The following is a 57671-nucleotide window of genomic DNA, read 5'->3' on the forward strand; positions in this document are numbered from 1 at the left end:
ACATCAAAGCATTCCAATTCAATTACTTTCTCGACTTCTTTGGGTTCATAAATGGATACTCCTATTTTCTTAACAAGGTGTTTTTTCTTTAATTCAAGAAGGTGTTGAACGACTTCTCCATGGTGAGCAATCATATCTATCGGATCATGAAGTAAACAACAATCAAGCTGAGAGAGTTTAAGTCTACTTAGTGAATCTAAAATAGTTTTCTCTATAAATTGATAACGTTCATTAAAAGTTAGAAGGTTATTCGAGTGAACAGAGGGGATTTTAGTAATGACAGAGGGGGGAGTTCTATTCTTTTCAACACACTGACACTCTATATATTCACCAATTAACGCCTCAGAATTACCATACTTTGATGCAGTATCTAATGAATCAATGCCATTGCAAATGGCATAATCAATTATTTTTAAACTTTCTTCTCTTGGTGGCATTCCTATTTTATTTGAGATTCCATAATGAATTCCTAATTGAGCAGTTCCTAATGTTAGCTTAGATACAAAATTTTTTTTTTGAAGGTAGTCATACTTAACACTCCTATAATTGATACTAAATTTATTATTTGTCTCAAGTTCCCTTATTCATTTCATCTAGGAACCTTTACTATCCTTTTCACAAACTCCATAATATTTCATTACTAACTCTCTTCTTTATTTTATAACAGAATAAAATTTAATTACTTTTTTTACAGCCTGTATTACGTCCAAAGCATCTTCCTCTGTCATTCCAGAGAATAATGGCAAAGTGATGATTTCTTCATATAGCCTTTCAGATTCTGGACAGATACCTGACTTGTATCCCAATTGTTTATAAAATGGCTGAGTGTGCACTGGAATATAATGAACATTAACCCCGATATTTTCCTTTTGTAATGCTTGAAAAATTTCTTTTCTGTCAGCTTTCAGTAGCATTAAATTCAATCGAATGATATATAAATGCCAGCTCGAATCGACATCATTCAATTGTTTTGGAAGAATAATTTCAGGTAACCCTTTTAGTTCTTCTTGGTAAATTGATGCATACTGCTTCCTTTTAGAAATAAAGGAATCCAACTTCTTTAGCTGTGATAATCCAAGAGCTGCTTGAATATCTGTCATTCGGTAATTAAATCCAAGGAATTGCATTTCATAATACCAGGGACCCTGATTTTCAACCAATTTGTTAGGATCACGGGTGATCCCATGTGTACGAAACTGGAGAAGTTTTTGATAATATTCTTCATCATTCGTTGTAATTATTCCACCTTCTCCTGTTGTAATATGTTTGACGGGATGAAAACTAAACATAGTCATATCACTAATTGAACCAATTTTTTCATTTTTATACATAGCTCCTAATGCATGAGCTGCATCTTCTATTATTATTAAATTGAATTCTTGAGCAATTTTCACAATCTCATCCAGTTCAACAGGCTGTCCTGTAAAATGAACAGGTATAATTGCCTTAGTTTTACTTGTAATCTTGTCTCTTACCGATCTAGGGTCAATATTGTAAGTATCCGATTTAATATCCGCAAATACCGGTAATCCTCCCTGATAAAGAACCGAGTTAGCACTGGCAACGAAGGTCATCGGTGTCGTAATAACTTCATCACCATCTGATATTTCTGCAGCGAAACAGGCTCCATGCAAGGCTGCTGTTCCACTTGAAAATGCAACAGCATACTTCGTTCCTACATATGCTGCTACTTGTTCTTCGAATTGGCTTATTATTGGGCCTGTTGTAATAAAGTCACTTTTCAAAACATTTATTACTGCCTGAATATCTTTCTCATCGATAGATTGCTTCCCATATGGCAAATAACGCTCTCTTACAGGCCTTCCTCCATGAATCGCTAAGCAATGCTTCATTATTCTTCATGCTCCTTATGTGTTTCCTTAATTGATTTAATCCATTCTTTTGTTCTCTTGACACCTTCTTTAAGGCTAACTTTAGGCTCCCATTTTAATAGGTTTTGAGCTTTAGAATAGTTACATAGTAGCTTTTGAATTTCACTTTGAGGATGAATGTGTTGAACGTGTTGAATAGCTGAAGAATCATTTGATATTAGCAACGCTAACTCATTAATTGAGATATCTATTCCGGTTCCTGCATTTATAATGTGGCCATTTGCTTCATCTGAATATCCAGCACTAACAACAAAATCTGCACAATCTTCTACGTAAAGTAAATCTCTTGTTTGTGTTCCATCCCCATATATACTTTGTGGTTTTCCATCTAATTTATTCTTGATGAAAATAGCTACAACTCCGCCTTCACCTCCTGTTTTTTGAAAAGGCCCATACGTATTAAATGGGCGAATAACCACAACTGGTAACCCATAGGCATGGTAATAAGAAAGAGCCATATTTTCAGCGGCAATTTTTGCCCCCGCATATGGAGAAGCGGGTTTTATCGGATCTATTTCTGATATACCACCTTGATTACAAGCGCGATCATAAACCATACACGTACTCATAAAAACCACCTTTACATGGTGTTTACGACATTGTTCAAGAATATTAAAAGAACCAATTGTATCATTTTCAAAGGTTGTTTTTGGGTCGTCGATACTATCCTGAACATTAATACTTGCTGCAAGATGGTAACAAACATCAAATTTATTTAATGTGAAAATATTGCTTAAAAGTTCTTCGTCTTTTATATCACCTTGCACAAATTTTATAAAATTAGGATTTTCACAAAATTCATTAATGTTTTTTATACTTGAGTTTGCTAAATTATCTAATACCCATACTTGATTTTTGTCTTTTAATAACCTTTTAACTACCCATCTTCCGATAAAACCTGTACCTCCAGTGACCAGAACGTTCATACTATTATCAACCCTTCTTTTATATTAGTCCCTCAGATTTTAACAACTGGCGGACTTCTTCTTTTGAAATTGATTCTTGACTTTCCGAACTATATGTTCCTTGAGGTGCTTTGGATGCATTCTGATATGAGTTTGCTTTCCCAAAATTTGATGGAATTAAAAACATACCCGGTAATTCTAAAGCAAATGTGGATTCATCAAGAGTCATGAGTTCCTCATACATTTTTTCCCCAGGACGTAAACCAATTTCTTGAACTTCGATTTCTTCACAATTTAATTGATATTCTTTACATGTTTCTTCTATGATTACAGATAGTAAATCCTTTAATAAAATAACCGGCATTTTTAAAACGAATGTTTCACCACCTTTAGATTCTTTAAGAGCTTTTATCGTTAATTCTGTAGCCTGGGTTAATGTCATCATAAAACGACTCATACTTAAATTTGTTACTGTTACTTTCTTTTTATTTAAAATTTGTTTTTTAAATAATGGAATAACTGAACCTCTTGACCCCATAACATTTCCAAATCGGACACTAGAAAAAACAGTTTTTGCTTTTCCTTTGCTGTACTCTGCCGATATCATCAACCTTTCAGCAGTAAGCTTTGTAGCACCATAATTATTTGTCGGAGATATAGCTTTATCTGAACTTGTAAACACGACTTTTTTTACATTTTGAGCAATCGCTGCTTTAATTACATTATTCGTTCCTATTATATTTGTTAAAACTGCTTCGTAAGGATTATACTCACATGAGGGGACATGTTTCATTGCAGCAGTATGGAATACATAATCGATATCTGACATCGCGCTTAAAACCCGCTCATAATTACGTACATCTCCAATTAAAAATCTCAAATTATTTTTTTGCCCAATTTCATTCTGTAAATTAAATTGTTTGTATTCATCCCTGCTGAAAATTCGTATGACACTAGGTTCTTCTTTAAGAATTTGTTTCACAAGACTTGTTCCGATTGTGCCTGTTCCACCGATTACTAAAACTTTCTTATCCTTAAAAAACAAATTTCTCCCTCCTTCCTTATCTTGATTTCTAATAATCTAAAACAAATATAAAAAGAAAAATCTTTGGAATTATATATAATTATTAATCATTTTATCCTTGATAAAATAAAGCTAAGTGAAGGAAATAAATTTAGAGAACTAATATATCTCTTCATTTTATTTTAAGTAACATAAATCCTATCTACTGTGCCCTTGGCCAGTATCTTTTTTAGAATAATTAGTCTTACTCATCACTTCTTATATTCGCTAATTCGTAAATTAGATTTGATAAACTTTTTCCAGCGTTTTTCACTTTATATTTCGTTGCCAAGAACTGATTTTTCATATTATTAAACGACTCATTTTCATTAGGGTCAGAATAATAATTATTTAATACATTAACTAGAATATCAGGATCTGATTGAATAAAACGATCAAAACTTTCATAATAGTCATACGAACGATTACGATTATTATTGATAAAATCATAAATAAAAACTGGCTTATTAAACAGCAAGCCCTCTAATGCCATAGTAGAAAGTGAAGTCAACACACCATCAACATTAGAAAGAAGATCATAGGTATTTACACTTCTATTCGTTATAACTTCAATCGATTTATACCTGGATTTAAGTTTTAAATAAAAATTATACTTCCCTTTTCCAATTTCCCATGGATGGGGCTTAATTATAATCTGATATTTTGAATTAGTAGCAATCAGGTCTATGAGCCTACCGAACTTCCTCAGGTCTAGATGCGGACCTGTTGCAATTAATAAGGTCAATTTATGAGGGTCGATTTTAAATTGTTTCACAAAAAATTGTTTAGAAAGATGTTTTTCTGTAAAGATTAGATCGTATCGAGGATGACCAATTACAGAAATTCGATTATTGGATAACCCTCGCTCCTCATACCATTTTTTCTCATACTCACCATATACAGCCATATATGATGCGAAGGCTGGAAGATAAGCTTCCTCTCCCATTAAGATACCATGTTGTAAACAAATACTTGGTATGCCCAACATAGATGCAACTATTACAAGAGTCCTACTTACAATATCTTCAGTTGTTCCTACAACAACACTTAGGGTTTGATGCTTCTTATAAATGTTAAAAACTGTAGCTATGGTTTCAACTATCATAGGTATCCGTTCGATAAAAACTTTCCTGAAAAAATCGTTCCCAAATGCAGGATGGTCTTCGTAATCCGAAAAAATATTAGTTGCTTCAGTAATCAGACTATCAGAATCTTTTTTAGTATTCTCTTTGTATTTTCCAATATATTCATTGGGTAATCCTAGTTGATTTAAAACCCTTGCGTTGGAAAGGATAATTGCATTATCTTTATGGAAGATTCTTGTCATAGTTTTTTCTGGTATTTTAATAAAAGCAGAATTTATTAATATTTTACCTGTGGGATTTGATATAAGGGGCTTCCTTAGAGGATTTAACCAGTGTTCGAAAAAAGGTTGAATTTGTTCTGGACTAGTAATTTGATGCAAGAATAATTTCTTAAAATCTTCGTGTTCCATTTTTCTTTTTAATTCCTCATCAATTTGCTGATAGAAATTTGTCATCAAAGCAAGAGGAACACCTTTAAATTTTAAGTTTTTGAACTTATCAATAAATTCTGTATATAGTGTCCAATAGTTTAGTAAATATGTCCTGTTCATACATTCACTTCTTTCTAAGAGCTCTTAATTCGTCTCTCAATTCCTTACAATTCCTTTGCTCTGGAAGCATTTTAACAAAATCATTTTTTTTCTTTGCAAATATTTGATGGTGGATGGAATATTGAGTTATAAAATTATTGTCTAACACCTCATTAATTGGATAAAACGGCCAATAATGATTGAGTCTCCAAAAAAATCTAGCATCACCAATCCTGTAAAATTGAGGATCTTCATCCCAATATGATCCAAATTCCTCCTTGACAGTTTGGAGGATTTCTGCCCTATGCATGATCGAACAATGGTCAATTGTACACGGAGCTATCCATGTTACTCCTTTTGCCGGCCTCGTAATTTTTTTGGTAGATACTTTATTTTCATTTAAGTAACTAGTTGTTGAAGCTGAATAGACAATCATAGTTTCTAGATGTTCATCTAGAAACTTAACCATTTTTTCCAAACGTACAGGTTTATATAAATTATCATCTGTTAAATAAGTGATATATTCTCCATTTGCTTTCTCTAATGCAAGATTAATCAAAGCTGCATATCTCGTTTTTTCTACCCGCTCTGCTATCGATTCAATGTCACTCTTAAAAAACTTAATCCTTTGATCTTCTAGAAACGGCTTGATTTTCTCTAAAGTTTCTACGTCTGAGTTATCATCCATAATAAACAGCTCAAAATCTCCATACGTTTGGGATAGAACAGAACGAATTGCATTAGATACAAAATCAGGCTTATTATAACTTGTCATAATAATAGATACCTTGGGCAAAGGCTTTTCCTCCCTCCTAATTTACGTTCGTTATTATCCTATGAGTAAAGTGGTTAAAGTGGAATGGTTAAAAAACTATTTCTTCACAAGAATGCAGCTGAGTTTTCTGTAATTAGTGTTTGTTTATAATACAATAAATAACTTTTGGATTGAACAAAAGATCATCTTCTACAATATCTACTGTATAATATTTGACATTATACAAAAATACTTAAATCCAAAAATGCCTAGCACCTGTTACACCACCATTATGTGAAACTCATTTACAAATTGGAAAATGAATTTGTATGTTATTATTTTTGATCCCTTTAGAAGATGACCAGCACCTTTTTTAGATTGCTAACTCCGGTTCTGATGCAAAAATTCCGAGGCAATTGCAATGAATACCCAAATCTTGAATACGCTGATACTATCAATCTAAAAAAGAATGTGTATCGGCATGAAAAAAACTGCAGAATTTAAGTGAAAGCATTATAAACCAGAAATTATTCTTCTCACAGTAAGATGATACCTCCGGTACAACTTGAGTTTTCGTCATATAGTAGAAATAATGGAGAAACGGGACTTATCTATAGCTCACACAACCATTATGTGTTGGGTCCATCAATATGATCCCGAGTTGGATAAGAGAGTACGGCGTCATCTAAAAAACAATGCTTCGTGGAGAGTGGATGAAATGTATATAAAAGTAAAAGGACAATGGATGTACTTGTATCGTGCCGCCGATTTGGATGGGAATATCATTGGCTTTTTTCAAGAAGCACTCCTCGTTTCATTACTGTAGATAAGAATCCAACTTATCCAATAGCGATTGAAAAGTTAAAATAAGAAAAACGATGCCTGAAAGCATACAAATAAGGCAAGTTAGATATCTCAATAAAATAGTAGAACAAGATGACCGTATTATTAAGAAACGTGTGTGTTCTAAATTGGATTCAAGTCTTTTCCCACAGCTATATCCATTCTTTCGGGAGTAGAATCCATCCATGCATATGATCAAAAAATAACAGATTGATTTACCTGATCAGTCCGTCCAAAATCAGAAAGAATTCATCCATCAATTGTTTGGGATTGCAACATAAAATACGTTTCCTCTAGTCCCTGTTTCTGTTTTCTTAGCAATGTAAAGGTTTGTAAATAGTCTCAAGGTTCCTTATTACCTGCAAAATCAACTTCCCCACTTGTAAATATAATTTAGCTACGGGGATTTTGTACTCTTAATTATATACAGCCTTCTTAATCTGACATTTCAACTGTAGTTAATTGTTAAACTTATCTCAGTCGCCCTGTTCAAAGTGTCCTATTATAAGACTAACATCAGTTTTTATCCATCTTTTTATATGACAAATAGTAGGAGATTTTAATTTTGTTGTTACTACACCACTTAATCTCCATTTTCTAAATTCACTATTACTAATTTTACCTTGAACCCCAACAAGTATTTTTTACTACAGTCCTTTTTTAGACATAAGAAAATCCCCCTAAATAAACAGTTCTGCTTTTCTAAAAAACTGTCTACTTAAGAGGGATAATAATAACTAACGGAAAAAGTCTGTTCTATACCCAGTGAATTTCATTTACCATTTGAAATAAGTACGTAAAATCGGATTCCATAAAGAGTTTATATATCCATTTCAAATCAATACAATTTTCTCATTAGAATTTTATAAAGGAGTATATTTTTTAACAATATCTACGATAGTAGAGAATCTTGAATCCCAAGTGTGATTAAATAATACTCTGTTTTTAGCCTTATCAGCAATAAGCCTTCGTAAATCATCTTCTCGCATAAAACGATTGATTTTCTCAATACATTCAGATAAATCGTTGTAGCAGATAATTTCGTCCTGTTGATACTGATTATATAGATCCTCTTTATAATCAATAAGCTGAAATGCACCACAAGATGATATATCAAAAGTCCTGTTATTAATACTTTTACTTTGAACATGTAAAGAGTTTTGATTATGAATAAAATTGGTTTCTCTATGATGGTTAATCACAATTTTTGCTCCATTATAAAAGGAAGTTGCTAGCAAAGGAGGAACCCATTTATCTATTATACAAAGGTGTTTCAACCTTTGAAGATTTTTAGGTATTTGATTTCGCCATCCTTTGCCAACTAATGTAAGCTTATAATTTGTATTTTCCAAGATTAGCTTAGCAAGATTTACTCTTGAAGGATAGGGATAACCTAAAATAAGAATATCACTCTTATAGTATTCATCTGGTTCTTTTTTTTTAAAAACACTTGGGTTAGTTCCTAGAGGTAAATAAAATATATTCTTGTAGCCCCTACTGTTATAAAATTCATAAGCTCCAAAGTCAATTGTAAGAATTACATTTTTATCATTTATAACCCTTAAAGATTTATCTATATAAAATGGATCTTCAGTTAACCAAATAAAAAAGGGAACTTTCCATTTCTCCAAAAATTCAAGTAATAACTTATTAATATTGGCTCCCATTAAAGTAAATACGAAGCTCAATGAATGATTTTTAGAAATCTCAATGACTTCCTTAACGGAAGTACTTGAAAAAACGGTTATTATTTCAAATTTTTTTTCTTTAAATGCCTCTATTATCCACTCTTCTAGATAACTATAGATTCCCCCATATCCCGAATAAATGTAAAGAACCTTCATATTTATGAAGTAAATGAAATGCTCTCTACTTTTGTACAATCAATAACAGTAGTTGTTGTAGCACCCGGTGTAAAAGGATCTGTCTCTCTTAAAGTTACAGCACAACTTGCGTTGTTGAAGCCAACAAATGTAGCAGGACCATAAACATGTCCAGAATCCCCTACAACTGTTACAGTAGTTCCTGGAATTAATCTAGCGAATGTGAAACAGGCAGTTCCCTGACATCGAGTTAATGGAAATGAAGCACCTAATGAAGCACCTAATGAAGCATCTAATGAGGCATTTGCATTAGCTTGTAATTCTAAAGCCATAGTTTTCACTCCTTTTTATTATGATTAATAATAGAGTATGCAAACTTGGCTCTCTTCGCATGGACAAATGCTATAGAAGCAATAAAAAATTTATTCGAATTTAAAAATCCACTAATGCATATCCTCCTTCTTTTTCATTATAAAATTGAAATATATGGTCAATTGTCCAATCAAAAATAAAAAGTATTTAATATGAATATATAGTAATGACTTATTATAAGAAAGCGAGGGAGTCTTATGTTAGATCCCGCAAAAAGAGCTCAACTATTACGTGGGTTGTTGAGTACAACTATTCCAACTGAAGAGTTAGTAACAACAACCGAAAACAGTACTTTTGGTGCTAGTCGAGGAAGTAGCTTTAGGGAGCGATTAGTTAATGCACAGGAAAGTGGTCAACCTATTCCTGATGTAACTCTAACTAATGGATTGAAATTTACTAATGTAGTTGTAACAGAGGTTAGCTCAGATTCAGTTCTTTTTACTGATCCTGAAACAGAGCATACGGCTATTGTAAGAATTGAAGCAATCTCTAGCTTTGGTACATTATCTCCTGCGTAAGATAAATGAAGAGCTCCGTAATACGGAGCTCTTTATTTCTGAAAATATCTGAATTTAACAAAGAAAACAATTAAAGAGAGGAGAAACGGCGATGAAAGGAGTTATTTTGGCAGGAGGAACAGGAACGAGGTTAGCCCCTTTTACGAAAGTTATCAATAAGCATTTACTTCCAGTAGGCCCTTATCCAATGATATATTGGTCGGTTAAGAAGTTGGAAAATGCAGGAATCAGCGATATTCTTATTATTACACATGAGGACCATTTGGATAACTTCAAAAAAATCCTAGGAAATGGAAATGATTTAGGTGTTAATATAACATATAAAATTCAGCCATATGCAGGAGGTATTGCTCATGGTTTACTTTATGCCAAAGAATTTATAAAAAAAGAGAAGTTTATTTTTATGCTTGGAGATAATATTTTTGAAGATTCCTTATTACCATATGTAAAAAATTTCATTAATCAAGATGAAGGAGCAAAAATTTTACTTAAAAATGTTGAGGATCCAGAAAGGTATGGTATAGCAACTGTCAATAAAATCACTAATCAAATTACTTCAATTGTTGAAAAGCCTCAAAATTCTTCATCAAATCTTTGTGTAACAGGCATTTATATGTACGATGATGGGGTTTTTGAATATATAGACTATTTAAAAACTTCTGATCGGGGAGAACTTGAAATTACGGATATAAATAATATATACATTTCTAAAGAAAAACTGTCCTATGAAGCTCTTCAAGGTTGGTGGATTGATGCAGGAACCCATAATTCATTATTTATAGCAAACCAATTAGTGTATAAAGAGCTCAATAAGTTAAGGACTGATGATAATGAGTAAAGACATTCTTGTCACCGGTGGAGCAGGTTTCATTGGTTTAAATTTTATTTATTATTTGCTAAAGAATACTTCATATAATATAACCATTATAGATTCACTTACCTATGCAAGTCATCCAAAGGAAATTTTCAAACTAATATCAGACTCTAGAATCCGTTTTATTAAAGGAAACATTACAAATGATAAAGATTTGCAAATTGCAATGGACCGTAAATATGAAGGAATTATCCATTTTGCAGCTGAGTCACATGTAGATAAAAGTATTGAAAATGCGGATGATTTTATACAAACGAATATAGTAGGTACTTATCACTTATTACAACATTTATTAAAGGGATATGCAAAAAAAATGATTCATATTTCCACAGATGAAGTGTATGGAACCCTTAAAACGAATCAACCACCATTTACTGAGGAAACGCCTATTTCACCTAACAACCCTTATTCAGCTACAAAAGCAAGTTCTGATTTATTAGTACGTTCTTATTATGAAACTTATAAATTACCCCTTATTATCACAAGATGTAGCAATAACTTTGGTCCTTTCCAGCATAAAGAAAAATTTATTCCAACCATTATTAACAGTGCTCTTCACAATAAAAAAGTTCCTGTTTATGGAGATGGAATGCAAATAAGAGATTGGCTTTTTGTAGAAGATCATTGTAGAGCAATCTTTTCAATTTTTGAAAAAGGAACATTGGGTGAAGTTTACAATATTGGAGGAGGAAATGAGAAAACGAATTTAAGTACGGTAAGACAGATATTAAATCTGCTGGGTAAACCTGATAGTCTTATAGAACATGTTGAAGATAGAAAAGGACATGACAGGAGATATGCAATTGATTCAACTAAGTTGCAAAGAGAATTAGGATGGGTGCAAACTTTTTCATGGGATCAAGCATTAGAAGAAACAGTAGCCTGGCACATAAAGAAATTTAAGGAGTATTCGTTATGAAAATAATACTAACAGGAGGGGAAGGACAGCTCGGTAGGGAACTAGGCCAAATATTTAAAGAGGAAGGACATACGGTATTACAATATAGTAAACAACAATTAGATATCACAGATCGTACTCAAATAAGAGAAATTCTAAAAAAAATAGAACCTGAGCTCATTATTAATACAGCAGCATTTACAAAGGTTGATTGCTGTGAAACTGAGCTAGAAAAAGCTTACCTAATTAATGGAATAGGTCCTTATTATTTAGCTGTCGAAGCAAAAAAAAAGAACATCAAACTTTTTCATATTAGTACAGATTATGTATTTAGCGGTGACAAACTATCCCCTTATGAAGAGGAAGACACTCCTTACCCTAAAACCATTTATGGAAAAAGCAAGAGATTAGGGGAAGAATTAGCGTTAATGGCTTGTGAAAATATTACAATTATTAGAACTTCATGGTTATACGGACATGGAGGTCAAAATTTTGTTAATACTATTAAAAAATTAAGTAATCAATTAGGCGAAATTCGAGTTGTAAATGATCAGTATGGTTGCCCGACTTATACGAAAGATTTAGGAATCGTTATAAAGGAATTAATAACAAGACCACCAGGTATTTATCATGTTACGAATTCTGGAAGTTGTAGTTGGTTTGAATTCGCGAGAGAAATTATTAAATTATTGAAAAAGCAAACAAAGATTATTCCTGTTTCTACAGAGGAGTATGGTCTAAAAACTCGGAGGCCTCTCTATTCTGTCCTAAGTAATAAAAAATTAAATAGCTTTGATATTAAAACAAGAAATTGGAAAGAAGGATTACAAGAATATTTAAAAAAGGAGTGTGCAGACAAGAATGAAGATTGAAGGAGTCAAGTCTAAGAAGCTGATTAAACATTTTGATGATAGAGGATTTTTTGCCGAAGTATTAAGAGATGATGATGGATTACTATCCAATTTTGGACAAATATCATGGTCGACTTCTTATCCCGGTGTAATTAAAGCTTTTCATTATCATGAGGAACAAGATGATATATGGTTCTTTCCATCAGGAAATGCTCAAGTTGTACTTTATGATCTCCGAGAAAACTCATCTACAAAAGGGCGAACAAACGTTTACTATATGGGGGAACATAATCCTCTCATACTATTAATTCCTAAAGGTGTTGCCCACGGTTATCGCGTTCTTGGGGAAAAACCTGCTACCATCATTTATTGTACAACAAAATCTTATAATCCTATTCAACCCGATGAGAAAAGAATTTCATGGAACGATAAAGAAATTAATTTTGATTGGGAGACAAAATATCGATAGTAGTTGGTGATAAAGTTGGAACCTTTAATATCAGTAATTTTGACTAGCTACAACAAACCATTATTTGTTGGAAAAGCTATTGAGAGTATGTTAGCTCAAACAGAAACAAACTGGGAATTATTTATTATGGATGATAACTCGAATTCAGAAACAGTTAAGGTAATTAAGAGATATATAGAAGACCCTCGTATTTACTATTTTAATAGTAATATTGAACACAAAGAGCGTTATAAAACCACGAGATACGCCACTATAATCAACGATGCCCTAAAAATGGTAAAAGGTAAGTTCATATCTTATCTGACAGATGACACAACATTTTTACCAGAACGATTAGAATTAATGAGTCAGTATTTTTATCAACATCCAGAGTGCAATATTTTATACTCTTCTCAACTAGTAAAGCAAGTTAATATAGAGTTTAGAGAAATTCGTCGGTTTATCCGTCAAGCTAAACAACCATTAAAACATGCAGCATTTACTGTAGACCACTGCTCAGTTATGCATAGGAGCGAACTTATACACGAAATACACTCTAAATACGGAAATTACTGGGATGATAATCCCGATCATTGGAATCACGGTGATGCAGCTTTTTGGAAAAGATTAAATGAAAAAAATATCTTTTTCCCTATAAATAAAATTTTAGATATTACGTATAAAACACCCGACTCCTTTCAAACATTATTTAATTCTCTACCTTCCAATATTATAGAAGGTACAATTGTTAAAGGTAGCTCTGAAGATATTTATTATATTCAAAACTATTCGAGAAAAAAGATAACTGAAGAAATATTTGCTCTGTTTAAGTTTTCTCGTTTCCATATAGTTCACCTTCCAGATCCGATATTGTATAAAATTCCTGAATCCGAACCTTTGGGATTAGAAATTTTACCTAATTTTATAGTGGTATACGCTCACGATATGAATTCATATTTCTACTTAGAGAGTGGTCAAAAGAGATTAATTGTTGATTGGTCGACTATGAAGCAATTAAAGTTTAACTTTAAAAATGTTGTAAAACTTGATGGGAAACTCTTAAGCTCCCTTGATGATGGACCTTTACTTACTACTATGAACAAAAAAAACTTTATTCCACCAGGGAGAAAGCTTTTTAGAACCCCCTCAAAACTTTGGATTTGTTTCGATGGCATCATGTCAGAAATCGACCCTAGAGTAGCTAAAAGATTTCATCTTGAAAAAGATTCAATTTCAATCTCTTCAGCATTTCTCCAAAAATATAAAAAAGGTAATCCAATTATTCCTTTAAGTTCTTACACCTCATTTAATATCATTTAGATTAAACGTTTATATTTAAACGAAAAAACCCCTCTTATATCTTAATTTTAATTAGATATAAGAGGGGTTTTTTCTTGTTTCATTTTATTAGAATATTTCCTTTAACATATAAATAAAAGAAGTATTTTTCATACTTTATTTAGAGAAGTCACTTTAACCCATAAACTAGAAAGAGATAGTGTAGAAACTTTTATCTACTTATTACATAAAAATAAGGGGATTTTAATAAAAATATTTATTCTGAATTCATTTAGTAGTTCATCCATTAATAGTATTGATAAAACAAATAATAAATAACATTGTTAGGAAAGGGCTCCTTATATATCCAAAATATCTAGTTAATTATCAATATAATATCAATTATTAATTAGTAAATTTTCATTTGGAAGTAGAAGAAAAAAACAATTTGATAATATTGATAGTTTATTTACTAATGAATTTGGACCTAAACCAAAAAATATAACAAATTTACATCTTAAAGGTTTTTGTTAAGCACATAACGATCTCTTATTGTCTGCGCTTTATCTAACCAAACAACTCCTTTCTAATACGATACCTCAGAAATGGGGAAGGATTATAATAAATGCTTTAATTACTGCTAAAGATCCTTCGGAAACACTTGTATTAACAAATGTATACAGGGCTGCTTTAACTTCTTATTCCAAAACTCTCGCTCAGCAATTTGTTAGTCATGGAATTACAGTTAATACCGTTGGTTCCGGTTCTTTTAGAGCTGCTCGGGCATTAGAACTATTAAATGAAATGTCTAAAAAACAAAAACGTAATGTTAAAGATATTGAATTAGGGATAACTCAACGTTTACCAATGAAAAGATATAATGAACCAAAAGAATTTGGTAATGTTGTAGCTTTTTTAGCTAGTGACGCAGCCAGTGCTATTACAGGGACCTTTATTCCTATTGATGGTGGAATATCCCGTGGTTTATTTTAAATTCATTATACTGATTTTGGGAATTCCTTCTTAAAAGGGATAGCTCAAATGAATTGCCTATCAGATTGTTCATTATAAAATTATCTTGTCAGAGAAGGTGAAATTAAAAATTTTATTAATCCCATCCAGAACCGTTTTATAGATTAGTAATCAAACAAGAGTTCTCTAGGGCTTTTAATTTGTACAATATACTCCCTTTTTCTCTATACTTCTCACTTTCATTCATTTTTAATAAGGTGAATTTCTCCTTTAAACATACACAATAATAACTTAAGTAATCACAGTATATATACTAACTTCAAACTTTCTCCGATAGATTAACACTTTATTAAAATTCTTTAGATTTACTGTGAAATTATATGAAAAATTTTTTTCTTTTGGACGGTGCTGACCTATGTTTTGAGAGAGAGGTTAAACACCTTTTAAGTGAAAAGTTGGCGGTATTATTCGGAGGACTGGCTGCTTAGTTTTGTTTCGTTTGAATACAGATGTTATTATTATAAATATAGGTATTGTCATTTTATTCCATTATGGGCATTGTATTAAAATTTAACTTGGCGAAGTAGAACATTTTAGACTTTATTGAAGCATGAAATGATTCAATGCAAGCATTATTGGAGATTGGCGCACTCCAATATAATAGGCTACAATTGCTCGATATTTTACAAATAAAAATCAACTAGGTAATTTTAACCCCTTCCCTGAAATAATAATCAGCTTAAAAACCCTATTTCAGTAAATTACTAGCAATTTAGAAGACTACCTTATTGGTTTACATTTTTTACTTTGACATCATATTGCTATCTATCTATCTTTCTTTAGTAAACATTTTACTGCCATATGATTCATTTCCGGTTGCACTTACCTTCCAACTCTCTTTACATTTTTATTGCCCCCTCAATCTGTTGTTTTAAACGCCAATTTTCTGCTTATAAAAAAGGCTATTGTTTATCCATGGGTTGGTGTGTCCACATTCTAACATCACTTCATTTATGTATTTAATGGTGTATGATTTTGTATATTTAATATAGTCATTACTCCGCTCTCAGAAATATTTTACATTTGTATATAGCTTGTAACTTGGCGTTTGACAAATAACGTATTCTTATATTAATACAAAAACACCTTCAAGTTATCATTAGGTATCCAAACGCCTTTTTTTAACTTAGAGATGTTTTTGATTTATCTCACTCTATGAGTTTAATCCTTTTATTAGAGAAGATATTTTGCCTTCTTCTCTAATAAAAGGATAGCGAATAAATTTAGCTAAATATATCCATGAGTTTAAATATCACGTAATAATCTTAGGAACTCTATATAATTCTATCGTACTACTCAAGGTGTTAACTGAAACTATTAACTGAGAGAACCGTTTTTTAGACTATCCCTCTCCTTTCCTGCTAGTAACCTCTTATTAGATGGAAAAATCCAAGATTATTACGATTATCTTTTTGTCTTAGTTTATAACGTTAAAAAAATAACTCATAATTATGAGCTAAGTAGAGAAATAAATATTGCGATTAACACTTCAATTGCTACTTGAATATTTAAAGCAGCATCTGCATCTAATGTCTTGACTTTTACATTTATTGATCCTTCGATAACTGTTTTTTGATTATTTCGTTGTCTAGTCCCCAATAGTGCTGACATTTCTTGAGCTACAATTTCACCCTGATTGACATTACTTGTGAGAATGGCTACAACAGCTGCAATAGCTACCTCAATAGCAAGTTGTAGTTGCACCGCTACTTGTGCATCTGTTGTGTTTACTTCAACACATTCAGAATCCTTAACAATAATCCACTCAAAGGATCCTTGTTCAATTGAACTTACTTTATCTGCTTCTTGATCGATAACTGCCCCATTATGTGTTCCAGTTTTACAATGGTCCAGTGCTCTCCATTTTTGTTCACCCATACTATTTCACCTCTTTAAATTTTTAATTAAATAAGAATTAAGAACTAAGGACAGAAACAAATACTGCAATTAGTGCTTCAATTACTGCTTGAATGTTTACAGCGACATCTGCATCAGTTGTTGTAATTTTGACATCTTTTGAATTTACAATGATAATTTTTTGTTTGTTAGTTTGCTCAAGATTAGCGTGCGCGAGTAAGTCTTGAGCTATAACTTCAGAATTCGCAACATTACTGGAAAGAATAGAAATTACTACTCCAAGAGCTACTTGGATAACAACTTGAAGCTGCACAGCTACCTGAGTATCTGTTGTAGAAACTTCAATGTCGCATGAATCTTTAATCCAAATTAATTCAGTAGATTCTTGATCTACGAATGAAAATGCATCTGCTTCTTGCTCAATAACTGCATCTTCTTTACTCTCGTCCTCAAAATGATTATCGCTTTCAAATAAATGTGAAAAATGATCATCCTCTTCTAATTCGAAACGACTTTTGTAATCATGGCTAGAATGTTTCTTTTTACTTCTTTTCTTTACTTCACGAGACTCATAGCGTTTATGAGTTGGCATGACTAACACTCCTTTCCTTATATAAAATAATATATGATTTATAGAATGAATAAGATTGGGCTAAACCCTATGAGTTTATGTCCAATTTCAAAATAGAAAAAACGCCTAAGAAAAGGCGTTTTTAAGAAGAATCAGAATTACTTTGGTTTCGTTTTTGGAGAAGTGGCCTTGGCTCTCTCAGCAAGTGTATTGGATTGCTGTTTTAATTCTTCTAACAAATCGAAGATTAGTTGTTTTTGTTCATCAGTCACTTTCCCTCTAACATTCTCTTTTGTAATACCGTGTTTTTGAAGAATGTTTAGCATCATTAATTCCATAAGTTTGTTAGGGTTTTCCCCAGGTTTTTGATTTGAATTATTCAAGTTACCTGCTCCTTTCATGATATATGCCATAATACTATATGTATTTACTGCACAAAAAGAAACTCTTAAGTTCAACCTTTACTCTCCAATATTATAAATTTTAAAATGATGCCAGAGGTATATCATATCCAATATAGGGGTAAAAGTGTACATGTGAAAATTTATCTTATAATGAAGTCAAGTCATTTTTTTGAATAATAAAAAAATAAGAATATCATATATTTATACATAAGATATTTCCCTTATACTTTCAACAATTTTCTTACAGTAATTATGAAAAGAGTTGGTGAAAATGGCGAAGAAAGCAAAAAAAATAAATGTTAATTTTAGCGATAGTGGGGCGTCTAACGATCAACTATATGTAATAGATGAGAATAATAACGTAATTTCTGTCGTTAATGCAACAACAAATAATGTAGTTTCTACTATCCCTGTAGGCCATCAGCCAGTTAGCCTAAATGGGAATCCAAATAACAATCGGATTTATGTAACAAATGGGGGGAGCCAAACGGTTTCTGTAATTGACGGGGCAACAAATACTGTAATTGCTATCATTCCAGTAGGGATTCAACCGGCCGGTGTAGGAATCAATCCATATATCAATCGAATTTATATATCAAATAGAGGAAGTAATACCGTTTCTGTAATTGATGGGTTAACTAATACTGTAATTTCCACGATTTCGGTAGAGACTTACCCAACTGATATAGATGTCCATCCATATATCAATCGAATTTATGTAACAAATGAATTTAGGAATACCGTTTCTGTAATTGATGGGTTAACTAATACTGTAATTTCTACGATCTCAGTAGAATCTCAACCGTCTGGTATAGGTATAAATTCGGCCACTAACCGAATTTATATATCAAATAGGGGAAGTAATACTGTTTCTGTAATTGATGCAATAACAAACACTGTAATGGCTATTATTCCTGTAGGCCATCAGCCAACCAGTATAGAGGTTAATTCATCCAATAATCAGATCTATGTGACACATGAATTAGAAAATACAATTTCTGTGATTGATGGGTTAACCAATATCGTAGTTGCTACTGTTCCGGTAACATCTCCTATAGCTAACATCGATGAGGACCTTTCTTTAGAATAATCTATCCCTATAAAATTTATAAGGAGTAACAATGTAATAACCAGACAAAAAATATAGAACTGAGCATGTTATTATAAGTATATTGATAATATTTGTATTAAAATACCATTTAATTAGATATCGCAAAATTCCTTTTTAAGCAGCTTATCTCTGGATATAGTCAGTAAGAGTTAACCACGATACTATAAAATTCGCGCCAAAATTAAATTTAATGTAAGTAGATTAAAAAGCCATAGGTTTGAAGAGCCCTGGCTTTTTTTGTGTGCTCTTAGACTAATTAGGGGATAACCAAGAAAAATTACATATTACTCGTGTTGATTTAGTTCTTATAAAAAGCAACTATATATCTTACTCAAACCATTGTTTATGAACGAACGTTTTTCAATTTTCTCCTTAGAATTCCTCTATACTTTTCCACTCATAGGTAATTATTTGTTATGTGAAAATTAAAAAATATACAGCCATTCTAAGTTACTGTCATCGAAGAAATTTCTAAATTTATAACTATTCGTTCTCCGCCAATGACAGTTTCTAAAGGTACAAGTACTTCATATATTAAATATAATACGGAACCAGGAGGAAAGAAAATGAGAGATTGTATATTAGTGATTGGGGCTCATCCTGATGATGAGCTATTAGGAACAGCAGGAACTTTAAAAAGATTTGTAGATGAAGGCTATGAAGTAATTTCAATTGTTGTGGCCTTAGGAAGAAAAGAAGAAGCACACCATATTCAAGAGTTTGGAAAACTTGCCAACAAGCAACTTGGTATTAATGAAGTAATATTCCTTGGGCACCCTAATCTAGAGTTAGAATCAATTCCTCTTCATTTATTGACGAAAGAAATTGAAAAATTGATCCAAAAATATAAACCTAGTAAAATATTTACCCACCATTACGGAGATTTGAATATTGATCATCAAATTACATTTAAAGCGGTGTTAACAGCAACTAGACCTCTTCCTAATAAGGAACCAATAGAGTTAATTACATTTGAAACTGTATCTTCTAGCGAATGGAATGCTTCCACTTCTGATAACCTATTTAAACCAAATTATTTTGTTGATATCACCAGTAACATTGATGCTAAGATTAATGCACTTAAATATTATGACGTGGAAATGCGAAATTTCCCTCACCCCCGTTCTTACGAAGGAGTTAAACATCTAGGTAGAGTTCGAGGTATGACTATTGGTGTGCCGTATGCAGAAGCTTTTGAAGTGATAAGAAGGGTTTGGAAATGATAAGAGATCTTATTTTCCCTTACCCTTATATCATTAAAAAAATGGATGAATACTATAAACCTAATCTTCCGCCAGTAAAAGTTAGAGAAGAATATAGAACAAAGATAAGCCCTCAAAAACGGGCCTCAAAAAAGAAACTCACTATATTAATTGCTACATTTTGGGACTACCCTCATATAGGAGGATTGTCCAATTATATTACGGAACTTAGTAAAGGTTTAAAAAAACAAGGCCACAAAGTTGATGTTATCTCCCCTAATCTATTCCCCAGTGCGACAGTAAAAAATTTACGAGAAGATATTACCCCTAAATTAAAGGAATTCTTCCTTAAACGATATGGGAGTTATGATAAAAAAATCTTATCTAATAGTCGTCTTTTATATGTATATGAACAGATGCTTCAAAAAATGGATTTAGAGAAATACGATATCTTTCATGCACAGGATATATTTACAGCAAATATTCTAGGAAGATTTAATGCAAATTACAACAAGCCTTTATTTTTCACTCCTCATGGAATGTTCACCTTCAAGAGATTAAAATTCAACTTAATGGAAAAGGGTTCTATTGAAGAAACCTATTATAAAGAGCTAGAGAGAAAGGCAATAGAGTTTGCTAGTCAACTCATTATTCTTAGTGACTCATTTCGTGATTCATTAACAGAATTAGGAGCAAAACACGAAAAAATGACAACTGTAATTACAGGTATTAATTACCCAGAAAAATATTACAAAAAAAAGCTGGGGCACCAAGAAAAACTTGTAATTACATGTGTCGCTAGGTTAGGACCAAGAAAAGGGCACAACTATTTACTTAGTGCATTATCACGTATTAGACAATATACAAATAATGTTGAAGTATTAATAGTTGGTGATGGTGAAATGCGAGCAACTTTAGAAAAACAGGTACATTCCTTAGATTTACCTATGGTGAATTTTTTAGGTTCAAGAGACGATGTACCTTATATTTTAAGCAAAACAGACATTTTTGTACTTCCAACAATTAACGATAGTTTACCGATTGCGATTATTGAAGCCATGCATAGCGGTACGGCAATAATTTCAACAGATTGCGGTGGTATTCCAGAAATTATTAAACATGGTAAAACAGGAATCGTTGTTGAACCTGGAGATACAGAAGAACTAGCACAAGCATTAAGATTTTTCATTGTTAATAAACAAGCGCGGGATAAAGCTAGTACTAATGCATTTAATTTTGCTAAGACACACTTAACCACAGATGGAATGATAAAAAAAATAGAAAGTATATATAATAAATTTTAAAGGTGGCTAAACCTTATGAAACATGAACATTGTGCAGTTGTACTTGATTTGAGTGCAAATGGGGTTGGAATAATTCGAAGTTTATCTAAAAAAGGGATAAAAGTATACGCTTTTGATACAGAGAGAGCTTATAAGATAGGAAAATCCCGTTTAGCGACTTGTGATATATGTCCCAATCCTTTAACCGAAGAAAATGAATTGCTTACGGTTTTAATCAATCTTTCTCAAAGTATAGGAAAAAAACCTGTATTATATGCAGGTTCTGATGATTATATTGTTTTCATTTCAAAAAACCGCAAAGAACTGTCTAAATACTTTTTGTTCTTACTTCCGGATCACTCTTTAATTGAAGAAGTTTTAGACAAAGAGAAGGCATATGAACTGGCTTTAAAGCATAATATCGCATGTCCTAAAACATATATTGTAGAAAATGAAGACCACTTTGAAGAAGCGATTGCTAATCTTGATTTCCCTTGTATCCTCAAGCCAGTTCTTGGCCATGAATTCAGAAAAAGTATTAACAAAAAAGCTATCTTAATAAATGATTTAAATCAATTAAAAGCTGATTACCAGACCTATAGAGAATATGGAAAGCTGCTTATTCAAGAAATTATTCCTGGAGATGATAATTGCTTTTATAAAGTCGCTACTTTTTACGATGACAATATGAAATTAATGGCATTATTCTCCTTGCAAAAAAATCACCAATTTCCTGCAGAGTTTGGAACTGGTGCACATATTATAAGTAAGCGAGTTCCAGAGCTTTTCGATATATGTTTACCCTTTTTTGAAGAAATTGAACTTAAAGGCATTGGTATGGCTGAATTCAAAAAGGATCCTCGAGATGGTATTTACAAATTCATTGAAATAAACCCACGTTTTTGGTTAACACACAGCTTAACAGAACCTTCTGGTATTAATTTTGTCTATATGTATTATTTATATTTAACTAAACAAAATCCTGAGCCCATCTTCTATCAAATAGATGGAGTTAAATGGATATATCTAGTGAGATATTACCTGACTTTTCTTCAAAAAAGAAAAAGAAAAGAAATGAGTTTTATTGATTTTTATAGAGGTTTTGAGGGAAAAAAAGAGTTCGCCCTATTTGCATGGAATGACCTAATGCCATTTATTAGAAGTACATGTTCTCACTTAGTTAATGCTTGGAAACAACAAAGGAAGGAATGAAAATTGTGTATGAACCTAAATTATTATACAAACTATTTACGAAATTAAAGATTTCTGAAAAGCTTTCTTATTCCATGGGCGAAAAAGTTATCATTGACCCTACTAAAATCGAGTGTCTGAAATCAACCAACAGAAGCAGCATATATAAATTATTACTTCGAAAAAAAAGTGGTTACTATCCAATTATTTTTAAGGTCTATAGTTCAACAACCCAAAAAAATGAAGTTGAAATTAATATATACAAGAAACTCCACCCACTGTTAAAAGAATTTTTACCTCAAATTTATCTCATAGAAAGGAATCCAAACGAGGACTGGGTATTCATGGAATTCGTTAATCAAATACGCGGTCAATTAAAATTTACCCCAAAACATTTAAACTACATTATTCCCACGGTTGCTAAACTTCATGCTCGCACATTTGAAGACAAATTCAAAAAATATAATGATGCTTGGAGTTCTTGGCTTCCAACTTATGATTCCTCATCAGCGAGAAAGGAACGAGAAAAACACATTGAAAAAACGATCGTTTTTCTCGATGAGGCAGTTAGCGATGACAGAATAAAAGATGTAATAAAACCTTATTATAGATCCTTAATAAAACTATATAGTAAAGGTCCAGATTTTTTCCCTGAATTACTGGAAAGTGGTTCTTCTCTTACACATGGAGATCTTCACATGCAAAATATATGTAGTAAAGACGTTACCATAAATGATCCCTGGAATATTCAGTTCATTGATTGGGAGTCAGCAAAATATGCTCCCACATGGTTTGATATGGTAGTTTTAGTAGAAATATTATTAGGATTCAGAGCAGATTGGCAAAAATACGCTGAAGAAATTCGAAATCATTGTATAGTAACTTACGTTAACGAAATGAAAAAGCACGGAATTAAATTTAAAACTGATCCAAGAGATCTTTACAAAATGGCTTATTTACAAAGAACATTAGAAAAAGGATTGCACACCCAATTACGAAGAATATTTGATAACCGCGGAGGCGAGTTACTAGGTTATCATCTAGAAAAAGTAGCAATTTGGGGTAGGGAATTAGGAATAGATTGATAGATAAAAGTAAGTTATCAATCTCTATAAATAACAATCTTTCCGAAGAGGCATTTTTAAATGTCTCTCCGGAAAGATTAAAAAATAGGCTGTAATGTTGAATATTTTTCCGTATAGTACAAGCAATTTCACTGTAGAAAAATAGAATATAATATGAAAGGAGGAAAGCAATATGAGTAAATCTTATAAAAACAAAAAAGAAGGCGAGCATTACGATTTAAAAGTCATCCATGACGCTAGCAAAAACAAGCATGACTGTAAGTGCAAAAAAGAGAAATATGAAGAAAAATACGAGTACAAGCACAAAAAGGACAAATATAAAGACAAAGATGAGTGCAAGCACAAAAAGGACAATTACGAGTCCAAAGACAAAAAGGATAAATATAAAGACAAAGATGAGTGCAAGCACAAAAAGGACAATTACGAGTCCAAAGACAAAAAGGATAAATATAAAGACAAATACGAGTACAAGCACAAAAAGGACAAATACGAGTTCAAAGACAAAAAAGATAAATATAAAGACAAAGATGAGTACAAGTACAAAAAAGATAAATGTAAAGGTAAAAGCACAGATTACGATACAATGTATCCGTAAATAATCCTTTTTTAATTATCAAATAAACTTCAATTAAATTTCTAAATAAATATCCCTTTTTAATCACGGATTCACGATTAATAAAGGGATATTTTTAACCTAGGTATTACACATATTCACTCTCTCAGATATTTGACTCACCTAATTTGTCTCAAAAATGTAAAGAAGCAATCTTTTTATAGCTTCAATAAGTGAACAGCAATATCACATTAATATTTAAACATTTTCTAGAAATAGTCTTATGAAACTTCACTAATTCCTCTAGTAACATAGCAGTTTTTTAAATAGACCCTAAGTATGTATGTCTTTAATTACAATAATATTTTACGTTTTGATAAGTTATGTAAGGAGCTTTATTAGAAGATCAGTTTGTGTATAAATAGTATAACAGGAGTGCGTCTAACCCTTTGTTTTCGTGTAAGTCGATTAAAAGAGCGATTGGTTCCTCATAATATGTCTCTTGGTTTCTAAACTTTTCTTTTAGTATTGGCGAGAATCCAAACCTTAAGAATTTAATATTTTAACAATCAGCAGTATCTTTAAGTTTTAAAGTAATCTCTACTGTTTTTTTATTTGTTGTAAATAGCACCCTTTATTCGCTAATATAACCCAGGTGAAATTACATAACCATTCCTTCATTAGGCTTGAAAGAATGGTTATGTAGCTTCTATTAATAGTTACATAAAAAAAATATATTATGCAAATGGGGTAATTATCCTTTTTTCCACAGACTAATAATTCTTACCGTTGCACCAGAATCTTTGTGCTCACTTTTCTTTTTTTTCTTTTTAGAAGAACCTTCTTCTGAATTCTTCTCATCGTCCCAGTATTCTTTATAACCCATAATAATAGCACCTCTCTTCCAATTTTAATAATATTATATGTAAAAATAAGAAATCGGAAAGGGTACTTGTACCATATTTCAAAAAAAGTTTCTGATTTAAAATAACATTTAAAAAATAAATATTTAGGAATTTCTTTAATAACACCAAATAACAAATTATAAGTTAACGGATTATCAAGATAACTAATATCAACTAGAATTATTAATTTACACTATAAAATATATTTTCTAATTAACGGACAAGAATCCAAGCATCTTATTAATCCAAGAATAAGATATAAAATATGAGAAAATAACAAAACTTACGTTTCCCCCCTATAACTATAACCCGCAATTCAATAGAAAGAGAGTCATAAGATACTCGTCTAAATGCTAACTTAAGTAAATTAATGAATCTTTTATACATTTATAAGGCGAAGGTTCAAGTAATTAACATTTAGGTTACCTAATAGTAATAAAAATGAAGAAACCACCAGCTTAGATTTTGAAAACATGATTCTTCATTTTAAGGAGGAATAGATTTGAAAGATTTTTCACCAACAATCAATCATAAACACAATAAGGTTATTCGTAAGGAAGACTTAAAAGAATATGAAATAATCGGGGACGGAGCAGATGGAGTAGTTTATCAACTAACATCTGATCGGTGTATTAAATTTTTTTTTAAAGAAGAAACACAAAAAAGGGAATTGGAAGCACTGCTAATAGGCCAGTCATCTCCAGTAATACCACGCCTTTATCAATATGGTGCAAACTTTATAGTTATGGAGTATGTAAAAGGATTTTCACTCGCACGATACCTAAAAAAGCATGGACAGTTAACGAAGCCTCTAGTTGAGAAGATTTTAAACATGTTGGATGAACTAAAAAAATTAGGGTTCACTAGATATGATGCAGAAATACGCCATGTGTTAATCAACGAGTTAGGGGATTTAAAAGTTATTGATCATAAAAGAGCTTTTACTTCTGACCAACCTGTACCTGTTAAATTATTGAAAGGATTTAAAAAACTAGGGTTAACAGACGAATTTTTGAAATTTGTAAGAGAAATTCGTCCATCCGTCTATGATGAATGGAAAAAATATAAGTAAAGTATTATTATTTTATTATGCAGGTAGTAGTGAAAGGATAATCCATAAAAACGAAAACTAATATTAATCTTTTAATTTTATAGGATATCCTTTTCACTTTAGTGTAAAGTCCCCATAATCAATAAAGACAATTTTCCCTTTCTTTGTTAAGGCTAAATTAGGTCTTACTAAATCTTTAGGTCTTACTCCATATTGTCTAAACCTCTTTTTTAAATACTTTAATTGGTTATCGTAATCTTCAGTTCTAGGTACTGGGATTGTCATTTTTTTCATTATAATCCACCCATATCCGAAGTCCTTAATTGGACACAGGTGTTCTTTTAACTTAGCGTGACAGTTCTTATATATTATGAATTCATTTTTATTACTTTTAAGCCCCAATTCTGACGTGGCAACTTTTAATACATAACCATTTTGAAGATCAAAAGTGACCCGTTCGTATCCATATCCAATTATTTTATAATCTAGTTTTAAGGTCTTTACTGCCGCTTTAGTCATCCACTCTGTATCTTGTGTTTTATACTGCTTCATCTTCGTTATCCACAAATTAATGGACTTTATATCTTCATCACGCAAAATAGCACTTACCACTTTTCCTCCTCTTTTCTCTAAAAGTTTGACTATATAATATATTTAAAAGAAATTTTCCTATTAGGCTAATGAAAATATTAATACATCTGTGTTGAGTTCTACATAGATCTTAAAATTGAACTTTCTCATTTAGTATGAATTAATTATTAAGAAAAGGTTTAATAACTTACAAGGCAATTATATAAGGGGTAAAGGTAAAATTAACAAGCTTGAACAGTTCAAAGAAATGTATAAGTAGTATAGAAATTATTCTATTCATCAATTTAAAGACGTTTTTATATAGCGGAAAGAAGGTTTACTCGGAGATAATAATAGGTCAAATGAAATTAAGCTTAAACTAACATTCATATTGTTTAGGGAAATACTTTGACTGCTGAAAAAGTTGTACTGCCGTCCCCTTGTATCACGCCATTAATACTACTTCTCATCCCTACTACTACTTGATCTCCCGCATTTAACCAAAGAGTTTCACTTGTTGTTATAATTCCTGGCCTTTTTCCTGCAAAAGCTTCATTATCTCTCCCTTCAGTTTCGCCCTTGTTAGTTATGAGAAAAACTATATCTAAGTTATATGGGCCACTATTAAAAGGTTTAAATTTAACTGATGACGTTAGGGTATATACTCCATTTTCTCTTGGAACAAAAGTAGAGGTATTTAAATCATATTCATTCGCCAAATCATATTGTTCAGTTTGAAAGCGAACCTTGTTAGCATTGTTGGCCTCGAGAGGAGTATTTACATTATTAAGAGCTCTAAAAGCAGAAGCTCCTGCTCTTATATCGTTAACATACGGTCTATATATCCCCTCATAATTATAAGGCATATAATAATTTTTCATTTCATCAACCCCATTTCCTGTGTTTTCTATACAGTTTATTCCTTTATAGAAAAAGGGTTAGTATTCCTAGCCTACTATAGGCAAAAATACTACTTTGATACTTTTTTCTTAGCATTCTCTACAATAGCAAACCCATCAATCTATGATAAAAGCTGTTACCGATGTCAATTGTTAAATGTAAAAGATAAATCTCAATTGGATTCCTTCTAATTTATTATATATACAAAATTCCTTTCTTTTTGTGCTTGTCCAGTTATGCTAAATTTCTGTGAATTCAATAAATAACTTACTTTTTAATCCACTAAGTAAGAAAAAACAAGTATGCTCTGCTTTCGAAATTCTTCTATATCTTCATAAATACTTATCTTATAAGGAATAAATCCGTTCTTCCACTTTACTTTCGAGCAAGAGGGTGTGCATATGCAAAAACCCTCTTACATTATTGTTACACATTATGTTTACGTTCTTTTATCATTTGAAAAATAAACTCTTTGTTATTTTCTAAGAGCTCTTTTGGAGTTGTATTATGATTCTTGGCATGACGAGCAAAGTTAGTTTTACTGTACCATTGGTGACATAAAGGACAAGGTAGTTCATTTTCAACCTCATAATGAGCTGACGTCCAGCGACTAGAAAAAGAAGAAGAGCTATTTGTAGTTTTTTTTATATACGGTGTATTCTCATCTTGTATAGATTTTTGTATTCGTCCTGTAGTTGCAGCAACTTCGCTTGTAGTCGTTGTATATAGGTTCTCATCTAGTTCTTCCCTAATGAGTAAATATCCAGCTTCCGACATTGATAGCCCTAACTCATCACAACGTTCTCGAAATTGCTCATATATACTTTCTGGCAATCGAATCGGTAACACTTTACTTGCTTCTTTTGATCTTGATTGACGAGCGTACTTATCTAGCTTTCCCACCTTATCACCTCGTGTATACAATTTGTATACATATTCAGCACTTAGTCCTCATGTTCCTGCCATTCATCCAAATACATTTTGTATACGTTCTGTATTCGTAGATGATTTTTCAACAACTATAAATATGGTAATAGAAATTAATAGATCTTTTTTCAAGAAATCGTATTAATCATTATTTTAGTATTAAATATAAATTAAAAATTAATTTTTATTGAGATATATTTATAATTTATTTATTTTTATATAGTTATTATAAAAATCATTTTATATAAATTTATTTTAATTATTACTTATTTTGTAGAAAAATAACCAATTTGTCCTCACTAGGTGTAAATAGTAAAACTATTATTTTTAATAAATGTTATCTTATTTACTTATCGTATATTGTAATTTTATTAATTTTATTTATTAATATATGTTAAATAAAAAATGTTTCTATACTAACATACACTAAAAAAATCTTAAAATTGACAAGTTTGTTGTTCTTCTATTGATATGTGTTAATAAAATGTTTCTAAGGAAATAGTGTGTAACTATAGATAATACCCTATTTTTTTATTAGTGCTATTTCCTTTAGGCTAACACATTTATAAAAGATGCACTTTTTATACATCTTTCATTCAAGCGTTCTTAGAATACTATCGAATCTACCATAGATAAAAATTTGCGCATCCGAGAGAACACAGCTTTTCAAAAATCCTTCCACGTAAGCTGCGCCTTCAGTTGTTAGACACAAACTAACAATTGAAGGCGCAGTTTTTTTGAAGAAATTTTCAAAAAATCAACGATTCTATGAGGACAGATAAGGGAGATGTGAATAGTTGGGTTCAACGTTTTCAATATCAAATTTAGAAGAACGCTTAAAAGATGGCAAACTCTTTATAAGAACGATAGCATTGATGCCTTAAAACCTAGGGAAAAAAGGGGTCCATCCATGAAGAAGAGAAAAAGGTCACTGAACCTAATCAGTGGCTTTTTCCTTTCATTGAAATGTAATTGTCAAATAATGCTCAGAAACGCCTTTGGAGGTTTTTCTAACTTCAAAACGAACACTTTCATTCCTTGTACATATTTTAAAGGTATAAACATATAGGAGTGAAAACGCATGCTTTTTCGTAGATGGTGGCGCTGGCAATGGTTACGGTGGTGGAGATCATGGTTGCGAAGATGAGGACAGTGATGTTAATAAACGAAAAGGGGGCTATAGTAATTCTAGCCGGAAATATTGTTTATTCATATAATAATGTAATACAAAGAAAGAAATAAATCCTTAGTAAACAAAGATCTATTCCTATATGGAAAAAGCTATTAAAAATAATTTCAACAGCTTCTCTCTTAATAAGAAAATTATGTAAGGTATTCTAGACAGGCATACAAGCAAAATTAATATATTTTTAATATAGCTATAGTATGAGTTAAATAAAGGGGGGAGTTTTTTGTCTTTATGTCGAAAAAAACACTGTTATTGTTGCTCCAATTGTACTTCGAACTCTTGTTATTGCACAACACCAAGACCTCCAGGGTCAAGTGTATTACCCACTTTTGGTTCTTTACGTAAAGAATCTGGACAAGTTATAGACGTTGATGGAACAAAAGTTGATTATGACTTCGTAGGTCCTTATGCTAATCTAACGTTAAATATAAGTAATGATACAATAACAATTAATGAATCGGGGGTTTACGAAATTTCTATGTGTTTAACTCTTGGAATTAATCCAACGGATCTTGCTAGGGGGTTTCTTTTTGTTAATGATGTTCCACTAAATTTTTCTGCGGTAAGTTTAACTGTAACGAGTAGTACACAAGCTTTAGCCACTGTAAGTAAAACTATTCAATTAGATCTTTTAGCTAATGATGTAATTGATGTTCGCATTCATAAAGTTGGTGATTCAGTTATTGTGGGTAGTTCTTCTCTTACTATAAATCGGATTGGTTAATAAAAATTTCAAATATTTAAATTAAGCATATTATATCCACAATAATGTATTTAAAAAATCAGCAATTAAATTGTGATATCAAGAGCTAGTTTGATAATTAGTTCTTTTTTAGATAGACGAATCCTAATGGATCTTATTTATACGTTTGCTTTTATACTAAAAAACATATAAATAATTGTTAAATATTTGCCTATTTTTTATAAATTTTTGTTAGTTGGCTGATACTAAGAGCCTCTTTTTTACTCTATACTTTTAGTATTAGCTGATTTTATTGCAACATATCCAATGTCCTTACCCATTAACGAGGGATATATTGTATGGAATGAGCTCGTGTTCTGTAGACACGGTGGGGATGGTAATCATGGCTGTGGTTGTAGACACTATAGAGAAAATGAGCATGATTCCAGTTGTAGAAAGTAATCCAAAATATTTCTTGTTAACTAAATTTATATATAATAACTAAGAAAGCCACTGAATCCGTTCATTTGCTCATTTTTATTTTTGAACGAAAATCCTGAAGGGGTTTTCAATTCATTAGGAAATCCAAAGGGTTTTAAATCATTATTTTAGGAAGGAGGGTAATATGTGTAGCATAACCTAGCTAGTACCGAATACGGAAATTCCCTCCCTGAGAAGTAGTTTTTATTTGCTCTTTTACCACTTCTGCTGACAATGATTATGTAAATTAGAAGCGAATAGAAGGTGGATTACCATACAAGGAAAATAGCTGGACTTAAATTAGCTTTTTCTATCTCCATTCATTTTCATCTCTATGATTCAAGTCTTGTACGGTCATTATTGTAAATGGGGAAATCATGTTTATTTAACCCTTTTATATGGATACAAGAAAGACACTGGCACTATATTGACCAATGTCTTTTTAGGATAAAAGATTCTTCGTCATGGTATGTTTAATATTGTTTTTTGATTATTTCTGATAAAGTTTATTATGTCAATTAATTTTCAATGAATATAGAATATTTCAGGAGAACAGCGATGCAAAGCAAGTAATAAATCATAGAAAGCAGGAAATTCTTAATTTAAATATTGCACTTCTCGCGTATATTCTTTATTGGCTTCATCACTTGATAGAGCGTATTTGCTTTCTCTTGCATATCTATGTTGATCCTGAATGGCACAAATCTGTTTGTTAGAATACGTGCACCATTTGTGGCTAATACATTATATGAAATAAATGTTCTTTCTCCATTAACTTCATTGCATACAACTTTTAATTAATATAAAGATCTCACAATTAATATTCCAATAGGAAAAGATTCACTTTTAATATCAATGGTGGAAATCACTGTATTCGTAGATGTATTAATAACCGATACATTGTCACTGAACTCATTTGTAACATAAACATGGGTTCCATCTGGCTTAATAGCTATTCCAGATGGAGCATCTCCAACGGAAACAGTAGCTGTTACCGTGTTTGTAGCTGTATTAATAACCGATATATTATTACTACCCACGTTTGTAACATAAGCATACGTCCCGTCTGGTGTAATGACTACTCCAGATGGTTTATAACCAACAAAAATAGTAGAAATCACTGCATTCGTAGCTGTATTAATAACCGATACATTGTCACTGAACTTATTTGTAACATAAGCATGGGTCCCGTCTGGTGTAATAGCTATTCCAGATGGTTTATAACCAACAGAAATAGTAGAAATTACTGTATTCGTATTTGTATTAATGACCGTTACATCATCACTACCCGAATTTGTAACATAAGTGTATTTCCCATCTGGTGTAATAGCCACCTCATTAGGGGTGGTGCCGGCAGAAACTGTGGCGATTACTGTATTGGTAGCAATATCAATTACCGAAATCGTGTCATTACCCTCATTTGTAACATAAACACAGGTTCCATCTGGTGTAATGGCAAGTCCAGATGGATCGCCTCCAGTGAAAATAGTAGCAGTTACTTTATTAGCGACAGTATCAATCACTGATATTGTAGGATTCCTATAATTTGTAACGTAAATTTGCATTCGATCTGGTGTAATAGCCAGTTTGTATGGGATACCTCTAACTAATATGTTATAAATCATTATATTAGTTTTTGTGTCGATTATTGAAATGGTATTATTTCCAGGATTTGAAATATAAGCAAGAACACTATAAAGAATGGGAGGTGGTGTTATCAATTGAACTCCCCCTTTTTTCATTAATAAATAAATTTATGAAAATCTAAGATTCTATATATACTAGTTTTCTATTTATCATTAGAACCGGCTCTTGTCTTCAATTACTATAATTTTATTTATACTTTGCTAAATAATAAGAATAAACTGGAGATAGATTAAGATCCGATTGGCTGCTATTCTTTAATCAAACTTCTTTAGCTTTCACTGTTAAGAGAAGAGAATAACAGGAGCATATAAAGGATCATCAACCTGTATTTGAGTTTCAAATATTAAACTCGCTTCCCATAAGACATAATGTCTTATGGAAAAAAATGATGTATCTAAAATCATATGTCATATACAACCAATAAACTTTTATACATAAGAAAATAGGGATAAATTTACATTTATTTATGTCCAAATTGTCGTGAAAACCTTTTATATTATAAATTAAAGTTAATTATGAAATAGTCCATATATTATTATTTTCTTTGATATTTCGAGATTGACTTTTACTGTTTTAAGTTCATATACTCATTCAAAATCTTTTTGTTTTTCGAAATCATCTATCGCTTTGTTAATGTTAATAAGGGCCTTGTTAACATTACCTAATACTTCATGTGAATTTTCGTTATCGAGATGTATGATGGTTATTCCCTCCCCTTTTTGCGTCCTTATTATATAAAATGATCAATTAATTAAAAGTGATTGGACAACTTAGAAAGATAATTATTTTCATGTAATAAATTTACTAAATTAAGTCTAGAGGAATATTATTACTTTCATGAAACGAGCAGTGGGTTTCCTTTTTTATGCCTCCCATAGAACCCATTATGATAACTAAAAATGAATAAGCTATACAGCCTAAAATGAAAAACTACTGCTCCTGAACAGTGGTTATTTCTGTTTAGACGCAGGTTTATACAGAGTAATAATGTGAACCATCTCGAGTACTTTGCTCCAATAATAGAAAATATTCAATTTAGGCAAGTTACCTAATTGAGAATGAAAACATATGGTGTATTAGGAATAGTTTACTTAGGTGATGGAATCATTAACTTTTAACCTTCATATTTTTGCATCATTCTGATCTTTATAAATCAAAAAGTCTCTAGAACAAACATTTCTAAGGGCTTTTTTTTGATAATTACGATTATACCAATAGAAAAACTACCTTATGGAAGGATTAAGGTAGCTTTTTCTTGAACGGACAGACATGCAAATCCTCTGTTAGAAAATTAGGAGGATACTGAAATAGAATTGCTTAATTTATAATATGTAAAGTAGTGAGAAGGGTGTGGACGAGTGCTGATTTTATATAAGATGTCCATTTCCTGAAGAATCCATTATGTAGTGTTAGAATAAAAGATTTTGATTTTATCAATTAATTTAATTTTATTACTCTTAAGTGAGATTCTATTAAACGGAGACTGGCTCCTGTTGTAACTTCCACAAGAGAAACATTTATAAAGAAAAATAGACAATTCTTAAGAAGACGCTCAAAAAAGGAGGAAATATCAATGAAGGAAAAACTTCATCTGGGTTGTGGGAAAACTATTCTAAAAGAGTGGATAAATCTAGATATCATGAAAAGACAAGGAGTGGACATTGTAGCTGACTTAGAAATGTGTTCAGAAATTCCTCTTCCTTTTGAAGACAATAGCATAGATAAATTTTATGCAAGTCATCTAATTGAACATATCCACTTTACACTCCCTCTAATGCAGGAACTTCACAGAATAGCAAAAAATGATTCAAAAGCAGTTTTTCGCCTTCAATATGGATTAAGTGATGATGAATATGTGGTGAGACCATACTTTATAGATTCTTTTGCTTGTTTTTCACAACCCTATTATTGGAGAGCCGATTATGGATACAAGGGTGATTGGAAAACGGAAAAAATCTCTTTATTTGTTAGTCAAGCAGTATATAAGAAAAAATCATTTCACGAAATATACGAGGACGTGATGAGAAAGCAAAATGTTGTAAGTGAAATGGTTGTAGAATTACGGGCTATTAAACCTATAAGAGCAACGAAAAAAGAATTACAAACACGTCCTTTTATTGAATTTTTAATGGTGTAAAAGTGATAGATTTCTCTCTGTTCATTAAAAAGTAACTTTAAGTTGATTCTAATTGGGGTCACTCTATAATGAGGTAGCTTTTTATCAGGTTTCACACGTATAACAAGTAACGAAAAGATAACTCCGAATTAATGAGATCATATTTTCACCATAAAGACTATATTTTACCTTAGCTGCATATGTATAAAAAGTACGCTTTTTATACATCTTATTTTCATTCACTTGTAGAGAGATCATTTTTATATCAAGGATGTGTAGAAAGCTGCATATTGGAGAAAAAGTGACACGCAGAGAACCTTTGGTATACCAAGGTTCTCTTTTTCGTAGAGTTCCGTGTTAACTAAGTTTGTATATCATATATAGTCTAAAACAGAAAAAACTATGTTTCTATTGATAACCCTAATTAACCCGAGAAGTTTGCTCCAAACATTGGCTTTTATTAATATATCTCTCATTATTATCAAGTTAGATTGCATATTTTATTATTTATATTAAATAAAATTTATAATTACATTTTTAACATTAAAATTAGGAGTTGAGTAGATGGGATCAACACAGTTAACAGGAGTAGTAATCTTCAAAGGGGACCCTGGTTATGAAGAAGCCATTAAGAATTGGAATCCTTATGTGGATGTCTGTCCTCTTGTCTTTGTTTTCGCACAGAATTCTCAAGATGTAAGCAACGCTATTAAATGGGCTCGTGAGAATGAAGTGCCCATGCGCGTCAGAAGTGGGCGCCATGCTCTAGATAGGAACCTTTCAGTAGTAAAAGGTGGCGTTGTTATTGATGTGAGTGAAATGCAAAAAGTTTCCTTAGATAGGAAAAATGCGATTGCAACGGTTCAAACAGGAATTCACGTCGGCCCACTTGTAAAAGGATTAGCTCGAGAAGGTTTTATGGCCCCGTTTGGAGATAGCCCAACCGTTGGAATTGGAGGAATTACGATGGGTGGTGGGTTTGGAGTACTGTCACGATCGATTGGTCTTGTAAGCGATAACCTTATCGGATTGAAAATGGTAGATGCGAAAGGCAAAATTATTCAAGCAGATCAATCTAATAATGAGGATTTACTATGGGCCTCTAAAGGTGGCGGTGGTGGTAATTTTGGATATAATACAGAATACACATTTAAAGTTCATCAGGCCCCTAAGACAGCAACTGTCTTCAATATTATCTGGCCATGGGAACAACTAGAAACTGTATTTAGAGCTTGGCAACAATGGGCGCCATATGTAGACGAACGGTTAGGATGTTTACTTGAAATTTACAGCAAAGTAAATGGTTTGTGCCATGCAGAAGGAATTTTCTTAGGTACAGAAACTGAGCTGAGTAGATTATTAAAACCTCTATTAGATGTTGGAACCCCAAAAGAAACAATTATAGAAACGTTAGCCTATCCAGACGCTATAGATTTCTTAGACCCTGACGAACCAATCCCTGGTAGATCTGATCAGAGTGTTAAATTCTCTTCGTCATGGGTACTTGATCCTTGGCCAGAAGAACCTATTTCAATCATGAAACAATTTCTGGAAGAGGCCACTGGGACGGAAACCAATTTCTTTTTTATAAATTGGGGCGGTGCTCTAAGCAGAGTAGCTAGCAACGAAACAGCCTTCTTTTGGCGCAGTCCACTGTTTTATACGGAATGGAATGCTAGTTGGGAAAATAAATCACAAAAAGATTCGAATATTGCATCAGTTGAAAGAATACGTCAACAATTGAAACCATATGTAACAGGTTCATATGTGAATGTTCCAGATCAAAACATCAAAAAATACGGAAAAGCATATTATGGCTCAAACTATGAAAGACTACGAAAAATAAAGGCGAAATATGATCCTGAAAATGTATTTCGTTTTCCACAAAGCATACGACCTAAATTTTAGGTTTATCTTTTGTAATTATCAGTTTCTACTTGCTAAGGTAAAATATGAAAAAACTAGAAATTAGTAATATCTATTGCTAAAGAATAAATTTAATTGGACTAATATTGAATATATGAAGAACAATGTTATAAAATCCTGCCCTCGGCTCAGTGAAGTATCAACTGCAATAATAAAGAAGATAGAAAAAAATAATGAGTTAGATATAGAGCTATTTGAATATATAAAATTTAATTTTAATAGGCAATTGAGAGATCTTTAAAAATAAATTCACATATATTTATTTGGATATGCAGGAATAAAAAACAGAAAAACTCCCTATTTTCGTAGGGAGTTTTTCTGCTACAAGAATTATCACATAGGTTGATGCATTGCTGCATCTTGAGTAATTTGCTCTAGAGATCTAATTTTATTTATTAAAATTAGATTATTGTCTAATACAATATTGTCTAATACAATATTATTTATAAAGCTTACATAATTAATGTATTACCACCTTTTCATTTTACTTAGCTATCTTCTTTTTTAAGAACATGGCTTTTTTATCTTCCAGAATGGATATTATACCCTTTAAAGTAAAATTATAAGTAACGTTGCAAATTAAATACGTTGTCTGAAAGGAAGAGCGTATAGGATTAGAGAAGGAAATCGTCGTCTTACTTGTAATATTCTAGAAGAGCTACATAAGGAGTTACGTTTTTTAGCCCATGAAAACAACACAAGCATTATGAAATAATTGAAAACGGTTTCGTAAAAAGTGTAAAGAAAAGTAAACAAAGAAAGGGTACTTCCTCTGGATAGGAAGCACTCCATGTAGAACTCGTAAGGACTTCTATTATAACATGGGTTGCCCTCAAAAAACAGGAGGGTCTTAGCATAGATCAAAGTGAAAAATCTTTAATGAGGATTGAACATATTTTACGTGTAGCGTCTGATTTAATTGATGAAGTTGCTCGCCTAAAAAGTGTAGAAGAAGAATGTAAAATTCTTAAAGAGAGAGTATTTCTTAATCAATTTACGTTTGCTGAACAGCAAGTTTTTGAGCTTGCCTTAGATAGATATTCAGAACGAGAAATGCAGTTGATTCTGTCTAAAGAAGAAACCACGATTAAATTATCTAAAAATATAATAGTTAGGGTCTTTATTTGAATGTTTTATGAATAAAAAGATGAATTAAACATATAAAGTAAAAGTAGAAGTAGGAGTAAATCAAATTATTATAAATATTATTATTGTTGTTTACCCCTGAGAATATGGAGAGGAAGTTGAAGAATTGATTAGTGTAACCATTAATTTAATGAAAGTTATTTTGCATAGTACTATGAGAAAAAACTTGGTTTTTATGGATTATTACTTTAATTCAAGAGACATTTTGTTATCTAGTTCTAAGAAGCCATAAATTATTTTGCTTATCTTGAAGGTTTTAATTATTATCAATACAGATCATGACATGAACTAACAATACAGCCCCTCTACAGCTAAAAAATAGAAAAAACTACTGGTGTCGCCTAATCAGTAGTTTTTTCTATTATACAAAATCATCTAATAGGAGCGGCCTCTTATAGTGTCTGAAGTAACTTGCTCAAACTATTGGATAATATACATGATGAAGAATTAATTTGAAGGCGAGCTGGTAAATCAACTATCTATTGCTTGTCTTGTTCTCTTTCAATATTAGAAGCTATCCTATTAATAGCTTCTGTCAAATGGTTTATTTTCTTTTCAAAACGTAGTAGAAGATAAAAAGCCACTACAATAGGAAAGCCTAAATTTCAAATAAGGTTAAGCCATTGGTATATTTTAATTATCTCCCTTTTGATACCGTTATCTTATATAATATACATTCCAATCAAAAAAGTTTGTGTATGTCCAGATACCAAAAATTCGCTAAAACCAAAGATTTCTAAGGCTTTTATTTCTGATAACAACGAATATATTAACTGATGACGTACTAATATAATATTTTACAAAGTAAATATTATAGCATTCTGGGATCTTGTAAATGATTTTAATATTCCCATTGACTTTAATACCATTATCTAATGGAATTTTCAAATGAATAATAATCTGTTCACCATGTTATTGTTGCATTTTGAAATATTCTACTCATTCTAGCTTTTTGCAGTTGTAAGGGATCAATAGTTGGGGTAATGTTAGGAAGTATAGGAGCCATGAGATTACCTACAAGGTTACTGTGAGCTGTATCACTATTTCCCGTTACAGGGTTAATAAAAGGACCCGTAGGATCTATAGCATTAAATTTAAATATATTATTAAAAGGTTGTTTATCAAGTTCAGTCAATAAAACATGTCCTGCTTCATGTGCGAATGTAAAAGGAGCATTTAAAGCTCTATTGCTCAATGCAATAGAGCCAAAGAGTGTAAATTCAGGTATACCATCTTTGATTCTAAAATCCTCAATTATGACTCCTCCTGCACCTATAGGGCTAGTACTACCTGAAGAAACTGCAAAATCATTCCCACTCGTATAAACAACATATATCCCAATTGGATTGCCAATCTTATGTTTAACTTTCTTAATTAACTTTTTAACCGGACCCTCCATTGCTGCTTGAAAACCTGAATTGGTCACATCTATTATTGTTTTCACTTCAAATATAGGTTGTGGGATAAAATTTATATTACACATTCCTCCACCATTCCATATCTGATTTGCCAAATTGATGTCTCGATTAAATCTTTTTTGCCTTCCATTAAAATCACTAGGTTTAGAGCCTGCGGTAAAGATACCATAAACATTAACTTGAAGGTTATTTTGGTATTGTTGATCGAGTCCAATTTTTAATATTTGACTAGACCTGGAAACAGTATTTTTTTTTTAGACTTTCTATTATTCAATTGATGCACTTCCTTTTATATCGTTAGTATAAGTTATGAAACCATGGCTAATTTGCTTGTATACTTATCCACTAATAGTGATAAAATAAAAATTTTCAAAGCTAAAATCCAGTGATATAACCTATACAATAAAAAAACTCCTGAATTCTAATCAGTAATTTTTTCAATCATGATAGATAGAAGTTGAATTTACTATGTTTTTCGAAACTTCATATACACATTCAACAAAGAGCGCCCATTACTTATTAGTGCATAAGATGATCTTAAATACGTTTACAATAAGAACATCTACATTAACTAAAGGAGGTTAGGTTAAAAAGGCAATAGTCAAAATCGCTGTGACACACCCTAAATAAATGTTGTCATTCCAATCATGGTTTTCTAATATTTAGGTAAATGATAAAAGATAAATTAGTAAGTCTGTTTATAGGAGCCTTACCTTACGATGAATAATAAAGTTGTTAAACACTTAAAAATCGATAATTTAGTTTACTAGTACAAATAGGCTTTTATGAGCCCCTTACCGTTAATTAAGATGAGTGATTATAAAATATGATATTCTCTGGTTTAAAAGGGAGATGAAAAAATGGGAGACAAAACAAAAGATGTACTTTCTATTGAAATTAAAACAACAGACGGAAGAAATTACACAATTAAAGATGAACAATCTATATATGACGTAGAGGAGCAATTAATTGGTAACGAGAAGTTACATTTAGGTAGGTTTCTTTCAGTTGTACCTGACAATCCATCCTTAGATAAACAGAGGAAATTTGAGCACATGTATTTTAATATCGACCAGATTCTAAGTATTAAATACATAAAAAAGTTTGATTGAAAGAGGTGAAGGCCTCTTTTTTTGTAGTTTTTAACCTTAAAATTAACTTATGATTTCTGTACCATCATCATATCCGCAATTGAGCAAAGACTGGATCGGATCGCTCACATGATTCATAATACAACTTTTCTATCTCAGCTAGCTTGATCTTTCCTTCTTTCATCTTGTGAAACAAAATGTTGAAATGCGAAAGGATCAATTCCCATTGCTTTGGACATTTATTTTTAATGTTGTTAGCCCTACCTACCGTTTCCCTAATAGGTTTCTAATCCTGGAATATGGCCTTGCTTACCAATTAAAAAAACCAACAGGCTTTTTCTCATGTGTTTTCCTCGCTGTTTCTGAATTAACGATCCCGTTATAACCATCCTGAGAGTAAGAGTGTTTGTTGTATTACTTATTAATAATGATTAAGCTTTCATTCACTGCTGTACTTGTGGTCTCTCTTTTTATCCTGTACTCCTTATGTAACATAATTATAAATTATACCTTTCATACTATTTTTCACAGGTGATAACACATGTATAAAAGGTACGTGTTTTATTTATCAATTCCAATCTCACCTACTGAAGGAACATTGAATTTTCAATGATATATTAAAACGTACATACTCTGGAAAAAGAATCCTTGGTGGACGCCTACTGCCCCAAGAGTTCTTTTGGGTGGGATTCTGAAACTAACTTTGTATATCGTATACACTCTAAACTGAAGAAAAACTCCCTTAGACAGTAGGGAGTTTTTCTTTTAACTAATGAGACTCTAGATGTAGTTCATTTTATTGATTGGACAATTCACTTAAAGTGGGTTAATGAATAGAGTTTATTTACTAGTTAATATAATCTTACCTTAATTCCTTTGAAAAGACGTCTTCCTCGCATCAAAAGCCTCTTCAGTTAATCATCGAAGAAGTATTCAATGCCGGTAAAATTCAGTATGGTAACTAGAATTTTCTGTTATATCATTTGTTTTTAATTTTAATCCTGTCTTTATAAAGACTACAAGTAATATATTTGTTCGAAAGAACTTGCAAGATAATCAAATCCCCGAGGACGTAATGTTTCAAATTGTTGATGGATTTTAAGTCTTTCCTCTGATCCTTCAGGAAGTTTGTAAAGTTCAGTAACAGGCTGTTCGTTATTTAAACATTCAATAATTCTAAAAAGCATTACCCGAAAAGCTTTTTTTAGTTCATTATAGTCATTTGGAAAACGTTCATCCAATGCATTATATTCAACTAATGTTTGGTGCATATGCATAAATGACAGTTCTTTCCATTCGAGAGATAAGATAAGAACGTCTATATTTGGATGTTTTTTAACGAAACGATAATGATTACCCCATTGTTCTTTAAGTTTTTTCTTAGATATTGGATGCTCTTGATGATAAGCAACTGTAGAGGGATCTAAAACAAATTGCGCTCCGTTTTTATATAAACGATATCCAATTTCCCAATCTTCTGCCCCATAACCGACAAAGGTTTCATCGAAATATCCAGATTTGTTTAATTCTTCTTTCCTTACTGATACATTTCCACTTAAAAATGCGATATAAGGAAGTGTAAACCCCGTAAGCCTATCCCCGAAATGTTTTAACCCACTATTAAGAAAATATCGATTAGAAAATGATAAACTTTGAAAACGTTCTGTATCAATATCTTCTATTGTTACAAGTGGATAAGGTTTCTTTGATTTATGTCTAGTGCGTTCGTAACTTTCGTATATTTCCATATACTTAGGATCTTTTCTCACTAGGTCTTTTAGGTGTGCCAATTGGTCTTCATTATAATCTGGCATAATAAAAGTATAGACTCCTTCATAATGCATGGCTCCCGTAACTACAAGATTCGTTTCTTGCAGATGATGTTTATAATGGTTTTGAATAAAATGAGGAGTCACTAACATTTCCCCATCCAAAAAGATTAAGACATCTCCTTCAGAATGCTTAATTCCTATATTGCGTACAAAGGAACGTCCTTTATTTTTTTTCATACGTATATACTTAAATTTGAATGGGACGTCAATTTCTCTTAAAATATCACGAGTTTTATCAGAAGAAGCATCATCTACTAAGATAACCTCATAATCAGAGTAGGGAAACGTTTGTTTTGAGAGGCCGTAAAGGGAAAGGGAGATTTGATTACATTTATTATAGGTAGGCATAATTATACTAACTTTAATTGGATGGTTGTGATTATTTTTTATACTCATCTTATATAAGTTGTTGTCCAAATTATGGACTTGATTAATTTCGTTTTTGGTTTCTCTTAATTTATTTTGATTATTTTCTCCCTTTTTTCTATAATACTTTCCCTTTTTATAATATTTTCCATTGTGAGGGTTGTAATAATGACCATAAAAATCTATTTTAATCATCCTTTCCTTTTTTTTATAATATTCAAATGGTGGCAAAATGCCTGTACAATACGAAAAATGAGTTATGAATGCTGTAGAATTGAGTAAAGAATAAAGTATTATTAATGAAATAATAATACTTTCATGAATCTTCTCTAAAAAAATTATTGTTCCAGATCAAAATGTTACAAAATTCAAATCTATCTTTTGTATTTAACAATTTCTATGTACCTAGGAAAAAGGTACTCTGAAATAAGAATTAACAATATCTATTATCCGAAGGAGCTACCACTATAAGTAAGCCCTTCAATTCAATACTGAAGGGCTTGCCTATAGTGGTATATATCCAGTGATTACCGATAAGCTTCATTTATTTAGCCAATCCTATAGAAACTAATTTTGTATATGACCTACACTTTTAGTTTCTTCATCATTAGCTAAAAAATTTATAGAAAGCACTATCGGGTAGAAAGAGGTTTTTAAGCTCATAATCTCGCATGACACACATCGAACACTCCGTAATAAAATAACTAGTTGTATTAGGGTCATAAAATCCTGCCCGATGTAACCAAGCATGCATAATAGATCCTGCATTTATGCCAATATTGCTTACCTTAGATAGATCAACAATAAATGACAAAGGAACTTTTGTTCGACTTAAAGCTGTTAAAGCCAAAGTAAGGGAGTCATTAACAAGGGAACCAGCAAAAATTTTCGCTTTGGGAGCAAGACGCAAACCGTTGTCACGTATAAGCCGGGTGAATTGATCCATAGCTACATTCGTAGCCACTAACCCATTGGGGATACGTGGTCCAATATACCAAGCAGGTTGTAAACTCCGTATTGCATACACATTATTACAAGCAGCTAAATCAGAAATACCGTTATTAGCTCCACCATTCCATTTTTGACTTAGATGATGGAACCAATTAAATAGTACAAGTGAAATGGCATCTTTAATATCTTGTTCTTGTGTTAGAGTGAATTGATTATCAAGGTCAAAATAAATAAAGGCGGGTAAATTGGTAACTCCCGGAGGTGTAGGGACAGGTATGGCTATTTCTCTGAATGCGGCGGGGTACCGTGGCGGAACGAAATTTGTTTTTAAAACATCCTGTAGAATAAGTTCCATACTGATGAGGATCGGTTGAATATTAATTGGCAAAGTGATGTTCTCCTTTCATAAAAGATATTTTTACTAGTAGAATATTCACTTGAATGAAAAAAGTTTGGACATGTGCAAATAGATGAAAAACCATTAAAATTAAGGGTTCCAATGGCTGGATAATAATGATTATTTTAACTAGATAATTTTCCATATTGTATACGTTCAAAGTAGAAAAAACCACTGAACTTCTAGGCTGCGCCCTTAGAGTAGGTGATGGAAAAATCATAGTTGGGCAACCTTGAATGGAAAGGAGGATCAAGCTTTCTTTAGATAATAGGGGCGTGCATAAAAAAAGAATACACTGATCAGGAACGTTACATCAAAAGACTAGAAATGGAGAATACTTTTTTAAGAATTTTCATGAAACCCTAATGAGGGAGGGAAAAGGTAAGGTTTTACATAGTAGAAGTATTAAAAAATCAATATATTTATATAAAGAGACAAAAATGATTAAATCGATAATTCCCAGTAAATTATTCTAACGAGCAACTTGTTGCATAAGGAAATCGGGATCTTAAATATGTACAATCAACTCTAAAAATAGGGAGCTACTCCCTTTAGGGAATAGCTCCGTTTTTTTAGATCTCCACTTTTTGGGGCCTTAACTACTTCATCGTTGTTAAGTAGCTTGCTCAAATAGTTGGCTCCTATCCATTTTATCTTTAATCCACAGCCTTTGATCCCGAATTAGATCCCAAGCTCCATAAACTAAATATAATCGTGATTAAACCAAGAATTACACTTGACCAAACCTCCCCATTTGTTAATGAATAGATGAATGGAAAAATTACAAACCAGACACCAGTAATTGTTGAAATCCAGTTTTGCCAAGAATTCCAACCAGGCTTGTCATAGCCCCACAATGATACAATAACTTGAATGATTCCAAAAATAATACTTGACCATAAAGCTCCTGATTGATCTGAAAAACCAATAACCCAAGGTGCGATAATAAACCAGACACCAATTAATGCATTTAAATTACCCCTTATTTTCACGGTTACACCTCCCAAAGGTTTACGAAATCTCTAAAGATTTCATTACTGAATTATATGCTTAGAAATTATTAACATTAACTAAAATGAGGATACATAGTGATTTATAAAAAAAAGCAAAAACAATCCGTATGAGGCGGATTGTTTTTGCTCAAAGAGAGATCAGGACTGTAGTTCTTAACTGTATTTTATATTCCTCATTTCACTTTATAACTACTTATGAAATTACTATCTTTGTATATTAATATTTTTTAGAAGGGGAGAAAAATTGTCAAAATAATCATATATTTTTACTTTCTTTTATATTATTTCCTTATGTTCCATATAGAAGGGAAGGCTGAAAATGGAGGCAGAGATAAATTCTTTATGTACACCAATCCCTGGCCAAAAAAGCAGATCGAGTCGTAATTTTTCACTTTTTCATTTACCTACGAATAAAAAAGTTAGGATCGTAGTTGAAAGGAAGTATCAGGGTATATCATTTACTTTTGATGTTATGAGTGATGACCTAAACAGTCCAGATCATGTCATTTGGCATAATGTAGGAAATGGTTCAATTCTTAAAATGCCGGATCTGATTAGACAAAGTAAGGGATGGTACATTGCAAACCCTTCTATAAGTTCTACGGTAGGGTTCACAGATTTGGTTGGAGAAACATTTAAAGTGAAGTTTTATACATTAGAATAAGCATATAAGCTAACCGAAAGTTGGCTTGTGAAATTCATGAAACGAGGGGAACAAAAAGGAGGAACACTGTATCAGCTTTTTTCTTTTTTTGTTTTCAAGCTAGTGAAGCAGTATATGTATCGTAAATACGATGCTGTTAGATGTTTTTCACCTAGAGAATTCACCTAAAACAGATCTATAACCATAAAATAATTTGTATTCTTAGAGTCTTCTGTCTTTCTAAAAATACACCCTGCTAACTGAAGGAAAACTTGACTATAGGAAAAAGATTCTGAAACGAATATTTACATTAATGAAAAATGTACATGTTAAGATACAAATAAAAATGATTAGAATCATTAGTTCTAACTTGCTCTATCCCTAATGGTGCTGATTATGTAAAAGAACGTGCTCCTTAGTTGTACTAGTAGCAGGTTAGGTAAGAGGTTTGATTGCATACTTCTATATTAATCATTGATTAATGAATTGTTTGTATGCGTGCCCTAGGATATAAAAAATTATAAATATTTTTATATAGGGAAAATCACTGGCATCATTAGTTTCAACGGCTATGCTTCGGCTAACTTCATTATTTATTCCTCTCTCCATAAATTGACTAATATCAAGAGTTTATAGGAAGGAAAAATAAAATATAAAAAATTTATTTATGTTCATTTAAAACCTTATATTTTCTTTTTTACTACAAACCGGTGCTAAAAGGAATAGCTTCTCTACCCTTTTTCTATTATTTTAAAAAAGATAGAGACATACCTATGGTCGCACAATGGATTGCTTGCATAGTTAACATAATCACAAGTGAAAAACTTAATGATATTAATGGATGCGTTAAAATAACCTAGCCTACTCAAATTTTAAGAGTAGGCTTTTTATAATTGTTATAACTTTCTTTGACTTAGATGAAGATAGGGTTCCCTCGAGCACAAATGTAAAACAGCTAAGTTTTAAGTACAATTTTTGAAGATAATAGCCAGTTAAATGAAGAGTAGGAAGAAATAAAGAATAAAACCAACAGCAAGTAAGCTAGCCTATGTTTTGAAAACTTCATTTTATATATTCTACAGGATGTTTCTTGCCTCTTTTTTGTTAATAAATTCACAAAAGAATGCTAAACTTAATATTTTTAGAAAGGGGTGTATATGAATGCCTATTGTAAAACCTTTTATGAATTCCCTGAAATTCAGCTCTATAGCAGGAAATGGAACAGTATACTATTCTTGCTACAGCTTTTACGACTGATACAGGTATAGCTGCTACAGCTTTTCCATCATCACCTGCATATTATAACCTTTATATTAATGGTCAAATCCAAACAGCTGATACATCGACTATTACCTCTGCTGCCATCACCATTCCAGATGGTGACACACTCTCTCTTGCAACTCCAATTGTAATAGAAATTGTTGTAAACTAGTCATATCTTATTTCTGAACTAGTTCTTCAGTAAGTAAATCAGGAATTTTTTAGGAATATGGATTTTTTACTTGTAAATAAGGCAACGATTAGACAATAGCAAGGATAGAAATTACATCACAAACAAAATACTAAAAGAGATGGAGTCTCAAGCATAAAATGATCATATGATTGCTTATAATAGCTAGGTTTACATCTCTTTTTTCAATAGTATATTTTCTTATAAATAAGCTTAATCTACCTATCACCGCTACCTCTTATGTTTCCCTTTATCCAAGCATCAAATAAAGAGGGAGAAGTTATGTAATGTAGCCATCTGAAATTTACATAAGAAACTTCTAATTGTTTTATGAAAAACTACTGACTGAACCCAGTAGTTATTTTATTTATAATAAAATAACTGTGTTAAATTACCTCATAATTTTATTTTTGTAGTTGATAAAGGAAAATGAAATGACCCTAAATAATAAGATTAGGGAACAATTTAAACAGGAGTTAGAAGACATACAAACTTTATTGTAATTATAAACGAATCAAATTAAAAGGGTTGAGCCTTGTACTATAAAGAGTTCGACCTCATTAGTTGCTTAGATAATGTATCTAACTTTTGAGATTTAGTTTCTAATCTCGATATCCCTTTTTATCTAAATGAGCTTATCATGTACAAATTTGGTATTGATGTTAATATACAGCTGAAAATAGGTATTTCCCCTCTATACTTTGTCCATTCAATGTTTAATATTTTTCATATAATATATAGCAATGTGAATTTATTTTTCTTTTTAAGGAGGGGTTTTGTATGAGCAGAGATCATAAGTGTGTATGTGATCAGTTAGAAAGATTACAACCAGGGACACAAGTTGATATATTCCTAAACGGAAATGTACTGGAAGACCTTATTTTTACTAACTTTAATTTAGATACTTTCTGTGCAACTTTTGTTGATGTGGAAACGGAGACAGGAACTATTATTGTTTTAGATTGTAGAGATATACAAGCACTTCGAATTGAGTAGCATTATAAGATAATAGTGTAACAGTGTAACTGCAGAAGAGCTTGTAAAAGGGCTCTTCTGTTAATTTAAAAAGACGCTCTATTCAAATATTATCTAAACTAAGAAAGGGAAACCTAAAATGTCAATTTTTGTTAACCGTTTTACCAATCCCAAAATATTTAACTCTAATTCTATAGCCGAGGATCATAATCAGAAGGTATATCATATTGATCTGAATTCAAAATACAGTTCTAAAAGTGTATGCAGCCTTTTGGAAACTTTTCACCAAGGAAAAAAGGTAAAAAACCTTTTAGTAAATGGTACACAAATAAGAGTTCAGAATTTTGTAGGATTTAACCCTAAGACTGGTCTCGCTACATTTTGGGGAAAGAATGATGGTATTCTTTTAGTTGATTGTGAGCGTATTGATGCTATTACACTTTGAAATAATTTTCATACTATAATGCCCTGTTCTGTGTCTTGTTAACCAGTGAAGATAACCTTTACTTTAATATTGTTTTATAAGGGATTAATGACAGCCATTTTTATACTTCTACATCATTTATACAAATATAAGGTTACTTTACAAACGTCTATAGAATTTACAATACTCTTATGCATATTTTTTTGCAACAAAAAGGCTTCATAAAAATAGAAGCCTTTTTAAAATTGTTACCCATAGAATAATAAAAATCAAGGAAGTTTAGTCCTGTTAAGATATTCAAAACAGTTTAGTTTATAAGATTCTGTATAATTTGATATCAGAAATAAAATTAAATGTTTAGATAAAAATCCATTATAACGTAAGCAGGATAGTACCTGATTTTCTAGCCAGTGTATATTTTATTCACTTTGCATTTAAATATTTGTTGTTACTAGGACCAATCAAGGCTAAAAAAGCGCCTATGTAATGCCCCTCCCTAAGAGGACCTACTATAAGGTTTAAAAATACAAGAGTTAAAATTATGGCAGCTGTTAATGCTAATTGTTCAACATTGTCCTCTTAGCAAGATTACTTAGAACAAAAGGAGAAGATCAACATGTATGCTGCTTGTTGGTAATGTAGGAATTAATCGTATAAGAGCTAATTGTTCTGATTGTAAAGGACTTCGTACGATTCCTCAACTGCTCACCAACCATATACATTTGAAGCTATTACACACAGATATTTTTATCAACGAACTAGAGAAAAAGAAAAACGTTTAATACATAAGATTATTAATGTAGAAAGCTTATGGCCTGAAAATTATAGTTTATGGTATTTCAAACCACCTGGAGTGTGTTCTACAACATGGTATAACCACCCTCAAGTCGGTAGGTATAAATCTCATTGATTTTATCAACCAACAGATCAAACGCGTGAGAATGTTTATACTACATTTTAAAATAACAAATAAATTTTATAGCTGTAGTAAGCTCAAGCTACATAAGAGGACGTGAGGCATCACACCAAATTTTCTGTTTCTAATCTGTAGACACTATACATTTCTAGCTAACATAATCATTGTTCTCGATAATTATTTATATAATAAATAATTAAATAGTACAAGCTCTTACTTGAAATTTACATATAATAAATCAAATGTAAATTTATAATTTATATTTAATTTATTGCAATAAGGGGGGATACAAAGGATGATTACAGACTTATTAAGAATCTTAGATCCTGGGACACCAGTTCCAACCTTAGTCGTAGGCGGTGCTATACTTACTAATCTTGTATTTTCAAGCTTTAATGCTACAACTAATTTAGCTTCTTTTGCTACTAGAACAGGTACTGGGACAAACGCTAGCACAAATATTGTCACAGTAAACGCTAATCAGATTCAAGCTATAACAACAGCTTAACCATATATCTTATTTAGAATTGGACATGCTTCCTTTGACTGCATATTTTATTAGATATATCTTAAAATCCTCATGTTTGTCCAAATATTTACAACTAATTTGAATGTGATAAATTATAAAACCTTCCGTACTATTCCTATAAGCACAAAAAAACTACTGATAGATCCAGTAGTTTTTTTCTGCTTTTAGGCTGTATACGATATACAAAGACAATCTACATAATCCGTTTAATAAGAATAGAATAGTCTATTCTTAGACCATTCTATTCTTATAGAGTTGCATTTAGTATTTAGCACAGTCACAATGATTGCAATTACAGTGACGATGGCATCTACAATTAGAATGATGATCATGATGATTATTACATTCATGGTGGTGTTTACAGCTAGAATCATGGTGATGATCGCATTCATGGTGGTGTTTACAGCTAGAACCATGGTGATAATCACGTTCATGACGACGTCTACATCTACAACAAAATACAAGACGATTCCAACAATTCATATATAATACCCCCTATATATAGAATAGGATATTATATTCACAATAAAAAAAATGGCTTGTATTAGTGTCACCTAATCTAAAGAAATAGGCTCTACAATATAGAACGGTTATTCTTAAAGAAAAATTCTTGATGATTACAAGTAGAAAACAATATTTTTTCTATTTTTAAATGGATTTTATAAGAAGGGAAAACCTTTAGATATTGCTTGAACATAATGGTTAAATATTCCTCATAACTTCTCATAAGAATATAGAGTTGGTCCCTTATAATTGCTACGGTTAATACTCTTAATATTTGTTCATATGAAATTTTTTTTAGTAACACAGATCAAGCAATTGGGTCATATGCTGATGAATGAAAAATGAAAGGTTGTGAATAAATGAACTATTATGTTTATGTTCCATATTATCCTCTGATGCATCCCTATCAACCAGCTAATCATAAATGCAGAAATTCATATCCTGTAGACATATATTATACCCACCCTAATTATTTTGATTATCGTTTCTATGCTGTTCCGACTTATCATGAAACAGAATACCAAATCGACAGAAAAATAGTTAGAAAAGAAAAAGACGGTCCAGATTTTGAAGCCCCGTTCTATCGTGATTCCGATCTTGAGGCCCCATCCTATCGTGATTCCGATCTTGAGACTTCATCCTATCGTGATTCCGATCTTGAGGCCCCATCCTATCGTGATTCCGACCTTGAGACTTCATCCTATCGTGATTCCAATCTTGAGGCCCCGTTCTATCGTGATTCCGATCTTGAGGCCCCATCCTATCGTGATTCCGATCTTGAGACTTCATCCTATCGTGATTCCAATCTTGAGGCCCCATCCTATCGTGATTCCAATCTTGAGGCCCCATCCTATCGTGATTCCGATCTTGAGACTTCATCCTATCGTGATTCCAATCTTGAGGCCCCATCCTATCGTGATTCCAATCTTGAGGCCCCATCCTATCGTGATTCCGATCTTGAGGCCCCATCCTATCGTGATTCCGATCTTGAGGCCCCATCCTATCGTGATTCCAATCTTGAGGCCCCGTTCTATCGTGATTCCGACCTTGAGGCCCCATCCTATCGTGATTCCAATCTTGAGGCCCCATCCTATCGTGATTCCGATCTTGAGACTTCATCCTATCGTGATTCCAATCTTGAGGCCCCGTTCTATCGTGATTCCGATCTTGAGACTTCATCCTATCGTGATTCCGACCTTGAGGCCCCATCCTATCGTGATTCCAATCTTGAGGCCCCATCCTATCGTGATTCCGATCTTGAGGCCCCATCCTATCGTGATTCCGATCTTGAGGCCCCATCCTATCGTGATTCCAATCTTGAGGCCCCATCCTATCGTGATTCCGACCTTGAGACTTCATCCTATCATGATTCCGATCTTGAGACTTCATCCTATCGTGATTCCGATCTTGAGACTTCATCCTATCGTGATTCCAATCTTGAGGCCCCATCCTATCGTGATTCCGATCTTGGGACTTCATCCTATCGTGATTCCAATCTTGAGACTTCATCCTATCGTGGCTCATTCCTAGACAATTTATACAAAGATGGTCCATATGGTGATATAACTGTAGCCTATCCCTTCAAAAACGATATAACCAATGGAACTAAATAAAAAACATAAACGAAAAAGTAATTGCTGAAAAGAGGGATAAGTTATATAAAAAGACCGTATCCTTTTTTATGTAATTAGTTTAGACAAAACTTATGATAATAACAAAAAACTAATTTCTTATTTATCATAAGTTTTAAATACCATATTATCATTATTAGATAAAGCTTTTAAATAGGTCCACTCATATATAGAAAAGACATTGACAAGGAATTTATCAATGTCTTTTCTATATATAAGCTGTATATTATATACAAATCTAATTAAGTCAGATAAGTGAGAGACATTACTGCTCCTAACTCTCCTAAGGACCGTACGTGAGCCTTTTAATTCATACGGCTCAATCCTCCCAGTTGTAGATCCATTTGTTGTCGTATCTGCATCATATACCATAACGGTAAGTAAAACTTACGCTGACGCTCCATATGGAGGTATACATAACAGTACGTTTCTTTCATCAAAGGATAGCCACAACCTTATGTGCCTACGAGAGACCAACGAGAAGTCAGCTCTCTTTCGTGCTTATTCATGGGTTTATTCATAAGGATGATAGTATCCGTCCAGCTATACAGTTTCCTACTTTCCTGTTTTCTTTCGAGATAATGGGGTTTGCTTTCCCTCGTATCCCTTACCCTTTGCCAAATCGTTTGACTTTGCAGCCATTCTACTGTTTGTACAGATGAAAAAGAGCTTACCAAGTTCCGCATCTTATAGATACGACGAGGTTAGGTGGGTTCTTTACTCCGGGCAAGATACGGGACGCGTCACAGCAGCATTACGAATCTGCTTTTCCTCTTACCAATAACCAGGCAAATCTGTGCACTATCCTGAGCTAACACTGGCGGAGCTTACAAACCTTCACTATTGTTCACCATACTCAGTTTTATGGGAAGTTCATTTCCTAATGAAATTTATTTATCAGTTTGATTTGTGTTTATTGCGATTGGAAGGTATGATTTTTAACGGCCTCATCATGTCATGGTCTTCATGTTCTAAACGATGACAGTGCCATACGTAGTCTCCAGAAAATGGCTGAAACCTCATGATGATTCGCACGGTTTCTCCTGGACCTACTAGAACAGTATCTTTCAAACCAAAATCAGCTGGGAGAGGAGCTACCAGGTTTCCATTTTGATCATAACGATCAAGGACACGAAAATTAACCAGATGTACATGAATAGGGTGAATTCCAGGGGTTAAATTCACTAACTCCCATATTTCAACAGAATTAAGTAAGGGTGTTTCTGTTGCTGGGTCCATCCACTCCTTATCGTCAAATAAAAGCATAAGACGTCCAAATTCGTCTTGCGAGTCATTTAATGTTAATCGTCTTATCTTTTTCACTTTATTTAATGGAATACGGTCAATATGGCTCAAGAGAGATGGAAGTCTGCTCGGATCAGGACAAGATAAAAATTTAGTTACTTGGAATTCCATTATCTCGCCGGTTGGCTTTTCTGATTCAAAACCATCTTGTAATATTACATTTTTCCCTTCCAACCCTGAAAAATCAATAACAATATCGATCCGTTCAGCTGGTGAAACATCCAAACTTTTCACTTTAATTGGACGGGAAAGAAGGCCACCATCAGTTCCAATTAAAGCAAAAGGGCGCAGGTTGCTTAATTGGAACTGATATGTTCGAGTATTGGAAGCGTTTAATAAGCGGAATCTATATTTGCGAGGCTCTACTTTTAAAAATGGCCAGACTTTCCCATTAACTGTAATGGTATCTCCTAAAAATGAAGGAACAATTGAAGGGTATGGTAAATTAGGGGATGAATTGTCTGGTTGTGCAGGATAAAAGAGCGAACCGTCTGGATTAAATGTTTTATCTTGGATAATTAGAGGTACCTCGTATTTACCCTTAGGAAGTGACAGTGATCTTTCTTGCTCATCGCGAATGAAGTAAAGTCCCGCAAGACCTGCATACACATTCAGACGAGTAACCCCAAGTGCATGGTCATGATACCAGAGAGCAGTTGCTCTTTCCCGATTCGTATAATGATAAATTTCTTTCATAAAGTGAGGACCTGTTTGTCGAAATTCTCTTGTAAACCATGCTTCAGGATGGCCATCACTAGCTGGTTCTGAGGGGCTTCCATGCAGGTGTACAACGGTTCTTACTTCTGGATTTTGACTAGCTCCGTGAATGGTTTTATCGACTGGTAAAAAATGTTTTGTAGGTAAGTTGTTTGCCCATCTCACATATATGGGTTGATTTTTTTCTACATTAAAAGTTGGACCTGGTACTAACCCATTATAGCCCCATACCTTGGTTTTAGGTAAATCTCTATGAAACTTGTGTAGTGTTTCAATCATGCATACATCATAAAAGGGCCTACCTTTATAGATTCCCTTTGGTCTGATTATTGAAGGAATTGGAAGGATATCAACAAATTTTTTTAACTCCAAACATTTTTATCTCCTTTTATTTAACAGAATATATTAATGGACTATATTCTATTAAATAAATATTTTTTTGCTTGTATACTTGTCCATATTTATTAGATTAAAAACAATTATGTATGCATATGCTATGCAATCTCAGTTACCATAATGAAAGTTATAAGAACCAAATAGCCTTTAGAATTAATTCTAAAGGCTATTTGCTACAATAATTTTATATTTTATTATAGAACTTGATATATAAGGGTTTATAATAATTTTTTAGTTAATTAAGCTTCACTATTGTTAATAATGCAGCATTAATTTCTTGTTCACCTATAATTGGTAACAAAGTATCCGTAGATGGACCGATGTTTCTAAGTTCCAATGTTGAATTTTTGGGAATATGAATAATAGCTTGTCCAATGAGCATTAGACTCGCTCCATTCACTTGTCTTTGTATACCATAATTGGTAATTTTATACTTTACTTAGACATTATTTAAAATCAAACCATACATTGAAGAAGAAGAAGGACCATCGATTAATAATACATATTCAATCTTATAGTCACCGGATTTACCAATTATTAAGGTGTCGCTAGGTAAGGCAAACTTTATATGATTTAATGGACCGTTTTGATTAAACGTTATACTTTCACCTGAGTTGACCATGATGGGTTCGGAACCTATGAGTGTAACGTAGCCATAGGCAGGTGAATATCTTTTCCAGTTTTGATCTGGCACTATTGGTCACCTACTTACTTATTATTTCTATTATGGTATGTGAGTAGATTAAAATTGATTGTACTATTGTACTATGAGTTATATTATTAGTCCTAATAGATAGAAATGAATACTCAATACAAGGTTAGTTAACATAATAAAAATTATAAGTAATCATAAAAGAAACCTTTAACTTCTACTTGTATACTTTCACTATATCAATCAAAGTTAATAAAATTTTTTTATAATATCAGCACTTGTCCAAACGCTTGTAATTACTTTATATATCATAAATTATACAAACAAACCCAAAACCTTTCTTTTTCTGTTTTTAGATGCATATTATATATAAAAATAGTTTACATATGAGTTTTCTCAGTATCAAAAGCCTCTTCAGTTCATCAAAGAGGCTTTTAATGTGTGATAAGTGGATTTAGAAAAGAAGTAAGGTGAAGGTTAAATTAACTACCAAATAAATTATATTCATTAGCTCACTTTAAGTGAATTGTCCAGTCAATAAAAATGAACTAAAAACAGCCCATGAATTAATTCATGGGCTGTTTACCCTCCTAGCAAAGGATGAAAATAAAGATAGAGCAAGAGATCTGTCACATGTAATATATGTTGCTGCCCATTACGAAGCAAATTGTCCATATGAATAAAACAAGAATAATTTGAGAAACTGCCAAGATGAATGAACCATCGTTTTAAGGTTATCTCCTTAAGAACGGAAAACCCCCTTCCCAACGGGGATTTTTCTGCTTTTAAGCTATATATGATATACATGTTTAGTTAACATAATGTAAACTCCATAAATAGTCTATTTTAGATAAAAAGATGCATTTTACTCTTTCGGGTACACTTGCCTAGTGGTAAGTACACTCAGAGCATCCTTAACTTTTCTTGCAAAGGAGAGTGGCTGATCAATAGACTCGAAGTGCATAAACATGAGACGAGGTTGATCAAATAGCCAATGATTATGAACAGCTGTTACGATGATACCATGTTCTCGAAGCTTAGTGATAAATGGATTGATTTCAGTCTGCAAAATAACAGTTTCTCCACTGCAAAGGGCCTGACCATCTCCTGTCATGGACTCAAATGTAAACATTTGAGGGATTAGTAAAAATGATCTTCCCCTTCTTCCAAGAACCTCGGGGTGAATGTTTGTACGAGATTTCATTACTGTACAAATTCCTTTCTCAAATGTATGCATGGATCCCCCCAGAATGCTATTAAATCTGTCACAGAGATTAGATGAGTTACTATAATCAGAAGTTATGGATCTACAATCGGGATAAACATTCCGTGTAGTCAATACACACAATGCATCTCTAACTTTCCTCGCAAAAGAAAGTGGTTGATCAATAGATTCAAAGTGCATATACATTAGACTTGGTTCATCAAATAACCAGTGGTTATGAACAGCAGTTACTATGATGCCATGCTCCCTAAGTTTACTCATGAATGGATTAATTTCCTCTTGGAGAATTACTGTCTCCCCAAGACATAAAGCTCTCCCATTTCGATCAACGTCTTCAAAAGAAAAAGCCTGTGGTACAAACATGAAAGATTCTGCTCTTCTCCCTAATACTACGGGATGAAGATTGGTACGAGATCTAGTTGCGGTACATACGCTATTAATAACACTTGGCGTTGAGTCAAGTATTCTTGCAAACTCTCTACAGAGTTCAGATGGTTGATTGTCCATATTCCTCATGAAAATGCCTCCTATAAATAACATATAATCTTGTTATAATATGTGCTTACATAAATTAAGAAATGGGCAATAGTCTACTACCGTTCTCTTTAGATAACTTTTTCTGTTTTCAGGCTGTATAAGGTATATAAATCTAGTTAATATAATGAGTGTCATCCGAATTAAAAGCCATCGGAAAAAATGATTCCAACGGCTTTTTCAATATCAGAACATGCCCAAACTCTTTTCATTTAGTTGCATATTTTACTAGTACAAGCACTATATAACTTTATGAAAGGAGGGAAATTAATGCCATTTAACTTTAAAAAAACTTTAATCGTTATGGAACTGATATTCCAAGATGTATTAAAAACAAACTTTGTAATTCCTTTATATCCAACTACATTTAGGGAAACCATTATACCTGTTCCTACGCCTTCAGGAGTCACAGATTTACCATCTAACATTTATTTTGATCTTGATAATCGATTTAATGCGGAACAAGAACAAAGAATCAGAGATGCCATTAGTGAAACTATGTTGGCATGGGCTACTCATATGAATGAAAAATGGAATGGTGGAACAAACAATGGAGCTTCACAAATGGCGGCTTGTGTAAACATATATGCAACACAGAATTTACGCCCTGCTTGGTATAGTGAATCACCTATTCAAAATGGACTAACAGCTACTAATATAGCTATGGATCAATTTACTCAACTTATACGCGATAATGGATTTAGGCGTTCCCCACGAGCGAAAATCTTCGCTGCCCCACT

General features: G+C 32.1%; 50 protein-coding genes and 4 pseudogenes (1 of these 54 running past the window's edge). 29 read left to right on the forward strand and 25 right to left on the reverse strand.

Features of this window, described 5'->3' with window-relative positions; genetic code table 11:
* The 6 genes from ACLHDF_RS23410 to ACLHDF_RS23435 form a co-directional block, all read right to left on the reverse strand.
* Positions 1-437: aldo/keto reductase (locus ACLHDF_RS23410; protein ID WP_413920992.1), on the reverse strand; the 437-nt coding region annotated here is incomplete at its 3' end.
* 216 nt (positions 438-653) lie between these two features.
* A complete protein-coding gene (pseC, locus tag ACLHDF_RS23415) occupies positions 654-1853 on the reverse strand; it encodes a UDP-4-amino-4,6-dideoxy-N-acetyl-beta-L-altrosamine transaminase (protein ID WP_413920993.1) in 1200 nt (399 codons plus the stop codon).
* Positions 1853-2818: a dTDP-glucose 4,6-dehydratase gene (locus ACLHDF_RS23420; protein WP_413920994.1), complete on the reverse strand. Its 966-nt coding sequence runs from the start codon at positions 2816-2818 to the stop codon at positions 1853-1855. Before ACLHDF_RS23420 ends, pseC begins: the two co-directional genes overlap by 1 nt.
* Before the next feature lie 19 nt (positions 2819-2837).
* Positions 2838-3842: an SDR family NAD(P)-dependent oxidoreductase gene (locus ACLHDF_RS23425; RefSeq protein ID WP_413920995.1), complete on the reverse strand. Its 1005-nt coding sequence runs from the start codon at positions 3840-3842 to the stop codon at positions 2838-2840.
* A 223-nt stretch (positions 3843-4065) separates the two neighbouring features.
* Positions 4066-5496, reverse strand: coding sequence for a hypothetical protein (locus ACLHDF_RS23430; protein WP_413920996.1), 1431 nt, complete (start codon positions 5494-5496; stop codon positions 4066-4068).
* A 4-nt stretch (positions 5497-5500) separates the two neighbouring features.
* Positions 5501-6271: a glycosyltransferase family 2 protein gene (locus ACLHDF_RS23435; RefSeq protein WP_413920997.1), complete on the reverse strand. Its 771-nt coding sequence runs from the start codon at positions 6269-6271 to the stop codon at positions 5501-5503.
* A 484-nt stretch (positions 6272-6755) separates the two neighbouring features.
* Here ACLHDF_RS23435 and ACLHDF_RS23440 point away from each other — a divergent pair.
* Positions 6756-7353: pseudogene (locus ACLHDF_RS23440) on the forward strand (IS6 family transposase).
* Between the two features lie 582 nt (positions 7354-7935).
* Here ACLHDF_RS23440 and ACLHDF_RS23445 read toward each other — a convergent pair.
* A complete protein-coding gene (locus ACLHDF_RS23445; protein ID WP_413920998.1) occupies positions 7936-8916 on the reverse strand; it encodes a glycosyltransferase family protein in 981 nt (326 codons plus the stop codon).
* 2 nt (positions 8917-8918) lie between these two features.
* On the reverse strand, positions 8919-9227 hold the full coding sequence (locus ACLHDF_RS23450) for a CGEA protein (protein WP_413920999.1): 309 nt from the start codon (positions 9225-9227) through the stop codon (positions 8919-8921).
* Positions 9228-9464: 237 nt separating this feature from the next.
* Here ACLHDF_RS23450 and ACLHDF_RS23455 point away from each other — a divergent pair, with 237 nt between their 5' ends.
* From ACLHDF_RS23455 to ACLHDF_RS23485, 7 genes are all read left to right on the forward strand, one after another.
* Positions 9465-9785 carry a hypothetical protein gene (locus ACLHDF_RS23455; protein ID WP_413921000.1) on the forward strand — a complete coding sequence of 107 codons (321 nt, stop codon included), beginning with the start codon at positions 9465-9467 and terminating at the stop codon, positions 9783-9785.
* Positions 9786-9876: 91 nt separating this feature from the next.
* On the forward strand, positions 9877-10623 hold the full coding sequence (locus tag ACLHDF_RS23460) for a sugar phosphate nucleotidyltransferase (protein WP_413921001.1): 747 nt from the start codon (positions 9877-9879) through the stop codon (positions 10621-10623).
* Complete coding sequence (gene rfbB / locus ACLHDF_RS23465) at positions 10616-11578, forward strand: dTDP-glucose 4,6-dehydratase (RefSeq protein ID WP_413921002.1); 963 nt, start codon at positions 10616-10618, stop codon at positions 11576-11578. The genes ACLHDF_RS23460 and rfbB overlap by 8 nt, the downstream gene beginning before the upstream one ends.
* Positions 11575-12429: a dTDP-4-dehydrorhamnose reductase gene (gene rfbD / locus ACLHDF_RS23470; protein ID WP_413921003.1), complete on the forward strand. Its 855-nt coding sequence runs from the start codon at positions 11575-11577 to the stop codon at positions 12427-12429. Before rfbB ends, rfbD begins: the two co-directional genes overlap by 4 nt.
* Positions 12419-12877: a dTDP-4-dehydrorhamnose 3,5-epimerase family protein gene (locus ACLHDF_RS23475; protein ID WP_310331411.1), complete on the forward strand. Its 459-nt coding sequence runs from the start codon at positions 12419-12421 to the stop codon at positions 12875-12877. The genes rfbD and ACLHDF_RS23475 overlap by 11 nt, the downstream gene beginning before the upstream one ends.
* A gap of 15 nt (positions 12878-12892) precedes the next feature.
* The gene (locus ACLHDF_RS23480; RefSeq protein WP_413921004.1) at positions 12893-14176 is read left to right on the forward strand and encodes a glycosyltransferase family 2 protein; all 1284 of its coding nucleotides are present in this window, start codon (positions 12893-12895) and stop codon (positions 14174-14176) included.
* A 510-nt stretch (positions 14177-14686) separates the two neighbouring features.
* The gene (locus ACLHDF_RS23485) at positions 14687-15127 is read left to right on the forward strand and encodes an SDR family oxidoreductase (protein WP_413921005.1); all 441 of its coding nucleotides are present in this window, start codon (positions 14687-14689) and stop codon (positions 15125-15127) included.
* A gap of 1488 nt (positions 15128-16615) precedes the next feature.
* Here ACLHDF_RS23485 and ACLHDF_RS23490 read toward each other — a convergent pair.
* The 3 genes from ACLHDF_RS23490 to ACLHDF_RS23500 form a co-directional block, all read right to left on the reverse strand.
* Positions 16616-17044, reverse strand: a complete 429-nt coding sequence (locus ACLHDF_RS23490) for a spore coat protein (protein WP_413921006.1) — start codon at positions 17042-17044, stop codon at positions 16616-16618.
* A 37-nt stretch (positions 17045-17081) separates the two neighbouring features.
* A complete protein-coding gene (locus tag ACLHDF_RS23495; RefSeq protein ID WP_413921007.1) occupies positions 17082-17615 on the reverse strand; it encodes a spore coat protein in 534 nt (177 codons plus the stop codon).
* Between the two features lie 137 nt (positions 17616-17752).
* Positions 17753-17977 (reverse strand): hypothetical protein, encoded by a 225-nt coding sequence (locus ACLHDF_RS23500; protein ID WP_413921008.1) that lies wholly within the window; start codon positions 17975-17977, stop codon positions 17753-17755.
* A gap of 292 nt (positions 17978-18269) precedes the next feature.
* Between ACLHDF_RS23500 and ACLHDF_RS23505 the strand changes: the two genes are divergently transcribed.
* The 6 genes from ACLHDF_RS23505 to ACLHDF_RS23530 all read left to right on the forward strand — a co-directional run bounded on the left by ACLHDF_RS23505 (position 18270) and on the right by ACLHDF_RS23530 (position 24465).
* Positions 18270-19088 carry a YncE family protein gene (locus ACLHDF_RS23505; RefSeq protein WP_413921009.1) on the forward strand — a complete coding sequence of 273 codons (819 nt, stop codon included), beginning with the start codon at positions 18270-18272 and terminating at the stop codon, positions 19086-19088.
* Positions 19089-19675: 587 nt separating this feature from the next.
* Positions 19676-20332 carry a PIG-L deacetylase family protein gene (locus ACLHDF_RS23510; protein WP_413921010.1) on the forward strand — a complete coding sequence of 219 codons (657 nt, stop codon included), beginning with the start codon at positions 19676-19678 and terminating at the stop codon, positions 20330-20332.
* Positions 20329-21615, forward strand: coding sequence for a glycosyltransferase family 4 protein (locus ACLHDF_RS23515; protein WP_413921011.1), 1287 nt, complete (start codon positions 20329-20331; stop codon positions 21613-21615). The genes ACLHDF_RS23510 and ACLHDF_RS23515 overlap by 4 nt, the downstream gene beginning before the upstream one ends.
* Before the next feature lie 15 nt (positions 21616-21630).
* Positions 21631-22806, forward strand: coding sequence for a carbamoyl-phosphate synthase (locus tag ACLHDF_RS23520; protein WP_413921012.1), 1176 nt, complete (start codon positions 21631-21633; stop codon positions 22804-22806).
* A 5-nt stretch (positions 22807-22811) separates the two neighbouring features.
* Positions 22812-23870, forward strand: coding sequence for a phosphotransferase (locus tag ACLHDF_RS23525; RefSeq protein ID WP_413921099.1), 1059 nt, complete (start codon positions 22812-22814; stop codon positions 23868-23870).
* Between the two features lie 172 nt (positions 23871-24042).
* Entirely contained in the window at positions 24043-24465 is a 423-nt protein-coding gene (locus ACLHDF_RS23530; protein ID WP_413921013.1) for a hypothetical protein, read from the forward strand.
* A 712-nt stretch (positions 24466-25177) separates the two neighbouring features.
* On the opposite strand, the gene ACLHDF_RS23535 is transcribed toward ACLHDF_RS23530, so the two are convergent.
* The gene (locus ACLHDF_RS23535; RefSeq protein ID WP_413921014.1) at positions 25178-25309 is read right to left on the reverse strand and encodes a hypothetical protein; all 132 of its coding nucleotides are present in this window, start codon (positions 25307-25309) and stop codon (positions 25178-25180) included.
* 521 nt (positions 25310-25830) lie between these two features.
* On the opposite strand from ACLHDF_RS23535, the gene ACLHDF_RS23540 reads away from it, so the two are divergent.
* Entirely contained in the window at positions 25831-26400 is a 570-nt protein-coding gene (locus tag ACLHDF_RS23540) for a kinase (RefSeq protein ID WP_413921015.1), read from the forward strand.
* A 93-nt stretch (positions 26401-26493) separates the two neighbouring features.
* Here ACLHDF_RS23540 and ACLHDF_RS23545 read toward each other — a convergent pair whose 3' ends face one another.
* The 3 genes from ACLHDF_RS23545 to ACLHDF_RS23555 form a co-directional block, all read right to left on the reverse strand.
* Entirely contained in the window at positions 26494-26991 is a 498-nt protein-coding gene (locus ACLHDF_RS23545) for a hypothetical protein (protein WP_413921016.1), read from the reverse strand.
* Positions 26992-27344: 353 nt separating this feature from the next.
* Positions 27345-27830 (reverse strand): C1q-like domain-containing protein, encoded by a 486-nt coding sequence (locus ACLHDF_RS23550; protein ID WP_413921017.1) that lies wholly within the window; start codon positions 27828-27830, stop codon positions 27345-27347.
* A gap of 445 nt (positions 27831-28275) precedes the next feature.
* On the reverse strand, positions 28276-28752 hold the full coding sequence (locus ACLHDF_RS23555) for a hypothetical protein (RefSeq protein WP_413921018.1): 477 nt from the start codon (positions 28750-28752) through the stop codon (positions 28276-28278).
* A gap of 1436 nt (positions 28753-30188) precedes the next feature.
* Between ACLHDF_RS23555 and ACLHDF_RS23560 the strand changes: the two genes are divergently transcribed.
* Positions 30189-30689, forward strand: a complete 501-nt coding sequence (locus ACLHDF_RS23560; RefSeq protein WP_413921019.1) for a hypothetical protein — start codon at positions 30189-30191, stop codon at positions 30687-30689.
* A gap of 1235 nt (positions 30690-31924) precedes the next feature.
* On the opposite strand, the gene ACLHDF_RS23565 is transcribed toward ACLHDF_RS23560, so the two are convergent.
* Positions 31925-32869 carry a beta-propeller fold lactonase family protein gene (locus tag ACLHDF_RS23565; RefSeq protein WP_413921020.1) on the reverse strand — a complete coding sequence of 315 codons (945 nt, stop codon included), beginning with the start codon at positions 32867-32869 and terminating at the stop codon, positions 31925-31927.
* 1478 nt (positions 32870-34347) lie between these two features.
* Between ACLHDF_RS23565 and ACLHDF_RS23570 the strand changes: the two genes are divergently transcribed.
* From ACLHDF_RS23570 to ACLHDF_RS23580, 3 genes are all read left to right on the forward strand, one after another.
* A complete protein-coding gene (locus ACLHDF_RS23570) occupies positions 34348-34911 on the forward strand; it encodes a class I SAM-dependent methyltransferase (RefSeq protein ID WP_413921021.1) in 564 nt (187 codons plus the stop codon).
* A 543-nt stretch (positions 34912-35454) separates the two neighbouring features.
* On the forward strand, positions 35455-36798 hold the full coding sequence (locus ACLHDF_RS23575) for an FAD-binding oxidoreductase (protein ID WP_413921022.1): 1344 nt from the start codon (positions 35455-35457) through the stop codon (positions 36796-36798).
* 897 nt (positions 36799-37695) lie between these two features.
* Entirely contained in the window at positions 37696-37944 is a 249-nt protein-coding gene (locus ACLHDF_RS23580) for a hypothetical protein (protein ID WP_413921023.1), read from the forward strand.
* A 497-nt stretch (positions 37945-38441) separates the two neighbouring features.
* On the opposite strand, the pseudogene ACLHDF_RS23585 reads toward ACLHDF_RS23580, so the two are convergent.
* Both ACLHDF_RS23585 and ACLHDF_RS23590 read right to left on the reverse strand, forming a co-directional pair.
* Positions 38442-38555: pseudogene (locus tag ACLHDF_RS23585) on the reverse strand (YvrJ family protein); the annotation flags it as partial.
* Between the two features lie 311 nt (positions 38556-38866).
* Entirely contained in the window at positions 38867-39475 is a 609-nt protein-coding gene (locus ACLHDF_RS23590; protein WP_413921024.1) for a hypothetical protein, read from the reverse strand.
* A 765-nt stretch (positions 39476-40240) separates the two neighbouring features.
* Between ACLHDF_RS23590 and ACLHDF_RS23595 the strand changes: the two genes are divergently transcribed.
* Positions 40241-40492, forward strand: a complete 252-nt coding sequence (locus ACLHDF_RS23595; RefSeq protein WP_413921025.1) for a hypothetical protein — start codon at positions 40241-40243, stop codon at positions 40490-40492.
* 995 nt (positions 40493-41487) lie between these two features.
* Here ACLHDF_RS23595 and ACLHDF_RS23600 read toward each other — a convergent pair.
* From ACLHDF_RS23600 to ACLHDF_RS23610, 3 genes are all read right to left on the reverse strand, one after another.
* Complete coding sequence (locus ACLHDF_RS23600; RefSeq protein ID WP_413921026.1) at positions 41488-42864, reverse strand: glycosyltransferase; 1377 nt, start codon at positions 42862-42864, stop codon at positions 41488-41490.
* A gap of 412 nt (positions 42865-43276) precedes the next feature.
* Positions 43277-44008: a hypothetical protein gene (locus ACLHDF_RS23605; RefSeq protein ID WP_413921027.1), complete on the reverse strand. Its 732-nt coding sequence runs from the start codon at positions 44006-44008 to the stop codon at positions 43277-43279.
* Between the two features lie 665 nt (positions 44009-44673).
* Positions 44674-45009 (reverse strand): SPW repeat protein, encoded by a 336-nt coding sequence (locus tag ACLHDF_RS23610; RefSeq protein ID WP_180896437.1) that lies wholly within the window; start codon positions 45007-45009, stop codon positions 44674-44676.
* Positions 45010-45349: 340 nt separating this feature from the next.
* Here ACLHDF_RS23610 and ACLHDF_RS23615 point away from each other — a divergent pair, with 340 nt between their 5' ends.
* From ACLHDF_RS23615 to ACLHDF_RS23650, 8 genes and pseudogenes are all read left to right on the forward strand, one after another.
* Entirely contained in the window at positions 45350-45694 is a 345-nt protein-coding gene (locus ACLHDF_RS23615) for a hypothetical protein (protein WP_413921028.1), read from the forward strand.
* 1140 nt (positions 45695-46834) lie between these two features.
* A pseudogene (locus ACLHDF_RS23620) lies at positions 46835-47105 on the forward strand (DUF4183 domain-containing protein).
* A gap of 798 nt (positions 47106-47903) precedes the next feature.
* A complete protein-coding gene (locus ACLHDF_RS23625) occupies positions 47904-48119 on the forward strand; it encodes a hypothetical protein (protein ID WP_055991493.1) in 216 nt (71 codons plus the stop codon).
* 118 nt (positions 48120-48237) lie between these two features.
* Positions 48238-48543 carry a hypothetical protein gene (locus tag ACLHDF_RS23630; protein WP_413921029.1) on the forward strand — a complete coding sequence of 102 codons (306 nt, stop codon included), beginning with the start codon at positions 48238-48240 and terminating at the stop codon, positions 48541-48543.
* A 540-nt stretch (positions 48544-49083) separates the two neighbouring features.
* Positions 49084-49432, forward strand: a pseudogene (locus ACLHDF_RS23635) (cell wall hydrolase).
* A 301-nt stretch (positions 49433-49733) separates the two neighbouring features.
* Entirely contained in the window at positions 49734-49946 is a 213-nt protein-coding gene (locus ACLHDF_RS23640) for a hypothetical protein (RefSeq protein ID WP_413921030.1), read from the forward strand.
* A gap of 303 nt (positions 49947-50249) precedes the next feature.
* Positions 50250-50456 (forward strand): hypothetical protein, encoded by a 207-nt coding sequence (locus ACLHDF_RS23645; protein ID WP_413921031.1) that lies wholly within the window; start codon positions 50250-50252, stop codon positions 50454-50456.
* Between the two features lie 374 nt (positions 50457-50830).
* Entirely contained in the window at positions 50831-52084 is a 1254-nt protein-coding gene (locus ACLHDF_RS23650; protein WP_413921032.1) for a pentapeptide repeat-containing protein, read from the forward strand.
* A 915-nt stretch (positions 52085-52999) separates the two neighbouring features.
* Here ACLHDF_RS23650 and ACLHDF_RS23655 read toward each other — a convergent pair.
* The 4 genes from ACLHDF_RS23655 to ACLHDF_RS23670 all read right to left on the reverse strand — a co-directional run bounded on the left by ACLHDF_RS23655 (position 53000) and on the right by ACLHDF_RS23670 (position 56913).
* A complete protein-coding gene (locus ACLHDF_RS23655) occupies positions 53000-54496 on the reverse strand; it encodes a multicopper oxidase family protein (RefSeq protein ID WP_413921033.1) in 1497 nt (498 codons plus the stop codon).
* Between the two features lie 259 nt (positions 54497-54755).
* Entirely contained in the window at positions 54756-54902 is a 147-nt protein-coding gene (locus tag ACLHDF_RS23660; protein WP_413921034.1) for a hypothetical protein, read from the reverse strand.
* A gap of 57 nt (positions 54903-54959) precedes the next feature.
* Positions 54960-55214, reverse strand: coding sequence for a hypothetical protein (locus ACLHDF_RS23665; protein ID WP_413921035.1), 255 nt, complete (start codon positions 55212-55214; stop codon positions 54960-54962).
* 823 nt (positions 55215-56037) lie between these two features.
* Positions 56038-56913 (reverse strand): DUF1259 domain-containing protein, encoded by an 876-nt coding sequence (locus tag ACLHDF_RS23670; protein WP_413921036.1) that lies wholly within the window; start codon positions 56911-56913, stop codon positions 56038-56040.
* Between the two features lie 288 nt (positions 56914-57201).
* Between ACLHDF_RS23670 and ACLHDF_RS23675 the strand changes: the two genes are divergently transcribed.
* On the forward strand, positions 57202-57671 hold the 5' portion of the coding sequence (locus ACLHDF_RS23675; protein ID WP_413921037.1) for a hypothetical protein. It continues 268 nt past the right edge of the window; the window shows 470 of its 738 coding nt (coding positions 1-470); the start codon lies at positions 57202-57204; its stop codon lies off the right edge, out of view.

Origin of the sequence: Priestia megaterium (genome assembly GCF_046599315.1) — a bacterium.
Lineage (GTDB): Bacteria > Bacillota > Bacilli > Bacillales > Bacillaceae_H > Priestia > Priestia megaterium_F.

Excerpts from the sequence above, each read along its gene's own strand:
- pseC (WP_413920993.1), bottom strand. The coding sequence starts at position 1,853 with ATGAAGCATTGCTTAGCGATTCATGGAGGAAGGCCTGTAAGAGAGCGT.
- ACLHDF_RS23420 (WP_413920994.1), bottom strand. The coding sequence starts at position 2,818 with ATGAACGTTCTGGTCACTGGAGGTACAGGTTTTATCGGAAGATGGGTA.
- ACLHDF_RS23430 (WP_413920996.1), bottom strand. The coding sequence starts at position 5,496 with ATGAACAGGACATATTTACTAAACTATTGGACACTATATACAGAATTT.
- ACLHDF_RS23445 (WP_413920998.1), bottom strand. The coding sequence starts at position 8,916 with ATGAAGGTTCTTTACATTTATTCGGGATATGGGGGAATCTATAGTTAT.
- ACLHDF_RS23450 (WP_413920999.1), bottom strand. The coding sequence starts at position 9,227 with ATGGCTTTAGAATTACAAGCTAATGCAAATGCCTCATTAGATGCTTCA.
- ACLHDF_RS23455 (WP_413921000.1), top strand. The coding sequence starts at position 9,465 with ATGTTAGATCCCGCAAAAAGAGCTCAACTATTACGTGGGTTGTTGAGT.
- ACLHDF_RS23460 (WP_413921001.1), top strand. The coding sequence starts at position 9,877 with ATGAAAGGAGTTATTTTGGCAGGAGGAACAGGAACGAGGTTAGCCCCT.
- rfbB (WP_413921002.1), top strand. The coding sequence starts at position 10,616 with ATGAGTAAAGACATTCTTGTCACCGGTGGAGCAGGTTTCATTGGTTTA.
- rfbD (WP_413921003.1), top strand. The coding sequence starts at position 11,575 with ATGAAAATAATACTAACAGGAGGGGAAGGACAGCTCGGTAGGGAACTA.
- ACLHDF_RS23475 (WP_310331411.1), top strand. The coding sequence starts at position 12,419 with ATGAAGATTGAAGGAGTCAAGTCTAAGAAGCTGATTAAACATTTTGAT.
- ACLHDF_RS23490 (WP_413921006.1), bottom strand. The coding sequence starts at position 17,044 with ATGGGTGAACAAAAATGGAGAGCACTGGACCATTGTAAAACTGGAACA.
- ACLHDF_RS23495 (WP_413921007.1), bottom strand. The coding sequence starts at position 17,615 with ATGCCAACTCATAAACGCTATGAGTCTCGTGAAGTAAAGAAAAGAAGT.
- ACLHDF_RS23505 (WP_413921009.1), top strand. The coding sequence starts at position 18,270 with ATGGCGAAGAAAGCAAAAAAAATAAATGTTAATTTTAGCGATAGTGGG.
- ACLHDF_RS23510 (WP_413921010.1), top strand. The coding sequence starts at position 19,676 with ATGAGAGATTGTATATTAGTGATTGGGGCTCATCCTGATGATGAGCTA.
- ACLHDF_RS23515 (WP_413921011.1), top strand. The coding sequence starts at position 20,329 with ATGATAAGAGATCTTATTTTCCCTTACCCTTATATCATTAAAAAAATG.
- ACLHDF_RS23520 (WP_413921012.1), top strand. The coding sequence starts at position 21,631 with ATGAAACATGAACATTGTGCAGTTGTACTTGATTTGAGTGCAAATGGG.
- ACLHDF_RS23530 (WP_413921013.1), top strand. The coding sequence starts at position 24,043 with ATGAGTAAATCTTATAAAAACAAAAAAGAAGGCGAGCATTACGATTTA.
- ACLHDF_RS23535 (WP_413921014.1), bottom strand. The coding sequence starts at position 25,309 with ATGGGTTATAAAGAATACTGGGACGATGAGAAGAATTCAGAAGAAGGT.
- ACLHDF_RS23550 (WP_413921017.1), bottom strand. The coding sequence starts at position 27,830 with ATGAAAAATTATTATATGCCTTATAATTATGAGGGGATATATAGACCG.
- ACLHDF_RS23565 (WP_413921020.1), bottom strand. The coding sequence starts at position 32,869 with ATGAAAAAAGGGGGAGTTCAATTGATAACACCACCTCCCATTCTTTAT.
- ACLHDF_RS23570 (WP_413921021.1), top strand. The coding sequence starts at position 34,348 with ATGAAGGAAAAACTTCATCTGGGTTGTGGGAAAACTATTCTAAAAGAG.
- ACLHDF_RS23575 (WP_413921022.1), top strand. The coding sequence starts at position 35,455 with ATGGGATCAACACAGTTAACAGGAGTAGTAATCTTCAAAGGGGACCCT.
- ACLHDF_RS23580 (WP_413921023.1), top strand. The coding sequence starts at position 37,696 with ATGAGGATTGAACATATTTTACGTGTAGCGTCTGATTTAATTGATGAA.
- ACLHDF_RS23595 (WP_413921025.1), top strand. The coding sequence starts at position 40,241 with ATGGGAGACAAAACAAAAGATGTACTTTCTATTGAAATTAAAACAACA.
- ACLHDF_RS23600 (WP_413921026.1), bottom strand. The coding sequence starts at position 42,864 with ATGATTAAAATAGATTTTTATGGTCATTATTACAACCCTCACAATGGA.
- ACLHDF_RS23615 (WP_413921028.1), top strand. The coding sequence starts at position 45,350 with ATGGAGGCAGAGATAAATTCTTTATGTACACCAATCCCTGGCCAAAAA.
- ACLHDF_RS23625 (WP_055991493.1), top strand. The coding sequence starts at position 47,904 with ATGAGCAGAGATCATAAGTGTGTATGTGATCAGTTAGAAAGATTACAA.
- ACLHDF_RS23630 (WP_413921029.1), top strand. The coding sequence starts at position 48,238 with ATGTCAATTTTTGTTAACCGTTTTACCAATCCCAAAATATTTAACTCT.
- ACLHDF_RS23640 (WP_413921030.1), top strand. The coding sequence starts at position 49,734 with ATGATTACAGACTTATTAAGAATCTTAGATCCTGGGACACCAGTTCCA.
- ACLHDF_RS23645 (WP_413921031.1), top strand. The coding sequence starts at position 50,250 with ATGATTGCAATTACAGTGACGATGGCATCTACAATTAGAATGATGATC.
- ACLHDF_RS23650 (WP_413921032.1), top strand. The coding sequence starts at position 50,831 with ATGAACTATTATGTTTATGTTCCATATTATCCTCTGATGCATCCCTAT.
- ACLHDF_RS23660 (WP_413921034.1), bottom strand. The coding sequence starts at position 54,902 with ATGCTCATTGGACAAGCTATTATTCATATTCCCAAAAATTCAACATTG.
- ACLHDF_RS23670 (WP_413921036.1), bottom strand. The coding sequence starts at position 56,913 with ATGAGGAATATGGACAATCAACCATCTGAACTCTGTAGAGAGTTTGCA.